This is a genomic window from Chryseobacterium aahli (assembly GCF_022699665.1).
Classification (GTDB): Bacteria; Bacteroidota; Bacteroidia; order Flavobacteriales; family Weeksellaceae; genus Chryseobacterium; species Chryseobacterium aahli.
The window spans coordinates 57,672-114,376 of sequence record NZ_JALDNB010000002.1 but is presented as its reverse complement, the minus strand read 5'-3'; the positions used below and the strand labels follow the sequence as shown (position 1 = coordinate 114,376).

General features: G+C 33.9%; 63 protein-coding genes (1 of these 63 only partly in view). 38 read left to right on the top strand and 25 right to left on the bottom strand.

The genetic code is table 11. The annotated features are described in order from the left end of the window. Window positions 1-25: 25 nt before the first annotated feature. Window positions 26-1,087: an NADH:flavin oxidoreductase gene (locus MQX03_RS02810; RefSeq protein WP_242801312.1), complete on the top strand. Its 1,062-nt coding sequence runs from the start codon at window positions 26-28 to the stop codon at window positions 1,085-1,087. Window positions 1,088-1,136: 49 nt separating this feature from the next. Here MQX03_RS02810 and MQX03_RS02805 read toward each other — a convergent pair whose 3' ends face one another. Then, the gene (locus tag MQX03_RS02805; protein ID WP_242801310.1) at window positions 1,137-1,976 is read right to left on the bottom strand and encodes a helix-turn-helix domain-containing protein; all 840 of its coding nucleotides are present in this window, start codon (window positions 1,974-1,976) and stop codon (window positions 1,137-1,139) included. 192 nt (window positions 1,977-2,168) lie between these two features. Here MQX03_RS02805 and MQX03_RS02800 point away from each other — a divergent pair, with 192 nt between their 5' ends. The 11 genes from MQX03_RS02800 to MQX03_RS02750 all read left to right on the top strand — a co-directional run bounded on the left by MQX03_RS02800 (window position 2,169) and on the right by MQX03_RS02750 (window position 8,922). Then, the gene (locus MQX03_RS02800; protein ID WP_242801308.1) at window positions 2,169-3,152 is read left to right on the top strand and encodes an aldo/keto reductase; all 984 of its coding nucleotides are present in this window, start codon (window positions 2,169-2,171) and stop codon (window positions 3,150-3,152) included. Between the two features lie 8 nt (window positions 3,153-3,160). Then, the gene (locus tag MQX03_RS02795) at window positions 3,161-3,451 is read left to right on the top strand and encodes a DUF3861 domain-containing protein (protein WP_242801306.1); all 291 of its coding nucleotides are present in this window, start codon (window positions 3,161-3,163) and stop codon (window positions 3,449-3,451) included. Between the two features lie 63 nt (window positions 3,452-3,514). After that, window positions 3,515-4,318 (top strand): NAD(P)-dependent oxidoreductase, encoded by an 804-nt coding sequence (locus tag MQX03_RS20495; protein WP_242801304.1) that lies wholly within the window; start codon window positions 3,515-3,517, stop codon window positions 4,316-4,318. 79 nt (window positions 4,319-4,397) lie between these two features. Continuing rightward, entirely contained in the window at window positions 4,398-4,793 is a 396-nt protein-coding gene (locus MQX03_RS02785) for a MauE/DoxX family redox-associated membrane protein (RefSeq protein WP_242801302.1), read from the top strand. Between the two features lie 4 nt (window positions 4,794-4,797). Then, entirely contained in the window at window positions 4,798-5,298 is a 501-nt protein-coding gene (locus MQX03_RS02780; protein WP_242801300.1) for a PPC domain-containing DNA-binding protein, read from the top strand. Then, the gene (locus MQX03_RS02775) at window positions 5,291-5,878 is read left to right on the top strand and encodes a Crp/Fnr family transcriptional regulator (RefSeq protein WP_242801298.1); all 588 of its coding nucleotides are present in this window, start codon (window positions 5,291-5,293) and stop codon (window positions 5,876-5,878) included. Before MQX03_RS02780 ends, MQX03_RS02775 begins: the two co-directional genes overlap by 8 nt. Before the next feature lie 99 nt (window positions 5,879-5,977). Continuing rightward, on the top strand, window positions 5,978-7,054 hold the full coding sequence (locus tag MQX03_RS02770) for an SDR family oxidoreductase (RefSeq protein ID WP_242801296.1): 1,077 nt from the start codon (window positions 5,978-5,980) through the stop codon (window positions 7,052-7,054). Window positions 7,055-7,142: 88 nt separating this feature from the next. Continuing rightward, the gene (locus MQX03_RS02765) at window positions 7,143-7,733 is read left to right on the top strand and encodes a TetR/AcrR family transcriptional regulator (protein ID WP_242801294.1); all 591 of its coding nucleotides are present in this window, start codon (window positions 7,143-7,145) and stop codon (window positions 7,731-7,733) included. A gap of 69 nt (window positions 7,734-7,802) precedes the next feature. After that, complete coding sequence (locus tag MQX03_RS02760) at window positions 7,803-8,261, top strand: hypothetical protein (RefSeq protein WP_242801292.1); 459 nt, start codon at window positions 7,803-7,805, stop codon at window positions 8,259-8,261. 2 nt (window positions 8,262-8,263) lie between these two features. Beyond that, window positions 8,264-8,566 (top strand): DUF3817 domain-containing protein, encoded by a 303-nt coding sequence (locus tag MQX03_RS02755; protein WP_242801291.1) that lies wholly within the window; start codon window positions 8,264-8,266, stop codon window positions 8,564-8,566. Further along, window positions 8,563-8,922 carry a rhodanese-like domain-containing protein gene (locus MQX03_RS02750; RefSeq protein ID WP_242801289.1) on the top strand — a complete coding sequence of 120 codons (360 nt, stop codon included), beginning with the start codon at window positions 8,563-8,565 and terminating at the stop codon, window positions 8,920-8,922. The genes MQX03_RS02755 and MQX03_RS02750 overlap by 4 nt, the downstream gene beginning before the upstream one ends. 58 nt (window positions 8,923-8,980) lie before the next feature. Here the strand turns inward: MQX03_RS02750 and MQX03_RS02745 are convergent, their stop codons facing one another. The 3 genes from MQX03_RS02745 to MQX03_RS02735 all read right to left on the bottom strand — a co-directional run bounded on the left by MQX03_RS02745 (window position 8,981) and on the right by MQX03_RS02735 (window position 11,033). Continuing rightward, window positions 8,981-9,646 (bottom strand): hypothetical protein, encoded by a 666-nt coding sequence (locus MQX03_RS02745; protein ID WP_242801287.1) that lies wholly within the window; start codon window positions 9,644-9,646, stop codon window positions 8,981-8,983. Between the two features lie 38 nt (window positions 9,647-9,684). Beyond that, window positions 9,685-10,335, bottom strand: coding sequence for an NADPH-dependent F420 reductase (locus tag MQX03_RS02740; protein ID WP_242801285.1), 651 nt, complete (start codon window positions 10,333-10,335; stop codon window positions 9,685-9,687). Window positions 10,336-10,424: 89 nt separating this feature from the next. Next, on the bottom strand, window positions 10,425-11,033 hold the full coding sequence (locus MQX03_RS02735) for a Crp/Fnr family transcriptional regulator (RefSeq protein WP_242801283.1): 609 nt from the start codon (window positions 11,031-11,033) through the stop codon (window positions 10,425-10,427). Window positions 11,034-11,117: 84 nt separating this feature from the next. Here MQX03_RS02735 and MQX03_RS02730 point away from each other — a divergent pair, with 84 nt between their 5' ends. The 4 genes from MQX03_RS02730 to pdeM all read left to right on the top strand — a co-directional run bounded on the left by MQX03_RS02730 (window position 11,118) and on the right by pdeM (window position 17,245). Beyond that, window positions 11,118-12,170 carry a ligase-associated DNA damage response exonuclease gene (locus MQX03_RS02730; RefSeq protein WP_242801282.1) on the top strand — a complete coding sequence of 351 codons (1,053 nt, stop codon included), beginning with the start codon at window positions 11,118-11,120 and terminating at the stop codon, window positions 12,168-12,170. A gap of 161 nt (window positions 12,171-12,331) precedes the next feature. Beyond that, a complete protein-coding gene (locus MQX03_RS02725) occupies window positions 12,332-13,912 on the top strand; it encodes an ATP-dependent DNA ligase (RefSeq protein ID WP_242801280.1) in 1,581 nt (526 codons plus the stop codon). A 241-nt stretch (window positions 13,913-14,153) separates the two neighbouring features. Then, entirely contained in the window at window positions 14,154-16,562 is a 2,409-nt protein-coding gene (locus tag MQX03_RS02720) for a ligase-associated DNA damage response DEXH box helicase (protein ID WP_242802111.1), read from the top strand. A gap of 38 nt (window positions 16,563-16,600) precedes the next feature. Continuing rightward, entirely contained in the window at window positions 16,601-17,245 is a 645-nt protein-coding gene (gene pdeM / locus MQX03_RS02715; protein ID WP_242801279.1) for a ligase-associated DNA damage response endonuclease PdeM, read from the top strand. Window positions 17,246-17,251: 6 nt separating this feature from the next. On the opposite strand, the gene MQX03_RS02710 is transcribed toward pdeM, so the two are convergent. Beyond that, complete coding sequence (locus tag MQX03_RS02710) at window positions 17,252-17,554, bottom strand: helix-turn-helix transcriptional regulator (RefSeq protein WP_229984855.1); 303 nt, start codon at window positions 17,552-17,554, stop codon at window positions 17,252-17,254. A 301-nt stretch (window positions 17,555-17,855) separates the two neighbouring features. On the opposite strand from MQX03_RS02710, the gene MQX03_RS02705 reads away from it, so the two are divergent. Next, on the top strand, window positions 17,856-18,449 hold the full coding sequence (locus tag MQX03_RS02705; protein WP_242801277.1) for a Crp/Fnr family transcriptional regulator: 594 nt from the start codon (window positions 17,856-17,858) through the stop codon (window positions 18,447-18,449). A gap of 33 nt (window positions 18,450-18,482) precedes the next feature. Here MQX03_RS02705 and MQX03_RS02700 read toward each other — a convergent pair whose 3' ends face one another. After that, window positions 18,483-19,226 (bottom strand): SDR family oxidoreductase, encoded by a 744-nt coding sequence (locus tag MQX03_RS02700; RefSeq protein ID WP_242801275.1) that lies wholly within the window; start codon window positions 19,224-19,226, stop codon window positions 18,483-18,485. Window positions 19,227-19,262: 36 nt separating this feature from the next. Continuing rightward, the gene (locus MQX03_RS02695) at window positions 19,263-19,877 is read right to left on the bottom strand and encodes a Crp/Fnr family transcriptional regulator (protein ID WP_129537044.1); all 615 of its coding nucleotides are present in this window, start codon (window positions 19,875-19,877) and stop codon (window positions 19,263-19,265) included. A 315-nt stretch (window positions 19,878-20,192) separates the two neighbouring features. Here MQX03_RS02695 and MQX03_RS02690 point away from each other — a divergent pair, with 315 nt between their 5' ends. Continuing rightward, window positions 20,193-20,699: a pyridoxamine 5'-phosphate oxidase family protein gene (locus MQX03_RS02690; protein ID WP_229984851.1), complete on the top strand. Its 507-nt coding sequence runs from the start codon at window positions 20,193-20,195 to the stop codon at window positions 20,697-20,699. A gap of 26 nt (window positions 20,700-20,725) precedes the next feature. Next, on the top strand, window positions 20,726-21,076 hold the full coding sequence (locus MQX03_RS02685; protein WP_242801273.1) for a hypothetical protein: 351 nt from the start codon (window positions 20,726-20,728) through the stop codon (window positions 21,074-21,076). A 3-nt stretch (window positions 21,077-21,079) separates the two neighbouring features. Here the strand turns inward: MQX03_RS02685 and MQX03_RS02680 are convergent, their stop codons facing one another. The 5 genes from MQX03_RS02680 to MQX03_RS02660 form a co-directional block, all read right to left on the bottom strand. Then, a complete protein-coding gene (locus MQX03_RS02680) occupies window positions 21,080-21,670 on the bottom strand; it encodes a Crp/Fnr family transcriptional regulator (RefSeq protein ID WP_242801271.1) in 591 nt (196 codons plus the stop codon). Further along, window positions 21,667-22,050, bottom strand: coding sequence for a bacillithiol system redox-active protein YtxJ (gene ytxJ / locus MQX03_RS02675; protein ID WP_129537040.1), 384 nt, complete (start codon window positions 22,048-22,050; stop codon window positions 21,667-21,669). The genes MQX03_RS02680 and ytxJ overlap by 4 nt, the downstream gene beginning before the upstream one ends. Further along, window positions 22,047-22,508 (bottom strand): DUF1569 domain-containing protein, encoded by a 462-nt coding sequence (locus MQX03_RS02670; protein WP_242801269.1) that lies wholly within the window; start codon window positions 22,506-22,508, stop codon window positions 22,047-22,049. Before MQX03_RS02670 ends, ytxJ begins: the two co-directional genes overlap by 4 nt. Continuing rightward, window positions 22,502-23,038 carry a YfiT family bacillithiol transferase gene (locus tag MQX03_RS02665; protein WP_242801267.1) on the bottom strand — a complete coding sequence of 179 codons (537 nt, stop codon included), beginning with the start codon at window positions 23,036-23,038 and terminating at the stop codon, window positions 22,502-22,504. The genes MQX03_RS02670 and MQX03_RS02665 overlap by 7 nt, the downstream gene beginning before the upstream one ends. Window positions 23,039-23,236: 198 nt before the next feature. Then, a complete protein-coding gene (locus MQX03_RS02660) occupies window positions 23,237-24,379 on the bottom strand; it encodes a DEAD/DEAH box helicase (RefSeq protein ID WP_242801265.1) in 1,143 nt (380 codons plus the stop codon). A gap of 355 nt (window positions 24,380-24,734) precedes the next feature. Between MQX03_RS02660 and pncA the strand changes: the two genes are divergently transcribed. After that, window positions 24,735-25,340: a bifunctional nicotinamidase/pyrazinamidase gene (gene pncA / locus MQX03_RS02655; protein WP_242801263.1), complete on the top strand. Its 606-nt coding sequence runs from the start codon at window positions 24,735-24,737 to the stop codon at window positions 25,338-25,340. A gap of 127 nt (window positions 25,341-25,467) precedes the next feature. Here pncA and MQX03_RS02650 read toward each other — a convergent pair whose 3' ends face one another. Continuing rightward, window positions 25,468-26,415 (bottom strand): pseudouridine synthase, encoded by a 948-nt coding sequence (locus MQX03_RS02650; protein ID WP_129537306.1) that lies wholly within the window; start codon window positions 26,413-26,415, stop codon window positions 25,468-25,470. Between the two features lie 390 nt (window positions 26,416-26,805). On the opposite strand from MQX03_RS02650, the gene aroB reads away from it, so the two are divergent. From aroB to MQX03_RS02625, 5 genes are all read left to right on the top strand, one after another. Next, complete coding sequence (gene aroB, locus MQX03_RS02645) at window positions 26,806-27,852, top strand: 3-dehydroquinate synthase (protein WP_242801261.1); 1,047 nt, start codon at window positions 26,806-26,808, stop codon at window positions 27,850-27,852. Window positions 27,853-28,081: 229 nt separating this feature from the next. Further along, window positions 28,082-28,774 carry a porin family protein gene (locus MQX03_RS02640; protein ID WP_129537035.1) on the top strand — a complete coding sequence of 231 codons (693 nt, stop codon included), beginning with the start codon at window positions 28,082-28,084 and terminating at the stop codon, window positions 28,772-28,774. A gap of 216 nt (window positions 28,775-28,990) precedes the next feature. Further along, on the top strand, window positions 28,991-29,713 hold the full coding sequence (locus MQX03_RS02635) for a porin family protein (RefSeq protein WP_242801259.1): 723 nt from the start codon (window positions 28,991-28,993) through the stop codon (window positions 29,711-29,713). Window positions 29,714-30,141: 428 nt separating this feature from the next. Further along, window positions 30,142-30,441, top strand: a complete 300-nt coding sequence (locus MQX03_RS02630; protein WP_229984841.1) for a hypothetical protein — start codon at window positions 30,142-30,144, stop codon at window positions 30,439-30,441. A gap of 121 nt (window positions 30,442-30,562) precedes the next feature. Beyond that, window positions 30,563-31,366, top strand: coding sequence for an enoyl-ACP reductase FabI (locus MQX03_RS02625; protein WP_129537032.1), 804 nt, complete (start codon window positions 30,563-30,565; stop codon window positions 31,364-31,366). Window positions 31,367-31,672: 306 nt separating this feature from the next. Here MQX03_RS02625 and MQX03_RS02620 read toward each other — a convergent pair whose 3' ends face one another. Beyond that, the gene (locus MQX03_RS02620) at window positions 31,673-32,161 is read right to left on the bottom strand and encodes a YdeI/OmpD-associated family protein (RefSeq protein WP_242801257.1); all 489 of its coding nucleotides are present in this window, start codon (window positions 32,159-32,161) and stop codon (window positions 31,673-31,675) included. Window positions 32,162-32,295: 134 nt separating this feature from the next. Here MQX03_RS02620 and fsa point away from each other — a divergent pair, with 134 nt between their 5' ends. Beyond that, entirely contained in the window at window positions 32,296-32,949 is a 654-nt protein-coding gene (fsa, locus tag MQX03_RS02615; RefSeq protein WP_229985023.1) for a fructose-6-phosphate aldolase, read from the top strand. Between the two features lie 51 nt (window positions 32,950-33,000). Here fsa and MQX03_RS02610 read toward each other — a convergent pair whose 3' ends face one another. From MQX03_RS02610 to pdhA, 4 genes are all read right to left on the bottom strand, one after another. Further along, window positions 33,001-33,846, bottom strand: a complete 846-nt coding sequence (locus MQX03_RS02610; protein ID WP_242801255.1) for a GLPGLI family protein — start codon at window positions 33,844-33,846, stop codon at window positions 33,001-33,003. 13 nt (window positions 33,847-33,859) lie between these two features. Next, window positions 33,860-34,705 carry a GLPGLI family protein gene (locus MQX03_RS02605; protein WP_242801253.1) on the bottom strand — a complete coding sequence of 282 codons (846 nt, stop codon included), beginning with the start codon at window positions 34,703-34,705 and terminating at the stop codon, window positions 33,860-33,862. 168 nt (window positions 34,706-34,873) lie between these two features. After that, the gene (locus MQX03_RS02600; RefSeq protein WP_242801251.1) at window positions 34,874-36,490 is read right to left on the bottom strand and encodes a pyruvate dehydrogenase complex dihydrolipoamide acetyltransferase; all 1,617 of its coding nucleotides are present in this window, start codon (window positions 36,488-36,490) and stop codon (window positions 34,874-34,876) included. 82 nt (window positions 36,491-36,572) lie between these two features. Beyond that, the gene (gene pdhA / locus MQX03_RS02595; protein ID WP_047443950.1) at window positions 36,573-37,574 is read right to left on the bottom strand and encodes a pyruvate dehydrogenase (acetyl-transferring) E1 component subunit alpha; all 1,002 of its coding nucleotides are present in this window, start codon (window positions 37,572-37,574) and stop codon (window positions 36,573-36,575) included. A gap of 126 nt (window positions 37,575-37,700) precedes the next feature. Here pdhA and MQX03_RS02590 point away from each other — a divergent pair, with 126 nt between their 5' ends. Beyond that, on the top strand, window positions 37,701-38,348 hold the full coding sequence (locus MQX03_RS02590; protein WP_242801249.1) for a phosphatase PAP2 family protein: 648 nt from the start codon (window positions 37,701-37,703) through the stop codon (window positions 38,346-38,348). Between the two features lie 46 nt (window positions 38,349-38,394). Beyond that, window positions 38,395-38,862, top strand: coding sequence for a BlaI/MecI/CopY family transcriptional regulator (locus tag MQX03_RS02585; protein ID WP_129536974.1), 468 nt, complete (start codon window positions 38,395-38,397; stop codon window positions 38,860-38,862). A 112-nt stretch (window positions 38,863-38,974) separates the two neighbouring features. On the opposite strand, the gene MQX03_RS02580 is transcribed toward MQX03_RS02585, so the two are convergent. Further along, on the bottom strand, window positions 38,975-39,358 hold the full coding sequence (locus MQX03_RS02580) for an RNA recognition motif domain-containing protein (protein ID WP_129536973.1): 384 nt from the start codon (window positions 39,356-39,358) through the stop codon (window positions 38,975-38,977). 348 nt (window positions 39,359-39,706) lie between these two features. Here MQX03_RS02580 and MQX03_RS02575 point away from each other — a divergent pair, with 348 nt between their 5' ends. The 5 genes from MQX03_RS02575 to MQX03_RS02555 all read left to right on the top strand — a co-directional run bounded on the left by MQX03_RS02575 (window position 39,707) and on the right by MQX03_RS02555 (window position 45,395). Then, on the top strand, window positions 39,707-40,102 hold the full coding sequence (locus MQX03_RS02575; RefSeq protein ID WP_129536971.1) for an acyl-CoA thioesterase: 396 nt from the start codon (window positions 39,707-39,709) through the stop codon (window positions 40,100-40,102). Further along, window positions 40,099-40,659, top strand: a complete 561-nt coding sequence (locus tag MQX03_RS02570) for a helix-turn-helix domain-containing protein (protein WP_242801247.1) — start codon at window positions 40,099-40,101, stop codon at window positions 40,657-40,659. Before MQX03_RS02575 ends, MQX03_RS02570 begins: the two co-directional genes overlap by 4 nt. Before the next feature lie 133 nt (window positions 40,660-40,792). Then, window positions 40,793-43,534: a heavy metal translocating P-type ATPase gene (locus MQX03_RS02565; RefSeq protein ID WP_242801245.1), complete on the top strand. Its 2,742-nt coding sequence runs from the start codon at window positions 40,793-40,795 to the stop codon at window positions 43,532-43,534. Window positions 43,535-43,681: 147 nt separating this feature from the next. Beyond that, the gene (locus MQX03_RS02560; RefSeq protein ID WP_242801243.1) at window positions 43,682-44,410 is read left to right on the top strand and encodes a DUF72 domain-containing protein; all 729 of its coding nucleotides are present in this window, start codon (window positions 43,682-43,684) and stop codon (window positions 44,408-44,410) included. A 118-nt stretch (window positions 44,411-44,528) separates the two neighbouring features. Then, window positions 44,529-45,395: a polysaccharide deacetylase family protein gene (locus tag MQX03_RS02555; protein ID WP_242801241.1), complete on the top strand. Its 867-nt coding sequence runs from the start codon at window positions 44,529-44,531 to the stop codon at window positions 45,393-45,395. A 146-nt stretch (window positions 45,396-45,541) separates the two neighbouring features. Here the strand turns inward: MQX03_RS02555 and MQX03_RS02550 are convergent, their stop codons facing one another. Then, window positions 45,542-46,570, bottom strand: a complete 1,029-nt coding sequence (locus MQX03_RS02550) for a threonine aldolase family protein (RefSeq protein WP_242801239.1) — start codon at window positions 46,568-46,570, stop codon at window positions 45,542-45,544. A gap of 85 nt (window positions 46,571-46,655) precedes the next feature. On the opposite strand from MQX03_RS02550, the gene MQX03_RS02545 reads away from it, so the two are divergent. Next, window positions 46,656-47,309, top strand: a complete 654-nt coding sequence (locus tag MQX03_RS02545) for a metal-dependent transcriptional regulator (protein WP_242801237.1) — start codon at window positions 46,656-46,658, stop codon at window positions 47,307-47,309. A 73-nt stretch (window positions 47,310-47,382) separates the two neighbouring features. Here the strand turns inward: MQX03_RS02545 and MQX03_RS02540 are convergent, their stop codons facing one another. The 4 genes from MQX03_RS02540 to MQX03_RS02525 form a co-directional block, all read right to left on the bottom strand. After that, entirely contained in the window at window positions 47,383-48,549 is a 1,167-nt protein-coding gene (locus tag MQX03_RS02540; RefSeq protein WP_242801236.1) for an aminotransferase class V-fold PLP-dependent enzyme, read from the bottom strand. Window positions 48,550-48,654: 105 nt separating this feature from the next. After that, window positions 48,655-49,800, bottom strand: coding sequence for a hypothetical protein (locus tag MQX03_RS02535; protein ID WP_129536965.1), 1,146 nt, complete (start codon window positions 49,798-49,800; stop codon window positions 48,655-48,657). Between the two features lie 25 nt (window positions 49,801-49,825). Beyond that, complete coding sequence (locus tag MQX03_RS02530) at window positions 49,826-50,725, bottom strand: TssN family type VI secretion system protein (protein ID WP_129536964.1); 900 nt, start codon at window positions 50,723-50,725, stop codon at window positions 49,826-49,828. A 53-nt stretch (window positions 50,726-50,778) separates the two neighbouring features. Continuing rightward, entirely contained in the window at window positions 50,779-51,720 is a 942-nt protein-coding gene (locus MQX03_RS02525) for a type VI secretion system baseplate subunit TssG (RefSeq protein ID WP_242801234.1), read from the bottom strand. Window positions 51,721-51,991: 271 nt separating this feature from the next. On the opposite strand from MQX03_RS02525, the gene MQX03_RS02520 reads away from it, so the two are divergent. From MQX03_RS02520 to MQX03_RS02505, 4 genes are all read left to right on the top strand, one after another. Continuing rightward, entirely contained in the window at window positions 51,992-52,783 is a 792-nt protein-coding gene (locus MQX03_RS02520) for a S1/P1 nuclease (RefSeq protein ID WP_242801232.1), read from the top strand. Window positions 52,784-53,158: 375 nt separating this feature from the next. Next, a complete protein-coding gene (locus MQX03_RS02515) occupies window positions 53,159-54,025 on the top strand; it encodes a sigma-70 family RNA polymerase sigma factor (RefSeq protein WP_034757900.1) in 867 nt (288 codons plus the stop codon). Between the two features lie 83 nt (window positions 54,026-54,108). Beyond that, window positions 54,109-54,699, top strand: a complete 591-nt coding sequence (locus MQX03_RS02510; protein ID WP_242801230.1) for a hypothetical protein — start codon at window positions 54,109-54,111, stop codon at window positions 54,697-54,699. 7 nt (window positions 54,700-54,706) lie between these two features. Further along, a complete protein-coding gene (locus tag MQX03_RS02505; RefSeq protein ID WP_242801228.1) occupies window positions 54,707-55,822 on the top strand; it encodes an FAD-dependent monooxygenase in 1,116 nt (371 codons plus the stop codon). A 104-nt stretch (window positions 55,823-55,926) separates the two neighbouring features. Here the strand turns inward: MQX03_RS02505 and MQX03_RS02500 are convergent, their stop codons facing one another. After that, window positions 55,927-56,705, bottom strand: the 3' portion of a protein-coding gene (locus MQX03_RS02500) for a multicopper oxidase domain-containing protein (RefSeq protein ID WP_242801226.1). Its footprint extends 2,005 nt past the window's final position; 779 of the gene's 2,784 nt are visible here — the last part of the coding sequence; its start codon lies off the right edge, out of view; it ends in the stop codon at window positions 55,927-55,929.

The window sequence follows — 56,705 nt, the reverse complement described above, 5'->3', positions numbered from 1 at the left end:
TAAACATTTAAATTAATTTAAAAAGATGAATATAGACGCATTATTTGCTCCATTCAATTATAAAAATCTGAACCTTAAAAACAGATTAGTAATGGCACCCATGACAAGAGCCCAATCTGACAATGGAGTTCCTACAAAGGCAATTGAAGATTACTATGCAAGAAGAGCTGCTTCAAACGTCGGCTTGATTTTATCAGAAGGTACTGTAATCAATCGTCCTGCCTCAAAAAACATTCAAAACATTCCCGATTTCTACGGAACGGAAGCTTTGCAAGGCTGGAAAAACGTAATTGATGCCGTTCATCAAAATGGCGGAAAAATGGGACCGCAGATCTGGCACGTTGGTGATACAAGAAGTTCTGAAACCTATCCGGAAATTCCGATGGAAAAAGCTTCTACCATGTCTTTGGAAGATATCAAAGATACAATAGCGCAGTTTGCAGCATCAGCAAAATCAGCTAAAGATTTAGGATTCGATTGTATCGAAATTCACGGAGCTCACGGTTATTTGATCGATCAGTTTTTCTGGGAAGTTACCAATACCAGAACAGATGAATATGGCGGGAAAAACATTAAGGAAAGAAGCCGTTTTGCGGTTGATGTCATTAAAGCAATCAGAGCTGCGGTAGGTGAAGATTTCACGATTATCATTCGTCTATCGCAATGGAAGCAGCAGGATTACAAAAGCAGGTTGGCAACAACACCATCAGAAATGGAAGACTGGCTTTTACCATTGAAAGATGCGGGTGTTGATATTTTCCATTGTTCTCAACGTCGTTTTTGGGAACCGGAATTTGAAGGTTCTGATTTAAATTTTGCTGGTTGGGCAAAGAAAATTACAGGTCAGCCAACGATAACTGTAGGTTCTGTAGGTTTAAAAGGTGATTTCATGAGTGCATTTGCCGGTGAAGGAAGCGAAAAAGCTGATCTTTCAGAATTGTTGCGCAGATTTGAGCGTCAGGATTTTGATCTTGTTGCTGTAGGCCGTGCATTATTGACCGATCATCAGTGGGTACAAAAAATAAAAGAAGGACGAACCGAAGAAATTTCAGATTTTTCTGCCGAGAGCCTTGGCGTATTGTATTAATTTGATTTAAAAGTTAGATAAAAGCAGTTTCATTTTGAAACTGCTTTTTTTATACGTGATTTTGTAATTTAAAATCAGAAGGATTTATCTTATTTAAATTTTTAAAATAGTTGGTCAAATGACTTTCGTCTGTAAAACCGAATTCAAAAGCAATCTGCTTCATCGTCATTTGTCCGGACTGAATTCTTCTTTCGATTAATTTAATTTTGTAATCGGTGATGTAATTTCGGTAGGAAATATCAAAATTTCTTTTAAAATAGGCACTGAAATAGGTTTTTGAAATATTAAAATGTTTAGAAATAGTATTGATTCTTATTTTATCCGGAGTATAAATATTCTGATGAATGTAGGAGATTAAATCATCTTTTTGTGTTAGGCCGTTATCAATTCGTATATTCAGTTTAAGTGAAGCCTCACGAATCAATCCGAAAAGCGAGAGTACCTGAAAAAATACAATCGGTGAATCTGAAATCTTATGAAAATCGCCATATTGGAAAATATTTTCTACCGTCTTTCTCAGAATCGTTTTGCAGGGTTCATCAAAAATCAGTTTTTCTTCTTTCAGTAAATGATTCCGCATAATCTCTGTTGGCGATGCAATCACCAGATGATCGGGAGAAAGATGTTTATTTACTTTAAAATAAGCATCGTTAAATTTAATGAAGAAAAAGCTGGTCGATTTTTTGATGTCAAAGAAATGCTCATCATCAGGAGAAATGAGATACAGATCTCCGGCTTTATAAGGAATGACAATCTGATTAATATGATGATTTCCGCAACCTTTTGAAATGTAAATCAATTCGTAGTAAGTATGACTGTGCCTCGGAAAAGGATAAACCGATGCTTCGAAAGTATCAATTTCTAAAGGTTCAAATTGTTTTCGTTTCATAGCTTAAATTTACAACTTGTTAAACGATTTTTACAAGTAAAATCTTGTTTTAAATGACAAAATTTGTACAAAGTATTAAAAGTAAGTCAATGAAAATTTCTTTTTCTCATTTTTAAAAACTATTAAAAAACTCAAATACAGGAGAATATAATAAATAATTATTAACAACAATCTATTAATATAAACAATAAAATGGAATACAGAAAATTAGGAAACAGCGATTTAGAAGTTTCAGCAATCACTTTCGGAGCTTGGGCTGCAGGTGGATGGATGTGGGGAAGTACAGACAGAAATGAAGCAATTGAAGCCATCAAAGCTTCGTATGATGTTGGTGTAACTTCCATAGATACCGCTCCTATCTACGGACAAGGTGCTAGCGAAGAAATCGTCGGCGAGGCCATCAAAGGATTTCCCAGAAATAAAGTTCAGATATTGACAAAATTTGGGATGCGTTGGGATTTGTCTAAAGGAAATCTTGCAATGAAAAGTAAAAATAACAATGGACAGGATATTGACATTTACAAATATGCAGGGAAAGAAAGCGTAATTTACGAATGCGAACAGAGTTTAAAAAGATTAGGGACAGATTATATTGATTTATACCAAATTCACTGGCCAGATTCTACTACGCCGATTGATGAAACCTTTGAAGCTGTTTCAAGGCTTATTGAGCAAGGGAAAGTTCGTTTTGCTGGAGTTTGTAATTATGATGTGGCTCAAATGGCAGAAGCTGAAAAGACTTTACAATTAGTTTCCAATCAGATTCCGTTCAGCATGGTAAACCGTGGGATTGAAAAAGAAATGGTTCCTTACTGCATTGAAAACAACAAATCTATTTTGGCATACAGTCCGCTGGAAAGAGGTTTGTTGACAGGGAAAATTACTTCCGATTATAAATTTAAAGAGGGCGATCACAGAGCTGGTCATGCTCATTTTCAGCCAGATTTTATAGAGAAAACGAATCAGCTTTTAGATAAAATTAAGCCGATTGCAGAACAGCACAACGCTTCTTTAGGTCAATTGGTTTTAAAATGGACGATTGAAAGACAAGGAATCACGATTGCATTAGCAGGAGCAAGAAATGCAGAACAGGCTGTACAAAATGCAAAAGCAATTGATATTCATTTAAGCAAAGAGGAATTGAAAACAATTGATGATTTGGTGAATGCTTTTTAAATAAAAAAATGGAAAAAAGAAATAACAGATACCAGATTGATCTTAAAGAATTATCATTAAAAGACGGTTCGGAAGCCGGTAAAAATCTCTCTTTTGGATTTGAAAATCATGATGATTTATTTAAAATTTTTGAGGTTGTAAAATCAAAGAATCTTTTTGAAGATGAAAAGACGTCGTTAGAGTTTAGCTTAGGTTTAAAATTATTTACAGAAGTCATGCTGAAAAAAAGAAAACATCCACTTTTCGAAGACCTGCAGCCTGCAATATCGGAATTTATGAAAAAATTAAAAAATTATTAAATTAAATCAAAAATATGAGTGAGAAAATAGGTTTCCATCGGTTTAGGAAATATGGGACATCCGATGGCAAAAAATTTGGAGAAAGCAGGATTCCTAGTATTCGTTTACAACAGAAGTGCAGAGAAAACTGAAGATTTTAAGACTCAGTCAAAAGTTGCGGTCGATGTCAAAGAATTGGTAAAAAACAGTGATATTATTTTTACGATGTTGACCAATGATCAAGCGGCAAATGAGGTTTATATGCAAATTTTAGAACTGAATATCTCAGGAAAACTTTTTATAGACATGAGCACAATTTCGCCCGAAACAAGTGGCAAGATTGCGGATGCAGTGAAAATAAAAGAGGCCTCATTTCTTGACGCTCCGGTTGCGGGAAGTACAAAACCTGCTGCCGAAGGAACTTTAATTATCATGGTCGGTGGTGACGAAAAAGATTTAGAAAGAGCTAGACCTTATTTAGAAAAACTCGGAAAGCAGATCAAACACTTAGGAAAAAACGGAAAAGGTCTGGCTGCAAAATTGTCGGTCAATTATTTCATTTCGGCTTTGTATCAAGGTTTGGCAGAAACAATTTTATTTTCGGATAAATTAGGAATCAAAAGAGAAGATATGCTTGACATCATCAACGAAAGTGCGAGCGGAAGCGGAGCCACAAAAGTGAAAACGCCTCTTTTGATAGAAGACAATTACCAACCTGCATTTTCTTTAGATTTAATGTTAAAAGATATTCTGCTGGCGAAAGATGCCGGTGCCGATTTTCCTTTGGCCAAGACATTAATTGAAACCTACCAGTCTGCTCAAAACGAAGGTTTCGGCAAAGATGACGTGATTGGAATTATTAATTATTTAAAAAAGAATAAAAGTTAAAAATTAGTAATCCGCGTAGAAAACCAATTGAATAACGAAAACGAACATCCAGCTTCATCTTCCAACCAAAATAAAAACTATGAAAGACTTCAAAACAATATTCTTCTTCCTGAGACTTCCGATCGCCATTTCATTGGCAGGACACGGATTAGTAAGAATTCCAAAAATACAATCCTTTACCGAAGGAATGGTGAAATCTATGGAGAAATCGGCAATTCCGGAAGTATTGATCACGCCTTTCGGATATCTGCTTCCATTTTTAGAAGCGATAGTCGGAGTTGCTTTATTGATTGGTTTTAAACCGAAATTAACAATTTATGCTTCACTTGCCTTGATGAGCATCCTGATTTTGGGAAGCAGCTCTGTTGAAAACTGGTCAGCGATTGAAGCGCAACTACTCCATTCTCTATATCTGTTTGCGCTTTTGTGGTTTTATTTAAAATACAGTTTTGAAGAACATCAACCCATAATATAACAATATGAAAGAACGAATTTTAGAAGGCGAATTGTGGACTGCCAAAAAAATTGAGAATAATTATATCGTGAGCATTAAAGACAAATCGAGTATTGTGCAGGCATTGCATGATTTTGTTTTAAATCAGAATATCAAATCCGGACAGGTGACAGGAATTGGCGCGGTAAGTGAAGCAACACTGAGGTTTTTCGACTTTTCTACGAAAGATTATGTTGACAAAAAGTTTGACGAACAAATGGAAGTTACCAATATATCAGGAAACGTTTCGGTTGCGGAAGATAAACCGCTACTCCACACCTGCATATTACTTTGGGAAGACAGGATTACTCGGCCATTGCAGGGCATTTGCAGGGTGCAAAAATTCGGGGAGCGGGAGAATTTTTCTTTTATCCTATGGGAATTCCGGTTTTTAAAACTAAAAATGAAGACATTGGAATTATTCTCTATGACTTTGAAAAGTCTGATGAGAAAGCATAATTTTGTTCTAAATTACCCAGATGTTTGACGTCCTCATTTCACATATTCAAAACAAAGTACATTTAACCGAAGAAGAAAAAATCGAGTTACAATCTTTTTTCTCGGTTAAAAAATTAAAGAGAAAACAGTTCTTACTTCAGGAAGGAAATATCTGCACGCATCTTTCTTTCGTAAGTAAAGGTTTGCTAAAATCTTATTTTGTTGATGAAAAAGGTGGTGAAAACATCAATATGTTTGCTTTCGAAGGCTGGTGGATTTCAGATTTTAAAAGTTTTATCAGTCAGGAAAAGGCAGTTCTGAATATTGATGCAGTCGAAGAAACCGAATTGTTGATGATCAGTCTCGAAAATTATGAAAAACTGATGTTGAAAATTCCGGTGATGGATCGTTACTTCAGGATTTTGTATCAGAACAGTTTAGTGACGAAAGATTATCGTTTAATTGCGTCTAACAGTTACACTGCAGAGGAAAAATATCTCGAGTTAGCTCAGAAAAATCCAGAAATGATCCAAAGAATTCCACACAATCTGATTGCTTCATTTTTAGGTTTAGCTCCCGAAACGGTCAGCAGAATTCGTAAAAAACTTTTATTAAAAGGTCAAATCTAAATTTAAAATTTATATCATCAACTATTAATCAAAACTCATGATCCAGATCAAGTGTTTTCGATAGCAACCGCCATAGCTTTGTAGAAGAAATTTTACAAAATGGAAAACAATAAAAATATCGCATTAGTGGTTGGTGCCACCGGAATTACAGGAAGTAATCTCGCCAACGAACTTCTATCTCAAGGCTGGACAACCTACGGAATCTCCAGAAATACCAACAATAGTATCGAAGGATTAGTTTCCGTTAAAGCAGATCTTTTAGATACGGAAAGTTTGGAAGCTGCTTTAGAAAACATCGCTCCTACTCATGTTTTTTTTACAACATGGATGCGAAATGATACCGAAGAAGAAAATATCCATGTCAATAGCGCTTTGGTGAGAAATCTATTAGATGTTTTATCTCCAAAAAAATCAATGCAGCACGTTGCTTTGGTTACAGGATTGAAGCATTATTTAGGGCCATTCGAAGCATATGCGAAAGAAGGAAAACTACCTGAAACTCCTCTTAGAGAAGAGCAACCTAGACTTCCGCTACCCAATTTTTACTACGCTCAGGAAGATGAGATTTATGCAGCTTCTGAACGAGATGGTTTTAGCTGGAGTATTCACAGACCGCATACTGTAATTGGTTATACAGTCGGAAATGCAATGAATTTAGGAACGACATTAGCAGTTTATGCAAGCATTTGCAAAGAGACCGGTAGAAAATTTATCTGGCCCGGATCATCCGCACAATGGAACGGAATTTCTGATGTCACTGACGCAAGAATTTTAGCTAAACAATTGGTTTGGGCATCAACGACAGAAGAAGCGAAAAATACAGCATTTAATATCACAAACGGAGATATTTTCCGTTGGAAATGGCTGTGGTACAGATTGGCAGATTATTTTGGTGTTGAAGCAATTGGTTATGAAAACGAAATCAAACCACTCGAAAAAGAAATGCAGAATAATCAGGAAATATGGAGTAAAATAGTCGAGAAATACAATTTAAAGGAAGAAAATATAGAAAGATTGTCATCGGCATGGCATACCGATCTCGATTTGGGAAGACCACTTGAAGTGATGACAGACATGACCAACAGCCGAAAAGCGAGATTCAGAGAATTTCAGAATACAGAAGATTCTTTCTTTGATTTATTTAAAAAATTGAAAGAAGAAAAAATTATCCCTTAAATATTTGCGAGAAGAGTTGTTTAAAAGCAGCTCTTTTTTTTTGATTAATAAAATTTGTTCCTTTGTAAAACAGACCAATTAGTATTTTATGAAAAAATCGCAGGAAACTCGTTTGAATATTCTTAGAAAAGCATTTGACTTGATTTACCAAAAAGGGTATCAAACAACAAGTGTTGATGAAATCATTGCTACAACTCAGGTTACAAAGGGTGCTTTTTATTATCATTTTAAAACGAAGGACGAAATGGGTCTAGCAATTATAAAAGAATTGATGATTCCTAATTTTCAAAATACTTTTATCGAACCCTTTCAAAATGATGATAATCCGATGGACATAATTTATAATTTAATGCATTATTTGTTGATGGAAAATGAGCATTTAAAGGTTGAATACGGCTGTCCGGCTTCCAATTTTACCCAAGAAATGGCTCCCTGGAATATTGATTTTACAAAAGCTTTAAACCAACTTTCTCTGCAATGGGAAGGTGCTATGATTGACGCGATTGAAAAGGGAAAAGAAAATGGAATAATCAAAGCAGAGTTAAGTGCAAAAGAGGTAGCCGTTTTTGTATTATCAGGATATTGGGGCGTTCGGAATTTAGGGAAATTAGAAAATTCGAAATCTGTTTATCTTATTTATTTAAAAGGACTTAAGTCATATTTTGACTCGCTGAAATAATTTTTATTCAAAAAACATACTAATTAGTATGTTTTTATTTTATCTTTGTTGCATTGAAAACTTTAAACAATGTATCAAACCCTTACATTTCTTCATTCTACTTTCCGCTGGCTGGTTTTACTGAGTTTGTTCTACTCTATTTTCAGAGCTTACAAAGGTTATTTTTGTAATAAAGAATTTTCAAAAACTGATCATTCAGTAAGACATTGGACTGCTACGATTGCTCATATTCAATTGGTTTTAGGAATTACTTTATATTCTCAAAGTCCGATTATCAAATACTTTTGGAAGAATTTCAATGAAGCTAAAGAATCATTAAACTTAATTTTCTTTGGATTGATTCATATTTTATTGATGCTGTTGTCTATTATTTTAATCACAATTGGTTCATCCGTTTCCAAAAGAAAAACGACTGATAAAGAAAAGTTTAAAACAATGTTGATTTACTTTTCAATTGCTTTACTCATTATTTTCATCGCTATTCCGTGGCCATTTTCACCGCTTGCTAACAGACCTTATTTCAGATAATTATGATTAATTTATTTAAAACTAAAATCGGACGCTTAAGAATCATTGCCATTCTTGAAGGAATTTCATTATTAACCTTAGTATTTATCGCCATTCCAATGAAATACGGATTTGATAATCCTGCTTTTGTAAAGATGATGGGGCCAATTCACGGTTCATTATTTCTGTTGTTTTTATTCAATACTTTAAGTGTTGGCGTAGAACAAAACTGGAAATTCAAAGAAACGACCTGGAAAGTACTTTTGGCTTGTATCATTCCGTTCGGAACATTTTATATCGATAAAAAAATACTAATCAAACTATGAAGAATATCTTGATTTTCTGTGGAGTAATCTTGTTGATTTATGTTGTTTATAGAGTTTATAAATACCAGACTTTGGACGATGGTTTAGACAAATTGATTAAAAACGGAGCCGTAATTTTAGATGTAAGAACTGAAAAAGAATTTGAAACCGGACATATCGTTGGTTCACAGAACATTTCTTTAGGAGCAATTCGTGAAAGATATGTAGAACTTGATCCTGATAAAACGTATATCACAGTTTGTTCCCACGGTTTGAGAAGTGTAAAAGTTGAAAATATTTTAAAAGAAAAAGGGTTCAAAAAAGTTTACAATGGCGGTGCCTGGATCGATTTGCAGAAAAACTTAGATTTAAAATAAAAATTCCGAAAGAAACAAGCTCTTCCGGAATCAATAAATTGATAAAACCTATAAATTCTTATTGTTTCGTAATTTTTAAATCTTTGAAATAACCGATTGTCCCAATATCCACCCAAAGTCCAATATTTCCCGATTGCGTTTTTCCCTTTCGTTCATTCACAACAAATGACGGGTGCTTTTGATTATTGACATATAAAATCGCAAGTCCATTTTTCAGTTCAATCCGTAACGTAATCCACTCATTCAAACCTGAGTCTGCATACGTTTCGTACTGTCCTTTGAATTCCGGTTTTCTTAATTTTTCAAACTTAAAATCCGGATATGCATAATATTGTACACTGTGATTTCTCGCAAATTGCTGTTCAGACCTTGCTGCTTTTGGTCTTAAATAAATCGATTCAAATGCAGATTTATCTTTATTAATATTAAAAGCTAAACCTATAAAACCTTGTGCAAACTCAAATGGAGAAGGTTTTTGAATCTGACTGTATACTTTTACCTCAATGATTCCGTTTTCGATATTTGTATTCGCTAATTTTAAGAAAGTCGCTTCGTCAACCGTATTCTCCAGATGATTCACGTCGAAAGGTATTTTTTCTAAATCTCTTTCAATCTTTAAAACTTTATCGCCTTCAAAATCAATGACAGAAGCCTTTACATTAGAAATTTTAAATTCTTTATTTTCAAATTTTATCGTTTGACCATAAACATTTGTAATAGTCATACCGGTAACTATTAATGATAATACTTTATTCTTAAACATTATATTTTTCCTTTTGCTTCGGTTAATGTAACTGGTTTTCCCAACGCTCCGAACTCGTGAAGGTCTCCAAAAACTTCAATTCTGATTGATTGATTAATACCTCCGATTCTTAAAGGTTCAAATCCACTATCATTAATTAAACCTTCAACTTCAGGATTGATACTTTCATCATCTGTAGCATAAAATAAAACTAATTTCTCCGGATTTTGATAAGCAGATTCTGATAAAGAGGAAGCACCAAGAGTTCCTAAAGCCTTAACTAACTTTGCATTTTCAGGTAAAAATTTCGAATTGATTTCTCCGGCAGATTCATTTTCGCCAATGATTTTTTTGAAACCTCCATTTTCATCTGGAGCAATTGGATTAGAAGGGTCAACAATAATTTTTCCTTCTAAATCTTTTGAATATTCTTTTAAAAATCCTTCAATCGCTTCAAAAGGAATTGATAAAACTAAAATTTGTGCATTTTTTACAGCATTCGGAATATCACTCGGAAGAACATTATTTCCCCATTTTGCAGATAATTCTTTTGCTTTTTCAAGGTTTCTGTCGGCAACGAAAAATTCTCTTTGTGATTTTGCAAGATTTCCGGCAACTGCCTGTCCGATATTTCCTAAGCCGATTACGGCTACTTTTGATGTTGTTGTCATTATTATTTCTTTTAAAATTATAATGCAAATTTCCATCAGAAAGGAGGCTTTTTCCAATGAACTAAATTAAGAAATAGACTTAATCTAGATTAAGATTTTTCTTTAAGAAGTTTAGCTTTTAGCTTGCTTAAAAATTCGGGTGTAATACCCAAAAATGAAGCAATCTGCGTTTGTGAAAGCCGGTTGGAAAGATGAGAATAGGTTTCCAGAAAAGAAAGATACCGGTCTTCGGCTGTCGAACTTATGTTTTGAAGCAATCTATTTTGAAGTGTGACAAAACTGTCTTCAATTAAAACCCTGAAAATTCTGTCAAATTTTGGAGCAGAAATATATAGCCTGATTAAATTTTCATAGCTAATCTGAAGAATCATCGTATCTTCCAACGCATCGATGCACAATTCTGAAGGTTTTTTCTGATGAAAACTTCCAATATCACTCAACCACCAGTTTTCTGAAGCAAATTGAAGGATATGTGTATTTCCTTTTTCATCAATTTTATACATTCTCAAACAGCCACGAACAACAAAATTGAATTGATTACAGACATCATTTTCCTGCAAAACATATTGTTTTTTCCTGTAAAGTCTCGATTTAAAAAATTCTGTCACAAGTTGAGTTTCTTCCGCATTCAAAGGAATTATATTATTAAAATAATTTAGTAAAGGCTCTGAAGAAGCTTGAAGCAGGTTTTCTTTCATTGAAAAATTTTACAAGACAAATTTATGATAAGTTTTAACATTTGGTTAGCTTTTTGAATAGTAAATTCCAAACCAAACACACTCTTGAAACTCATCACATTCACAAACAAAGGTATTTATTGTCCGCAGGGGAAATTTTATATTGACCCTTGGCGACCTGTAGATTATGCGGTCATCACCCACGGTCACGCAGATCACGCCCGTTGGGGAATGAAAAAATATCTTTGCCATCACTTCACAAAACCTATTTTACATCAAAGAATTTCTCCGGATATCGAATGTCAGACTTTGCAGTACGGCGAAGTGTTAGACATTAATGGTGTCAAACTTTCAATGCATCCCGCAGGTCATATTATTGGCTCGGCACAGATTCGTCTAGAATACAAAGGTTATGTGAGCGTAGTTTCCGGAGATTATAAAGTTCAGGATGATGGTTTGAGCACGCCTTTTGAATTGGTAAGATGCAATGAATTTGTGACTGAAAGTACGTTCGGACTTCCCATTTACAACTGGCTCGAAGTTTCGGATTTAAATAAAAGACTTCAGAACTGGGTTTTAAGAAATCAGGAAAATCAAAAAACGTCTGTTTTCATCGGTTATTCTTTGGGTAAAGCTCAAAGGATAATGAAAGCCGTTGAAGGAATGGGAAAAATCCACGTTCACTACTCGATTGGCAAATTAAACAAAGCTTTTGAAGAAGTAGGAATTGTGCTGCCCGATTATAAAGTTCCCGATTTTAGAGAAAGTATCAAACACGTTGCCGGCGACATCGTCATCGTTCCGCCCGCTTTGTTGGACAGCAATGTCATCAAGAAAATTCCTGATGCGGCAACAGCGATTTGTTCCGGTTGGATGCAGGTTCGCGGTGCAAGAAGATGGCGAAGTATGGATGCCGGTTTTCCAATGAGCGATCACGCCGATTGGAAGGGTCTGTTACAGGCTATCAAAGCGACAGAAGCAGAAATCGTTCACGTAACACACGGACAAACTGAGGTTTTTTCTAAATATTTAAATGAAATCGGAATTAAATCTGATGTTGTGGAAACTTTGTATGGCGATGATGACGAAGAAGTGACTGAAAAAGAAGTTGTATTAGATAAAAAAGAAGAAGAAGAATCAAAGCTGAATAAACCTTAAAGGTTTGGGAAGCTCCGTAGGAGCGGAATGTTTGTAGAAAGAAAGTAATGTGAGAAGTCTGAGCTCCGTAGGAGTGCCATGTTATATTTAAAACGTAGCCCAGCCAAAAATAAAAACATTCAATAAATGTGAATGTTTTCCAAATTAAAGAAAATTAAGAAATGAAAAATTTCGCAGAACTCATCAACGCTTTGGAAAGCACGAATAAAACCAATGCTAAAATCGATGCCATTATCGATTATCTTGAGCGTGCACCTGATGATGATAAATTGTGGTTTATCGCCCTATTTACGGGGAAAAGACCCAAGCGAAATGTGAACACCAACTATATGAAAGAATGGGCGTTGGAGATTACCCAATTGCCGTTCTGGCTTTTTCAGGAAAGCTATTCTTCAGTCGGCGATTTGGGTGAAACGATATCCTTGATTCTTCCTCCTCCCAACGAAAAAATCGAAAAAACCTTATCCGAATGGATGACGGAAATAATCGGACTGAAAACGAAAACTGAAGCTGAGAAAAAAGAATTTGTTCTTAATTCGTGGAACGGTTTGGATTATACCGAACGATTGATTTTCAATAAATTACTGGGTGGAAGTTTTAGAATTGGGGTTTCCTCAAAGATTTTGATTAATTCCCTCACAAAATTTTCCGGACAAGAAGCAAGCACTTTGATGCATAGTTTGATGGGAAAATGGCAACCTGATGAAGTTTCATTTCAGGAACTGATTTCTGCTGAAAATATAAATCCTGACAACTCAAAACCCTACCCTTTTTGTTTGGCTTACCCTCTGGAAAAAGAGCTGGAAGATTTAGGAAAACCCGAAGAATGGCTCATCGAATATAAGTGGGACGGAATCCGTGGACAAATCATCAGAAGGAACGACGAAGTTTTCATCTGGTCACGTGGTGAAGAGCTGGTAACGGAACAGTTTCCCGAAATTGCCGAGACCGTAAAAGCAATGAAAGGCAACTTTGTGATTGATGGCGAAATACTTGCGGTAAAAGAAGGCAATGTTTTAAATTTCAATGAATTACAAAAGCGATTAAACCGCAAAACTTTAACTAAAAAAATGCTTGCTGAAATTCCGATTGAGGTTTTTGCATACGATATTTTGGAACTCGAAGGAAATGATTTGCGGGAAAAACCCATCTCTGCCAGAAGAGCAATGTTGGAGGAATTATTATTAAATGAAACTCCGGAAAATATCAAAATTTCTCAGGCTATTGATTTTGAAGATTGGAGTAAATTAGATTTAATCAGAGAAAATTCAAGGGAAATCAACAGCGAGGGTTTGATGTTGAAACAGAAAAATTCGCATTATCATTCCGGACGAAAAAAAGGCGATTGGTGGAAATGGAAAATTAGTCCGTTAACGATTGATGCCGTCTTGATTTATGCTCAAAAAGGTAGCGGACGACGAAGCGCTTACTACACCGATTACAGTTTTGCCGTGAAAAGTGGCGACAAATTGGTCACCATTGCCAAAGCATATTCTGGACTGACCGACAAAGAAATTATGGAAGTCAGCAAGTTTGTGAATAAAAATGCAATTGAAAAATTCGGTCCTGTTCGTACTGTGAAAGCTGAATTGGTTTTCGAAATTGCGTTTGAAGGAATTGGTTTTAGCAATCGTCATAAAAGCGGCGTTGCATTGCGTTTCCCAAGGATTTTAAGATGGCGGAAAGATAAAACCGTGAATGATATTGATGATATTGAAGAGATTAAGAAACTGATACAGTAAAGTTTTAAACGCAATGGTCGCAAGGTCTCTTTTAAAATTTTTGAAAATATTTTTCCGTTCGCAAAGGCGTTTCACTCAGCCACTGGACAGTGCTATCTTTTACTGAACGAAGTGCCTTTGCGAACAAAAAATATGCACAAGAATGTCAAAAAATCTTTGCGCTCTTTGCGTTTAAATATATAATTAACAGAATTTGAGCAACTACGAAAATACCGAAGGCTTTAAAATCATTCAAAACTGGATGATGGAAAAAGGTAATTCTCCATTTAAATTTCAGGTTGATACCTGGAAGAAATTTGGCAGTGGCTACAGCGGAATGGTGGTAGCTCCGACTGGATTTGGGAAAACATTCTCGGTATTTTTAGCTTTGGTTTCAGACTTTCTTACGAATCCTGATAAGTATAAAAAAGGGCTGAAAATGATTTGGATAACGCCACTTCGTTCGCTTTCCAAAGATATTGCCAAAGCAATGCAGGAAGCGATTGACGAGATTGGCTTGGATTGGGCGGTTGGTGTAAGAAACGGCGACACCGACCCGAAAGTCCGTCAGCAACAGGTAAAAAATATGCCTGAAATTCTGGTCGTAACCCCAGAAAGTCTGCACTTGCTTTTGGCTCAGAAAAATCATCAGCGATTCTTTAACAGTATGCACTGTGTTGCGGTGGATGAATGGCACGAATTGCTGGGTTCTAAACGTGGTGTGATGGTTGAATTAGGAATTTCACAGCTCTTCTATTATGTTCGGAAACTTAAAATCTGGGGAATTACAGCGACCATCGGAAACCTTGATGAAGCGCAGGATGTTTTGATTCCTTATGACATTAAGAAAACAAAAATTACAGCTAAAGAACTTAAGAAAATCGACATCATTTCTGTTTTTCCGGATGAAGTTGAACTTTTGCCTTGGGCTGGGCATCTCGGACAAAAATTGGCTGATAAAGTCGTTCCTATTATTTTAGAATCCAAATCGACCATTGTTTTTACGAATACCCGAAGTCAGAGTGAAATGTGGTATCAGCTTTTGCTGAATGCTTATCCAGATTTTGCCGGACAAATTGCGATTCATCACAGTTCAATTGATGCGCATCTGAGAATCTGGATTGAGGAAAATTTAAGTTCAGGAAAACTGAAAGCTGTCGTTTCAACTTCATCTTTGGATTTGGGAATTGATTTTAAACCTGTGGATACCGTCATTCAAATTGGTTCTGCGAAAGGTGTTGCGAGATTTTTGCAGCGTGCGGGACGAAGTGGCCACTCTCCTTTTGAGACTTCGAAAATATTCTGTGTTCCCACGCATTCATTAGAACTGATTGAAGTTGCTGCCTTAAAGGAAGCCGTTAAACAGAAAGTTATTGAACCTCGTGAGCCGGTAGTTCTGTGTTTCGATGTTTTGGTTCAGTTTCTGATGACTTTAGCAGTTGGCGACGGATTTTTCCCCAACGAAGTTTATGAAAGAATTAAAAAAGTCTACACGTTTCAGGAAATCAGGGATGAAGAATGGAAAGCGATGATTGATTTTCTCACGATTGGCGGAAGTGCTTTAAAAAGCTACGAAGAATATCACAAAGTTGTCGTGATGGAAGATGGTTTGCACAAAGTGACTTCCAGAAAAATTGCAATGCTCCATCGAATGAATATGGGCGCCATCGTTAGCGATGCGATGCTAAAAGTGAAATTTATTTCCGGTGGTTATATCGGGATGGTTGAGGAATATTTTATTTCGAGACTGAAGAAAGAAGAGAAATTTATCTTGGCGGGTCGGGTTCTGGAAGTGGCGATGATTAAAGATATGACCGTTTTCGTTCGGGCTTCCAAAGGAAAAGCACAGGCTCCGAGTTATTTGGGTGGACGATTGCCTTTAAGTTCAAATTTGGGTCATTTTTTACGAGAAAAACTATCAGGAGCATTGAATCCGAAAGCTTCTGAGAAGGAACTGAAATTTCTGCATCCGCTTTTAGCCAATCAGGAAAAGCGCTCGCACATTCCGAAAAAGGATGAATTTTTAGTTGAATTAATTAAAAACCGTGAAGGTTATCATTTGTTTATGTATCCTTTTGAAGGGCGTTTGGTGCACGAAGTGATGGCTGCATTGATTGCTTATCGAATTTCAAAATTAGCTCCGATTTCCTTTTCGATGGCGATGAATGATTATGGTTTTGAATTGTTCAGCGACAAAGAAATTCCTCTGACTGAAGATAATTTAGATAAGATTCTGACCAGAGATAATCTGATGGTTGATGTGATTTCTAGTATCAATTCCGCGGAAATGGCTAGGCGTAAATTTAGGGATATTGCGGTAATTTCCGGAATGGTTGTTCAGAATTTTCCGGGACAACAACGTTCGAATAAAGCTTTGCAGAGTTCAGCTGGTTTGATTTTCAAAGTGTTGGAAGATTATGACCCGAATCATTTTCTCGTAAGACAGGCGTACACCGAGGTTTTTAATATGCAATTGCAGGAACAGAGATTGGTAGAAGCTTTTAAACGAATTGAGAAATCGAAGTTTATTTTAAAATATTCCAATAAATTTACACCTTTGAGTTTCCCGATTAAGGTTGACAGTTTGCGACAGACTTTAACAAGTGAAAATCTGGATGCAAGAATTCAGAAATTAATTAAACAATCAGGAAGAAATATTAAAGACGAATAAAAACTTCCATCTTCGAGCCTTCATCTTCCAACTTTACTATGAATATAGCGACCAAAATCATAACAATTCAAAACGAAATTTTCACTTTAACTAATCAAAGAGCTTTGTATTGGGAAAAGGAAAAGTCCTTAATTTTTTCAGATTTACACATCGGAAAAACCGCACATTTTCGTAAAAATGGAATTGCTTTGGCAAATCATATTATGAAAAATGATTTGGAACGTTTATCTATCTTAATAGAAAATTTTCAGCCAGAGAAATTTATTATTGTTGGAGATTTATTGCACGCAGGAAATAATTCTGATGTTGATATATTCTGTGAATGGAAAAATCAATATTCGGATATCAAATTCTGTTTGGTAGAAGGTAATCACGACAGAATTTCGAAAACTTTAGAGAAAAAATTGTGTTTAGATTTTAAAGCAGATTCATTGGAAATTAATGATATTTTATTCGTTCACGATTTTCATAAATCTAATTCTAAATTTCAAATCACAGGGCACATCCATCCGGGATTTGTTATTAATTCATCTGTTAAAAGGATAAAACTGCCCTGTTTTGCTGTGACTTCTAAACAATTATTGTTACCTGCTTTCAGCGAATTCACAGGTCTGGATACAAAAAACATCCCTAAAAAAGGAATGTATTTTGTTTTTACAGATTCTGAAATTTATGAGATTTAGATGAAACTACAATTCATCAAACCATTTGTAGATATCGACTGATGAAGAGATATTCAGTTTTTTTCTGATTCTGTTTTTTCTGTTTTGTATTGCTTTCGGGGTTACATAAGTGTAGGTCGCAATTTCTTTTGTCGTTAGATTCAATTTCAGATATATACAAAATATCAGCTCCGAATTTTGGAGATTGGTTTGTATTGCTGCCAGTTTTTCAAAAAAATCCGGATTTGAAGTTTTGAATTTACTCAAAAGGCGCGGTGAGTTGTCTTTAGCAAGTCTTATAATTTCCTCTTCTGCCAAATTTTTCATCATATTTCTCAATTATATTTTTTTTCATTTCAAAGTATTACATCTATTTAATAATAAGTTTTCAGATATATTTCTACCATCAAATGATTAATTATCATCAAATATATTAGATTATACTGTTGACTTTTTATGATTGAAATCAAGATGTCAAAATTAAATTAAACTCGAATCAAAAACTATGTGGTATCTGTGTGGTAGCATATTAATTCACTATTAATAAAAATTATTTTTTCTTTACATTTTATTAAAACATCCCTATTTAAAGTAAATACAAGGAATAATAATTAGTGTTTTAAATCAATTTATGATTAATGAAGATCTACTGTTTTCTAATGGTGCAGAATATAAAAATTTTAAAGCAAACGAGATAATTTTTGCAGAAGGCGACACACCTTCCTATTATTTTCAGATTACAAAAGGTAAAGTGAAAATAAACAACTTCAACGACCAAGGAAAAGAGTTTATTCAGAGTATTATTTCTAAAGGTGGAAGTCTGGTGCCAACTGCCCTATTTTCTACAAAACCTTATCCTTTAAATGCTATTGCCATCGAAGATTGTACATTAATCAGACTTTCAAAACATAATTATTTACAGCTTTTAAAACAAAATCCCGATTTATATGAAACTACTTTGAATTTCATTTCAGAAAATATGTATTACAAATACATTATGATGCAAAGCATGTCATTTCAAAGTCCTGAAAATAAGCTCAAAACGTTGATGAATTACCTTAAAAATCAACATCAGGACCAGTCGCAATATTCATTTCAAATTCCATATACTCGTCAGCAATTGGCTTCTCTCACCGGATTAAGCGTCGAAACCGTCATCAGAGTCACAAAAAATATGGAGAAAAATGCTATCCTCAAAATACAAAACAGAAAGATATTTTTCTGATACTTCCTGCTTTTGATTTTTAAATCTGAATTTTTATCCGTTGACAATCAATCCGCCGTTGGGATGCAAAACCTGTCCGGTGATCTGCACAGCCTGATCTGATGCAAGAAAAAGAAAACTTGTAGCAATTTCTTCTTCAGTTGCATTTCTTTGTAGTGGCGGTTTAGATTGATCTTCTTCCTCTTCATCAAAAGTTTCTTTAGTAAGTGGTGTCGCCACTGGTCCTGGTGCCACTGCGTTTACCCGAATTCCCTTGGGTTTAGACTGTAGTGCCAATGATCTTGTGAATGAAACAATTGCTCCTTTCGTTGCAGAATAATCTAAAAGCTCCGCATGACCTTGATAAGCTGTAGCAGAAGTAGTATTGATTACAGACCCGCCCTCTTTTAAATATGGAAATGCAGCTTTTGTCAATAAAATCATCCCGATGATATTTGAATTAAAAGTTGTACGAATGTTTTCTTCCTCCAAATTTTCAATACTATCAGACGGAAATTGAGTTCCTGCATTATTGATTAAAATATCTAATTTCCGGAACTCTGAAACGGTTTTTGCAACTGCTTTCTTGCAAAATTCCGAGTCATTGATATCGCCTTGTAAAATGATTGATTTTCTTCCTAAAGAAATGATTTCATTCATCACTTTTGTCGCACCTTCTTCATCCGAATGAAACATAATGGAAACATTGGCGCCTTCTTTAGCAAAAAGTAATGCCACTGCTTTTCCTATTCCGCTGTCGGCACCTGTGATGAGTACCGATTTGTTTTCTAACTGCATTTATATTTCGCTTTTTGGTTTTATTTTAAATTAATTTTAAAAGAAAATTTTTCTATTGTCAATTTTCACTGTAAAATCTTTTTCCATTTTTTTTATGGTTCTGATAACTGTTTCTACACGAAGTCCCGTAAGATTGGCAATCTGCTGTCGAGTCAGCTGAACCTGAAATGATAACGGAATATCGTCACTGTGAAAACTTTTTAAATATTCTAATAAACCCGTCAGTCTTATAACCGGATCATTTGAAGCTAAATTTTGCATCATAATAAATTGATAATGCATTCTTTGAGACATACAAGAATTGATTTGAACAGAGGTTTCCGGATGTTTTTCAAGAAGATTCAAAAAATTAGGTTTAGCCAATTTTATTACTCTGCAATCTGTAATTGCTTCAGCGTTGATTGGATATCTTTTGTCAATAAATAACATAGAATCTCCGAAGCTTTGGCCAGATCCTAAAATATTGTGTATAAATTCTCGGCCTTCATCATCCTGATTATTTTCCTTTACTTTTCCCTCTACAATTTGAAAATAATACAAAGGAATTTCACCTTGTTGAAAAAATCTCTCACCTTCTTTGTATGATTTTATTTCACCTCCGAAAGCTTTTAAAAGATCTTCATCTAATTTAGTACAGCTAATGGTTTTCATATCATTTAATTAGTTTACCGAATTTTTAAGACATATTTTGTGCCAATTTCCATTCAAGCATTACTTGATTTAGTAAAATCAATCTTATATCCTTAAACTTAATTTACAACAATTATGATTTGAATCATAATTTATCAATATATTTAAACTATTTAATGTATTTTTAAATTATTTTAAAGTAATTATCATTTTTTGAGCTGTTTTTTAATTTTTGGTTAGATTTTTGAAGTTGAAAAATCAGTTAGAACATTTTTCTAACGTAAGAGAAATCACCACTTCTCTTTTTTTATTAAATCACACTTAAATATTAATATTATGTCAACAGAAAATCTAACGCACCTCGAGGCGATTAAAAAAATTAAAGAACTTTCAGAAAAGGCAAGAATTTGTATGTTTGCTACAGATCTTGAAACTTTACCGATTACTTCAAGACCAATGGGGCTTCAGGAAACTGATGATGAAGGTAATCTTTGGTTTATCAGCAGCGAAGCAAGTAACAAGAATTTTGAAATCAGAGACGACCGCAGAGTACAGCTTTTCTTTATGAATAACAGCAATTCTGAATACTTGTCAATCTACGGAGAAGCTTCAATTTATAAAGATAAAACTACCATCGAAGAAAAATGGTCAGCAATGGCCAATGCCTGGTTTGACGGTAAAGAAGACCCAAATGTATCGATCATTAGAGTAGAGCCGAAAGAAAGCTATTATTGGGATACCAAGGCAGGGAAATTGGTGAGTATGCTAAGTTTTGTGGCTGCTGCAGTGACCGGAAATAAAACTGACAATTCAGACGGTGTTGAAGGAAACGCAACGATTTAGAATTTTAAAACTATAAAAATGTAGCCATGATTTTTGAAGACCAACCGCATGCTGTTCGCCAGGAAATGAGCAGCATGCCACACGAAAACCTAAAGTTCATCACCAATATAATCAATTTTACGGGTGACAAATCTTTCATTCTCACTTCTTTGCAAAAAATTCAGAACAGCACACTCTGTGAGATTAAAAGAAATACCATCGATAAATTCATCAAAGAATACGCCCTCAATTTTGACGGATTTGTTGAAAACGACATCAGTCTTCATCATAACTCAAACCAACAAGTCTGTCCTGTTTTTGCGAAGAAATCTTTCGATAAAGTAATGATGGAGCAGGAATATCTGAATCGATTGGTAAGTATTTTGAATCCGGATTAATGATTAATCTGTTATAAAATTTTTTCTCGCCAATTCTTTTCTCACACGGCTTAAGCTTTCAGGTGTAATTCCTAAATATGATGCTACCATCCATTGTGGAACCCTGAGAAGCAGATCAGGATACATTTTGATGAATTTTAAATATCTTTCCTCCGCAGTTTCACCCAATAAAGAATTGATTCTGTCTTGTAAACTTTTTACATGTTTCTGAAGAACCAAATCATTTTTTTCAATACTGTTAGGAAATTCTTCTAATAATTTATTAAAAAAATCACGTTGCAAAACTGATACTTCAGAATCTTCTACCGCTTCAATATAATAGTTTGATTTTTCACTAAAATAAAGACTGCTTCGGTCACCAATCAACCAGTTTTCAGGAGCAAACTGAATAATGTGCTCTTTACCGTTTTTGTCAATAGAAAACATTCTTAACAGTCCTTTTTCTACGAAAAATGTATTGCGGCAAACTTCACCGTATTGTAACAAAAATTCGCCTTTAGAAACTTTTTTTGTTTCGTATTGTATACTGCAAAGGCTTAATCGTTCTGCCGGAACCTCTAAAACTCTTGCTAAATAATTAGTCATATTACTCATGAGGTGATCTGGCTTAAAGTGATATCCTGATGTGATGCATTATTGATTTCGTCACCATTTTCGATGACAATCAATTGCGGGCTTTCGTGTCTTATCCCGAAATCTTCAGCGATCTTATTCGAAATATTTCTATGTGCCAAAAGGTCTAAAAAATAAAGTGTAGCACCATGCTCCTGAGCCTCTTCAATTTCTTTTTCAAAATTTTTCAAGACCGTTTTACTGATAAAACAGCTCGTAGAATGTTTGAAAATCGCAATTTTTCCCGAATACGATTTTTTTATAGCTTCTTCCAAGTCTTTTTCAGATTCTATTAAATTCCAAAAAGATTTTGATTTATTTTCTTCAGCCTTTCCGCCAAATATTTTATCTAAAAAACTCATACATTAAATTGTTTTAAATGGTGATTGAGGTGTTTATATTCCATAAAACCCCAATCTTTTTCTTTCATCGTTCCAAATAGTGCGTGATCATTAGGTAAATTATGATTTTTATAAGCTTTTACGTATTCGTTCAGCGTATTCAAAAGATTATTTTTTGCTACCTCAAAATCACACTCAAAATTAACGATTAGTTTTTGAAAACTCGGCATATTATGCGGAATTCCATTATTGAAAATCTGAATTTCTTTTTTAGTTAAAATTCCTATTGCTCTGAATATAAAATTTGGCTTAGAAAGATGAACTTTTTTCAATGGAACTTTTAAAATCAATTCGCAATGAGTCAACATTTGGGCAACGTTCATCCTACCCCATTTTCTATGAGAATTTTCAGAAAGAAGAGAGATTCTTGAGATAATTTCATTCAAATCATTGCTGTTATGAAGACTTTTTTTTACCAAACTTTTTCGTTCTTTAAGTTTTCAATATGTGCAAAATGATGATTGCAATGCCAAGCGTAAAGCGCCAAAAAATATCTGAGATTATAGTCATCTTCCTTTTCAGGATGACGGAAGGTTTTTTCAAACTGCTTGTTGGTCATTGTTTTTAATAATACATACCATCTTTGATGAATACCTTTCAACATTCTCATCGCTGGTTTTACCGGCATGCTTATACTGTCCTGAAGTTCAGCCCATTTTGCTTCATCGTAAGGTTTTATTATTGGATTTTCTTCCGTTAAAGCTAATTTAAAACGAATAAAACTGTTCGCATGACTGTCTGCCAGATGATTTACAAGTTGTCTTACTGTCCAGCCGCCTTCTCTATATGGCGTGTCTAACTGCTCATCTGAAAAATCTTCAATTAGTTTTTTTAATTTTTCAGGGAAATTTTTGATGACTTTGATATGGCTTTCCAACTCAATGTCGCAACTGGTATTATTTTCTTGGAATTTTCCGATGGGAAATTTTTTATGCTCTAAATTATTCATAGTTGATTTTTATTTGAGTCTTGCTTTTCTAATTTTTTTAAGCAATTTCTGATGATAAGTTTTTTGTAAAAATATCAAAAATTCGAGAATTTAAATATGAAATAAACTTTAATTATAAATATTTTGCCTGAAAATTTTAGACAAAAAAACTCCAATTCTTTTAAAAATTGAAGTTTATTATAAGTTTAATTAAATACATTAATAACCATGTAAATCAATGCCTTCTGTTCGTTGCAAAGTCACTTTCTTTCCCATTTTTTTCTGAATCACTCTGAAATGCTGCAATTCATCATCCGTCAGAATATTGATGGCAGTTCCTCTTTCACCTGCACGACCTGTTCTACCAATCCGATGAATATAATCTAAAGGCGAACGCGGCAATTCGTAATTAATCACACAAGGCAAAGACTCGATATGAATACCACGACCAATTAAATCGGTTGCAACTAAAATCTGAGCACCATTCACTTTAAATTCTTCCAGATTATTTCTACGAGCACCCTGCGATTTCTGACTGTGAATAGCAACAGCTTTGATTTTATTTTTCTTTAGTTTTTCAACCAAATTGTCAGCAGATTTTGTAGATGAGACAAAAATCAGTGCTTTCTCAACTTTCTTTTCTTTAATTAAATATCTTAAAAATGGACCTTTGTCTTCCGGAGCGACATGATAAGCCAATTGCTCAATATTGTCAATTTCAACTTCTTCTTTTTTAATTTCAATCAATGTAGGATTCATTGAAATACATTTCTTCATCTCAGAAACCTTTTCATCTAACGTTGCAGAAAATAACGTCGTTTGTTTCATGACAGGCATCATGCCGAAAAGCTTATCCATCTCTTCCCCAAAACCTAGCTGGAACATTTTGTCGGCTTCATCAATCACCAAATGTTGAATTCCTGAAATACTCAATGCGTTATGGTCGATCAAATCTAAAAGACGACCAGGTGTTGCAATAAGTACCTCTACTCCAAACATTCCTTTCATCTGAGGATTGATAGAAACACCTCCATAAACTGCCATTGTACGAATCTCACGCTTCAAGTTTTCTGTAAAAGCTCTGAAAACTTCATCAATCTGAATCGCTAATTCTCGTGTAGGAACCAATATCAAAACCTGAACGTTACGGTCTTTTTTCACTTCTGCATTTTGCAGTTTCTCTAAAATAGGCATTACAAAACAAGCTGTTTTTCCGGAACCTGTTTGCGCAATTCCCATCAAATCTTTTCCTTGTAAAATTACAGGAATAGCCTGTTCCTGAATTGGAAATGGTTTTAAGTAACCTAACTTTTTAACAGAATGAATAATATTGCTTGATAATCCTAACGACTCAAATGACATAAAATATTGATTTATTGCAAAGATAAGCTATTGATATTTGGTTTATACCTCGAAAATGAAATACCGATTGTAATAATTTTAACAAAATAAAGATTTTAAACTTTTAACCTTTTAATTTCCATAAGGTTTGTGATTCCGGAGGAATCTACATATCGAAAATAAAATATAGTAGTAGATTCCTCCGAAATGACAAACTGAGCGTTCATTTTTAGGTATTAATAAGCTTCTTCACATTTATAAAATTGGTTGAGAACGATATTCTAAATGCCGTTTTGTCCGATATTTAAAATTTGGATAAATTTTTGAATATTAGATTTTAATAAATTATTAAAAAAAATCAACCATAATAATAAGTATGAAAAAAGCATTAATAATAGTCGATGTTCAGAATGATTTTTGTGAAGGCGGAGCTTTGGCTGTTCCGGGAGCCAACGAAGTAATCCCGTACATCAATCTTCTGATGGAAGAAAACGAATATGACCAAATTGTTCTGACTCAGGATTGGCATCCTGCAAATCATAAAAGTTTTGCCAGCAACAATAATAGAAAAGTTGGCGAAAGTATTATTTTAAATGGTGTTCCGCAGTTTATGTGGCCAGATCATTGTGTGGAAGGAACTTTCGGGGCAGAATTTCATAAAGACTTAAACAGAGAAAAAGTAACTCATGTAATTCAGAAAGGAAAAAATACTGAAATTGATGCTTACAGTGGTTTTCAGGATAATAATCACTTTATGAAAACCGGTTTGGATGACTTTTTAAAATATCATGATATTCAATTGATTGAAATTGTCGGGCTGGCGTTAGATTACTGTGTAAAATTCACAGCTACAGATGCTGTGGCAAACGGCTACGTAACTTGTCTTCATTTTAACGGAACACGAGCTGTCAATGTAAAACCAGATAACGGTAAAGATGCCATTTTTGAAATGATTCAGAAAGGGGTGACGGTCTTGGGGTAATCTGTTATAAGTTTTGAATTATTAATTATGAGTTCATTCTAAACACAAACTAAACTGATAATTTACTACAAAAAAAGACGCAGAATTAATTTTCTGCGTCTTTTATATTTTAAACTTAAAAGCTCTATTAAAGCATCTTTAAATTATTCACTTCCAAATCTGTAAGGATTCTCCAGTGTCCTCTTTTGATGTTTTTCTTTGTCATTCCGGCAAACATTACTCTGTCTAATGCTTCCACCTCGTATCCTAATCTTTGGAAAATTCTTCTGATAAGACGGTTCCAGCCGATGCTGATTTCCATTCCAATTTCATTTCTCGGTTTCCCTTCGATAAATGAAATTTGATCTACAACTGCGATACCTTCTTCCAAACGAATCCCTTCTACAATCAGTTTCATGTCTTCATTGGTCAATTTCTTATCCAAAGTTACATGATAGATTTTTTTAGAATCAAAAGATGGGTGCGTCAGTTTCTTCGTCATGTGTCCGTCATTGGTCAAAAGAATAACTCCCGTCGTAGAACGGTCTAATCTTCCCACTGGGAACAAACGATATGGTGATGCATTGGCAACCAAATCCATTACGGTTTTTCTTGCTTTGTCATCTTTGGTTGTAGAAATATATCCTTTTGGCTTATTCAAAAGTACATAAACCGGTTTTTCCGGAGTAATACCTTGTCCGTCGAAAACCACTTTATCCGTTTTCTCAACCTGATATCCCATTTCGGTAACTACCTTTCCGTTGACCTCTACCAATCCTTGAACGATTAAGTCGTCCGCTTCTCTCCTGCTGCAAATTCCTGAGTTTGCGATGTATTTGTTAAGACGAATCGTGTCTTTATGAACATCTTTTTCAACCTTTTTGAATCTTCTTTTTTGTACAAAAGATTTTGCTCTGTCGTCATCTCTGTCAGTTTCGCTGCCAGGTCTTCTTCCATATTTTAAGCTTCCTCTTTCGTATTTATCTCTGGTATTAGTACTTCTTACACCTCCCCTTTTAGATCCGAAAGATTTCTTTTCTTCACCTTTGTTGGATACAAATGGTTCTTTTTCAGTTTTTGAGTATTTCTTTTCCATTCGACTCTCATAGCTAGTATCAGATCTCCTAGAATCAGGTTTTGAAAAAGGTGTAGAGCTGTCTGTATCTCTATCGCTTCTGCCGAAAGGCTTTTTCTCAAATTTTGATGAGCCATTGTCATCTCTATCTTTTGGCTCAAAACTTCTTCCGCCAGTTTTAGAGAACGGCTTTTTGAAAGATTTTGAATCTGAAGAATTTCCAGATTTAGGAGAGCGAGGACTGTCCGAATTTCTTGTTGAAGATCTCGGTTTTTTTGGTCTTCCTGAATTATTATTGTCTCTGCTCATTCTAAATATTTTTGCAAAGATAGTGATTTAGTTACGAGTTAGAAATTAAGAATCATAACTTTGTACAATTGTTTGCTTATTAATTTATTCAAAAATCAAAAAATGATTACTTTTTTAGACCAAAATTTTTCTCAGCTCAACGATTTTATTACTCAAAACACATTCAGCAAAATATTTATTCTTGTAGACGAAAATACGCATGAATACTGTCTTCCTGTACTTTTGGGAAATTTGGAAACAGAAATCAGTTTTGAAATTCTGGAAGTTGAGCCTGGTGAGGAAATGAAAAACATTCAGACGGTCACTCAATTGTGGGAAATTTTAACTGAAATGCAGGCTGACCGAAAAGCTCTGATCATGAATCTTGGCGGTGGCGTAATCACCGACATGGGTGGTTTTATTGCTTCTACCTATAAAAGAGGAATTCAGTTTATCAATATTCCTACTACTCTTCTATCCATGTGTGATGCATCTATTGGCGGAAAAACTGGAATTGATCTGATGCATTATAAAAATATGGTAGGAACATTCAGTTTTCCGGAGCAGATTTTTGTGTATCCTCAGTTTTTAGAAACGCTTCCTTATAAAGAACTGCGAAGCGGCTTTGCCGAAATGCTGAAACATGGTTTGATTGCAGACAAAGCTCATTGGGAAAATTTAACTCAAATTCAGAAACTAGACGTTGAAGGTATTCTTCCACACATTCAGACTTCAATGGATATTAAGCAGGAAGTTGTAGAGAAAGATTTTCACGAGAAAAATATAAGAAAAACCCTGAATTTTGGTCATACGATTGGTCATGCGATAGAAAGCTTATGTTTAGAAAAAGAGAATCCTATTCTCCACGGTGAGGCTGTAGCATTGGGAATGATTTGCGAAACGCATCTTTCTTATCTGGAAGGTTTGATTTCAAAAGAGGATTCAGAATTGATTATCGAAAACATTGAGAAATATTATTCATTTATAGATTTAAGTGAATTTAAAGATGATGATATATTCAGATTATTATTAAATGACAAAAAGAATGCAGATGCAAAAATCAACTTTTCCTTACTTTCAGGAATTGGTTCTTGTGTTTTTGACCACGAATGTAAGACACAAAACATTCAAAAATCATTGGATTTTTATAGAAAACTGAGTAATTTTTAAGCTAAATTTAACAAATATTATTCATAGCATATTATTTCAATACATAATTTAAATACTTGATTTTAAGCTATTTAAAAATATATTTTCAATTTAATGATATCTATCATATCTTGTCCAGACCCATAATTTTGATTTTGGCAAACAATTTGAAAGATACCACTCGTCAAAATGAAAAATTTGACAGTAAAATTTAAAATTAGGAAATAGTAAATATTAAAAATTTAAAGTTATGAAAAAGTTAATTTTAGGACTAGCAATTACAGCAGGTTCATTAGCATTCGCTCAGACAACAACAACTAAATCAACATCTTCATCAGATGTAAGATTCGGTGTTAAAGGTGGTATGAACGTTTCTTCATTATCTAAAGATGCAGGTCTTGAAGACCAAAAATCAAAAATCGGTTTTAACGCTGGTATTTTCGCAACAATTCCGGTAGCAGAATCTTTTAGTATTCAGCCAGAGGTTTTGTATAGTCAATATGGAGCTAAAATAGAAAGCACAAACGAATTTACAGTACTTGGTACAACAACTAGAAATGTTGAATCTTATTCAACAAATCTTGATTACATTGCAGTTCCTGTAATGTTCCAATATAATTTTGTGCCAAACTTCTATGTTGAAGCAGGTCCTGAATTCGGATTTTTAGTTGGAGCTAAAAATAAAGGTGATAGAACTACTACCGTTACAACAGGTTCTAACACTTCTACATCATCAGCAAGTTATAGTGACAAAATTGATAAGGATAATTTAAATACATTCAATTTTGGTATCGGTCTTGGTGCTGGTTATTACTTCACAGATAATATTGGTATCACAGCGAGATATGTTGCTGGTGTAACTGATGTTGCTAAAGACAGACCAAATGGTTCTGATGCAGTAAGAAACAATACTTTCCAAGTAGGTTTGGCTTACAAATTCTAAGGACTGTAAGTTTTTAGACAAATTTTAATTCAATATACGTGAGGTTAGGTTTTACATAACTCCTAACCTCTTTTTTTTTGGCAGAATCGCCATTCTCACATCATGACATTCTCGTTTCATCGGTGTTTAAAATGAATTTTTAAGTGATAATTAATTGTTCAGTAATTAAAAATATAATTACTAAGCAACACTCTATTTAATATTAAAAGAAAGATTATGAAAAAGTTATTTTTAGGATTGGCAGTTGTTGCCGGATCATTTGCATTTGCACAAGAGGTAGAAACTATATCAGCTCAGCCACAACCACTTCATGTTAAAGAACCCGTAAGATTTGGTATAAAAGGTGCTGCTACAGCAACTCAATTTAGTGAACAAGAATTAAATGGTAAAAATCAAAAAATAGGCTTTAATGCAGGAGTTTTTGTAAATATTCCTTTATCAGAGAAATTTGCTTTACAGCCAGAGGTTTTATACAATCAAATGGGAGCCAAAAGTGTAGTTTCTGATACGGAAATTATCACCGGTGCCACAAGTGTAAGAACAAAAACAGATTTCACAACATCGCTAAATTATGTTTCTGTACCACTAATGTTACAGATGAAACCATCAAAGAATTTTTATATTGAGGCAGGTCCTGAATTTAGTTATTTTGTAGACGGAAAAAACAAAGGTGAGCAAACAATTGCAACTACAACTGCAGGCACGACGATTACTCAGACACAATCGTCATCAGAAAGCATCAACAAAGATGATATCAAAAAATTCAACGTTGGTTTAGGTCTTGGTTTAGGATATTATTTCACTCCTAATCTTGGTATCAATGCAAGATATGTAAATAGTCTTACTCATATTGCCAACAATTCGGATGCAGTAAATGATGCTCAGAAAAACATCAATACCAACAGAGGATTTCAGTTAGGTTTAGCTTACAAATTCTAGTAATAGAAAATTTTATTTCAAAGAATAAAATCCGTCACATAAAATTGTATGACGGATTTTTTTGGTTTAAGTAAATTTTAATAATGCTTCTTTAAAACTCATTAATCGTCACATAAAAATATCCGTGAGTTAATGAAGCAGAACTGCCATTTATATTTTCAAGTTAATTTGAATATTTAATAAAGAACTACGCAACCCCATTTGTAAAGGTATTGGATAAAGCACCGAAGTTTATTCCTCTGTTTGTACCAAATCTACCTATGATATAAGAATTTTACTTAAAAAAACAAATCATCATAATTCTACAAGTATAAATTCAGACAAGCGTAAAAGATTATTTAAATTTTATGAAAAATTTAACTATCACATTTTTTTTTAGGAATAGTTCTTGTTTAATCTAATATATAACACTTAAATACTATAATATTATGGACAATCAAGATTACAACAAAGCAGAAAAAGCAGTAAATAATACAGAAGATGCATTAAGAAATACTGCAAGTGACGCAAAATGGAAAATTAGTGATCTAGCTGACAAAGCGAGAGATTATATCAAAGAAAAACGTGATAATGATCAGGAAGCTACTCAGGAAGACTGGCTAGACAGAGTGAAAGCTAATGCTTCTGAAACATGGGAAGACATTAAAGATGGCGCAAGTGATGCCTGGGAAAAAACAAAAGATGCTGCTGAAGATGTGAAAGCAGAATGGAACAAGAAAACGAATTAGAAAAATTCAGTCTTTTAAATATATTCAAAGAAAATGGAGTCTTTTTACAAAGGCTCCGTTTTTTATTATGTCCTAAACATAAATTATTGCTACATTTGTAGATATTAAACATTAAAAAATTATGTCATACGGTTTACTTAAAGGGAAGAAAGGAATTATTTTTGGAGCCCTTAATGAACAATCTATCGCATGGAAAGTTGCTGAGAGATGCCATGAAGAAGGCGCTGAATTTATATTATCTAACGCTCCTATCGCTTTAAGAATGGGAGAATTGAACGGATTAGCTGAAAAAACAGGTTCTGAAGTAATTGGCGCAGATGCTACTTCTACAGAAGATCTTGATAAACTTTTTGATGCTGCAATCGCAAAATTCGGGAAAATAGATTTTATTCTTCACTCGATAGGAATGTCCGTAAATGTAAGAAAGGGAAAACACTATACTGAGATGAATTACGATTGGACAGAGAAAGGTTGGGATATCTCAGCAGTATCTTTCCACAAAGTAATGCGTACAGCGTGGGAAAAAGACTGTATGAATGAATGGGGAAGCATTTTGGCTCTTACTTACATTGCAGCTCAAAGAACGTTCCCGGATTACAATGATATGTCTGATAACAAAGCATACTTAGAAAGTATTGCAAGAACTTTCGGATATTACTGGGGTGACAGAAAAGTGCGTGTAAATACTGTTTCTCAGTCTCCTACCGTTACTACTGCAGGAAGCGGAGTAAAAGGTTTCGGAGGTTTCTTAGGATATGCTGAAGATATGTCTCCACTAGGAAATGCATCAGCTCTTGAGTGTGCAGATTACTGTGTAACTTTATTCTCAGATCTTACCAAGAAAGTAACGATGCAGAATTTATTCCATGACGGAGGATTCAGCAGCTCAGGAGTTACTCAGAAAGTCATCAGCAAATATGACTAATAATTGATTATTAAAAATCTTATGAGCCTTTGTAAAGGTTCGTTAAATAAATAAACCCATGAATTTTTCATGGGTTTTGTTTTTTGATTTTGTTACCATCCGGAAAATTCACCTTCCACGTACCCTCCATTCACATATCTGGAAGTATCGTTTGTATGCCATGCGTATACTCACCATAAGCATCAATTAAAGATAAATTGTATTCCAAAGAAATTGATTTCTAACTTTTTAATAAAAAAGTTTATTATGATAATTAATACTTAATCATATTAAAATAAATCCAATAATACTTATCAGATTTTATTTTTAATTAATATTCTTACCAAAAAAATCTGTTTCACCTTTTAGATGACTGACAATTTTAATTATATTTTTCTGAACTGCAGCTTCAGTTTTAAGATTGTTAATATATTTGATGAGTTCATTTCTTCTGGAAGGCACTAAGTTTTCAAAATTTTCTAACGCCGTAGGATTATTTTTAATTGCTTTATCTAATTCCGGATGAATGGTATGAGTTCTTTCAGCATCATCGTAAGCAATTGAAACATCAAGAATTTCACTAATTCTTTTTGGTGAATTTTCTAGCATCGTTACATTGATATACAACCTCCATTCTCCAAGATATTTCATTAAATTTTGTCTGAATTCTTTTCCATTCACAAATCCTTTTACAGGAACTGGGCTCTTATTTTTCCCCGCTTTTTCGAATATTTCATTTAAAATTTCTTCAGGTACAAAAACAAAAGGATTTATTCCTATAATCTCTAATTTGGCTGTGAAATGATTATTTTCCATGAAGAACAAAGTTACATTTTTTAGAATATAGATAGTAAATTTCAGACTCTCACACAAACCCGTTTTGTAATACAATCTCAATATTTAATTACAAAGTATTCATTATCTTTGCTGTAATAAATCTATTATACATAATGAAATTTTTTATTGACACTGCAAACTTAGAGCAAATTAAAGAAGCTAAAGATCTTGGGATTCTGGATGGTGTAACCACAAACCCATCATTGATGGCTAAGGAAGGAATCAGAGGAGCTGAAGCGATTAAAAATCATTACAAAGCAATTTGTGAAATCGTAGACGGAGATATATCTGCGGAAGTACTTTCTACAACTTACGAAGAAATGATCAAAGAAGGTGATGAATTGGCGGCAATTCACCCAAATATCGTGGTGAAAATACCGATGATCAAAGACGGTATCAAAGCATTAAAATATTTTTCTGATAAAGGAATCAGAACTAACTGTACTTTAATTTTCTCTGTTGGACAGGCTCTTTTAGCTGCTAAAGCTGGTGCTAGTTATGTTTCGCCTTTCTTAGGAAGATTAGATGATATTTCTACAGATGGTTTAAACTTAATTGAAGAAATCAGATTGGTTTTTGATAACTACATGTACGAAACTGAAATTCTAGCAGCATCTATCCGTCATTCAATGCATATTATTGACTGTGCTAAAATCGGCGCGGATGTTATTACTTCACCACTTCCTCCAATCTTGAGTTTGTTGAAGCACCCATTAACAGATAGCGGTTTGGCTCAGTTTATTGCAGATTCTCAGAAACTAGCTTAATCATTTTTAGTTTGAAATATGAACGCCCGAAACTTTAGTTTCGGGCGTTTTTTATTGTAGTAAATCAAGTTCTAAAAGATTATTATTTTTAGCATTATTTTCTTTAGCTCTTTTTTCCTGATCTCTCATCATTTTGCTGGTATCAAGTTCTTTTCCGTTTGCATCTGTAAAAGTAACTTTTCCTCCTTGTGACATTAGCTGCCTCATACCTTTTGTAGGATTGTTTCTTTGGTCAATGAACTGTTTTTTATATTTATCTGTATTTAAAATAATTATTGGTCTGAATCTCTCTTGATCATTTTCACTAACCCAAACTTCATTTGGTTTTAAATTTTTCACCTCTTTTAAAACATAAGAGTGTGAGTTTGTTTTATCTTCAATTTTTACAATCAATCCAGGTAAACCATTGAATTTATAAGGACCGTCCTGAAAAGGAATATCAGTAGTAAACCATGCAATCCAATTTCTTCCTGCAAACTGAGTAATTGCTTTTTGGGTGTTAAACTCTCCTATTTTTTCTTTATCAGGAAGAATCTTCCAATTTAGTTTTCTGTCATCAATAACTTTATAATCATCCATATCTATCTGACTAAAGAAATTAATTATGTAATCCGGATAAGTTTTTTCGACAATATACTGAACTCTTCCAAATTTAATTCCTTTGAAATCATGACTGCCTTTTTTATCCATTACTTTCATCAGCGAATCTGCTACAGCTTTATCTCGGCTGTAAAATTTAGAACCATTTTTTGAAATATCGAGATACATCAGTTCTGTTTCAGATTTATCTTTTGCTGTAGAATCGCTCACAAATTTATATTCATAGCTGAATCTTTGATTTTGTGCATACAATAGAATACTTGAAAAAGTGAAAATTGTAAGTAATAGGTTTTTCATTATTTGTATTTAATTATTGTAATAACTCTAGTTCTAAAACATTATTGTTCTTAGCATTATTTGCTTTAGCATTTTTTTCCATGTCACGCATCATATCCTGAATGTCCAAAGGCTTCCCCTTTTCATCTATCATCATTATTTTATTACCTCCAGACATCATTTGACGCATACCTTTAGTTGGATTTTCTCTGTTATCTTTAAACTGTTTCTTGTATTTTTCCTGATCTATGGCAATTATGGCATTAAAACTTTTCTTTTCTCCGTCACTTTTCCATTCTTGATCAGACCGTAATTTTTTGATTTCTTTCAGAACAAATGAATGCGATTTAGTTTTATCTTCAATTTTAATAATTAATCCAGGCAAACCATTAAATTTGTAAGGGCCATCCTGGATGGGAATGTCAGATACAAACCAAGCTGTCCACGTTCTTCCGGCAAAATTACAGGTTGCTTTTTGGGCATTTAAATCTCCAATTGTTTCTTTTTCCGAAAGAATCTTCCAATCCATTTTGCGATTATCAGAAATCTTGTATTTACTCATATCAAGGTTATCAAATAAATTTATTTTAAAATCAGGATAAGATTTTTCAACTACATATACAACTAATCCATAGTCAATTCCGCTAAAATCTTTATTTTGATTTTTTACAATCTCCAAATGTAGAGAATCTGCTATTTCTCTTTTCTGGCTGAAGAATTTCGAACCTTTTTTGGCGACATCAAGATACATGAGCTCAGACTCTTTGTCATTCATTTTTGTAGAGTCTTTTACGAATACATATTCGTATGCAAATCGTTGGCTTTGTGCGAAAACAGTGCAGCTGAAAAATGAAAGCAATCCTATAATAATTTTCTTCATTTAAATTTTTTCACTAAAATAGGATATTATTCTCTATTGGCAAAGATTCTTAAGTTAGAAGTTAGAAGTTAGAAGTTAGAAGCAAAATTAAGAATTATACTACTAAGTAAAATTTAAAACAAAAAAACCTCTCGAGATGAGAGGTTTTAATATAATATAAAAAGAAAATTACAGTAACAATGTTAATGGACTTTCTAAATATGTTTTTAAAGTCTGTAAGAATTGAGCTCCCGTAGCACCGTCTACCACTCTGTGGTCACATGCTAATGAAAGTTTCATAAGATTACCTACTACAATTTGACCATCTTTTACGATTGGTTTCTCAACAATAGCACCTACTGAAAGAATTGCAGCATTTGGTTGATTGATAATACTTGTAAAGGTTTCAATTCCGAACATTCCTAAGTTTGAGATAGAGAATGTAGACCCTTCCATTTCGTTTGCTTTAAGACCTTTAGATTTTGCTCTTCCGGCCATATCTTTCATAGCAGCAGAAATCTGAGTGTAATTCATTTGGTCTGTGTTTTTCAGAACCGGAACTACCAATCCGTCAGGAATCGCAACTGCTACTCCAACATTGATGTTTCCTCTGTGAATTACTTTATCTCCTGCCCAGCTTGAGTTCACCTGCGGATGTTTTCTTAAAGCAACTGCTGTCGCCTTAATAATCATATCGTTGAATGAGATTTTAGTATCTGGCAATGAGTTGATTTCTTTTCTTGCCTCAATCGCTTTATCCATGTTGATTTCAACCATCAGATAATAGTGAGGAGCAGAGAACTTACTTTCAGAAAGACGTTTCGCAATGATATTTCTTACTTGAGAGTTTGGAGTTTCTGTATCTTCTCCCTGTACAAAGCTTAAAGCAACCTGAGCAGCCGCATGAGTTTGTGCCGGAGCAGCTTCAGTTTTTTGTGAAGGCTGATAATTTTCAATATCTTTTTTCACAATTCTTCCGTTCTCACCAGAACCTTGAAGACTGTTGATGTCAACGCCTTTATCCTGAGCCATTTTTTTAGCTAGAGGAGAAATTGCTACTCTGTCTGATGACGAAGTATTTGTAGTTTGTGCAACCGATTTCTCTTCTGCTTTCGCTTCAGATTTTTGTTCAGCTGGTTTGTCCTCAGATTTTGTTGCCGGTTTTGCAGCTCCAACTCCTGAAACATCAGTTCCTTCAGGGCCGATAATTGCTAACACACTGTCAACAGGTGCAGCTCCACCTTCTTCAACACCTTGCTTTAGAAGAACTCCGTTAAATTCAGATTCGAAATCCTGAACTGCTTTATCTGTTTCGATCTCAGCAAGAAGATCTCCTTCTTTTACTGTATCTCCAACGTTTTTGTGCCATTTAGCTACCTTACCTTCTGTCATTGTATCAGAAAGTCTTGGCATTGTAATTACCTCTACTCCTGCAGGAACTTCAGCTGAAGTTTGCTCAACGCTTGTAGATTCGTTTTCAGTTTTAGATTCTTCTTCAGATTTTTTCTCTTCAGAAGCACCTTCAGCCGCCGGAGCATTTCCTCCTTTTAAAGAAGAAATATCTTCACCTTCTTGACCGATAATTGCTAAAATAGAATCAACTGCCGCAGCAGCACCTTCTTCAACTCCTACAAATAAAAGAGTTCCTTCAATTTCAGATTCGAAATCCTGAACCGCTTTATCCGTTTCAATTTCAGCTAAAATATCTCCTTCCTTTATTTTATCTCCTACTTTTTTATGCCATTTCGCCACCTTACCTTCCGTCATAGTGTCGGAAAGACGTGGCATTGTAATAACTTCTGCCATAATCTATATTGATTTGAGATTCGAGATTCGAGATTTGAGATTAGATAGCCTCAAATTCAAATATCAAATTAATTATTAATTTTTAGTTTTCTAATTTGTCTAAGAATGGATAATCTTCCTGAGCGTAAACATACTCGTAGATTTTTTCTGCGGTCGGGTATGGAGAATTTTCCATAAACTCGATGCACTCTTCTACAAAATCTCTTGATTTGTTATCTGTAGCTTCCAATTCTTCTTCAGTTGCCCAGTTGTTTTCTAAGATTCTCGCTTTGATTAATTCTATTGGATCGTCTTTTTTTGCAATAGCAACTTCATCCTTAGATCTGTAAGGCTCAGCATCAGACATTGAGTGACCTCTGAAACGGTACGTTCTTGCTTCAATGAAAGTCGGTCCGTCTCCTCTTCTAGCTCTTTCAATAGCTTCGTAAGCAGCTTCAGCCACTTTCTCAGGATCCATTGCATCAACGGCTAAACAAGGCATTTCGTAACCTAATCCTAGTTTGTAGATATCTTCGTGATTAGCAGTTCTTTTTACAGAAGTTCCCATCGCATATTGATTGTTTTCAACCACAAATACTACCGGAAGTTTCCAGTTCATTGCCATGTTGAAAGTTTCGTGAAGAGAACCTTGTCTTGCAGCACCGTCTCCGAAGAAACAGATGTTTACCGCTTTTCTGTCAAAATATTTATCTGCAAAAGCAATACCTGCTCCCAAAGGAATTTGACCTCCTACAATACCATGACCTCCGTAAAATCTGTGTTCTTTACTGAAAATGTGCATAGATCCACCCATACCTCCTGAAGTACCTGTAGCTTTACCACAAAGTTCTGCCATGATTCTTTTTGGGTCTACTCCCATTGCCATCGGATGAATGTGACATCTGTAAGCAGTGATCATGCTGTCTTTAGTTAAATCCATTGCATGCGTAAAACCAGCAGGAATAGCTTCCTGACCGTTGTACAAATGTAAAAAACCTCTGATTTTTTGTTTTAAATAAAGAGAACGGCATTTGTCTTCAAACCTTCTCCACATTGTCATATCTTCATACCACTTCAGGTATACCTCTTTAGAAAATTCTTTCATGTGCTAGCTTCTTGCTTATTTATTATGAAATAGTTGAGCAAAAATATAAAAAAAACTTTGTTTTTATTATATATAGAGCAATTGTTTTTTTAGTTATAATGTTATATTTACATCACAAACTTCAATATGGAAGAAAAAAAGACCTCATTACTACACATTGTTTCAAGAATTATTTCAGATTTTTTTAATCCTTTAGTTTCTTTGGTTATCTATTTCGTGTATTTCAGTATTCAGAATTACACCTTTAAAGAAGCTTTCACACACTTTTTGCCTATTTTACTGATGACCATTCTTCCGGTAATTATCTGGATTGTCTGGAATGTAAAAACAGGTCGATATACTAATATGGACGTATCAAATAGAGTTCAAAGAAAAACATTGTATATTTTCATTGCTGTCTGTATTGTTTCTTATTTGACGTTCAATTATATTAAGAATGGCTTTATAGATTTCGTGATGTTGTTTATTTTAATTCTTCTGTTCGCATTACAATTCAGTAATTTATATATTAAAAGCTCGATGCATACTGCATTCAATGTATTTGTCTCTGCGTTATTCTTTGCATTTGATGTGAAAATTGGTTTTGCATGGCTTGCGATTGCAATTTTGGTCGGAATTACGAGAGTTATTCTGAAAAGACATACCGTAAAAGAAGTATTTATGGGAGCAGGCATAGCTGTTTTGGTTTCTTTTATTTATCTTTATTGCAACAATAAGTATCAGCGCAATGATATACCGACTGAAGTGATTCCTGTGGAAACTACAATCAAATAAATACTTTGCGAAAAAGCGATACCCTACTATTTTATAAAATTTAAATATGAAAATAAATCATCTTACATCAGCAGAAGAGAACTTAATGAAGCTTTTTTGGGACTTAAATTCTTTTTATTTAAAAGATGTCATGGAGAAACATCCTGAACCAAAACCGCATCAAAATACAGTTTCTACTTACCTGAAAATATTGGTTGAAAAAGGTTATTTATCTACAGAAAAAGAAGGCCGTATTTTTAAATACAGCGTCATCGTTCCTTTTGACGAGTATAAAAAATTTATATTGAGAGAACTCACGCAGAATTTTTTCAATAATTCTGGCAAAGAAATTTTAGAATTTTTGTTTAAAGAAAATCTGGTATCTCAGAATGATCTTAAAGAATATTTTGATCTTAAAATTGAAATGAAACCTGTAAAAGTAAAAACTCCAACTCTCGAATATGCTGAAGAAATACTGAATCCTAAGAAAGATAAAAAAGGAAAGGATAAGAAAAAGAAGAAGAAAAAAGATTAGTAGTTTAGTTATTTTCTGGTTGTTAGTTTAAAACAGAAGAATTAATTCAATACTATTTTTTCTTACAATTAAAGACATAAAAAAAAAGCGGCTAAAAAGCCGCTTCAATTTTTTACCAACGACTTCCGCCGCCTCCGTTACCTCCACGGTTGTTGTTGTTTCCGTAACTACCACCTCCAGAGTTACCTCCTGAACGGTTGTTACCATAACTTCCACCTCCGCTTCTGTTATTATCAAAACTTCTTCTTGGTTTTTCTTCTCTTGGCTTAGCCTCAGACACGTTAAGAATCTTTCCGTTAAGTTCTTTTTGATTAAGAGCTTCGATAGCTTGAGCTCCTTCTTCGTCACCCATTTCTACGAAACCGAAACCTCTAGAACGACCAGTTTCTCTGTCTGTAACAATTTTAGCAGATGATACATCGCCAAATTCTGCGAATAAATCGTGCAACTCATATTCTTTAGTTGCGTAATTGATGTTTGAAACAAAAATGTTCATTGTAAAAAAAAAATTAAAAATTAATATAAATTCTGGTATAAAAGAAAAGCAACATAATAATGAACATAATATTGATTCCTGATATAAACGCTTGCAAGATACAATTAAATTAAATAAATCAAAACTTTTTTTAAACTATTTCAACAAATGCGTTTAATTTAATACTGAATTAATATAAAATCTATCAAATCAGCAGTTTATAAAAGTAAAAAAGTACCTTTTATCTGCTTTTTAGGTTAAATGAATCACACAATTGAGATTGTATATACATGTAATAAGTTTAATAAATTCTTTGCAATTCAATAATTCAGTTTTAAACATTAAATTTGTGCTGCAAATATCAATTACATGAATTACCACACAAGGAAATGGGTAAAACCTGAAGATTTAAATCCTAACCAATCACTTTTTGGAGGAAGACTTTTACAATGGATCGATGAGGAAGCAGCTTTATATGCCGTGATTCAACTTGAGAATAAAAAAGTGGTGACAAAATATATTTCAGAAATCAACTTCGTAAGTTCTGCAAAACAAGGAGATATTATCGAAATTGGTATTGAAGTTTCAGCATTCGGTTCAACTTCGTTAACTTTAAAATGTGCCGTAAGAAACAAAATGACGCATCAAACCATCATTACTGTTGACAGAATTGTAATGGTAAATCTTAATGAAGACGGAAATCCTTCACCGCACGGAAAAACAAAAGTAGAATTTGTAAAAGACCGATTGGGCAATCCGTCATGAAAATTCTCATAAAAAATATGGTTTGCGACCGTTGTATTTCCGCTGTTGCTGATATTTTTAAAAAATCTGAAGTTAAGATTAAATCTGTCCAATTAGGAGAAGTTGAAACTGAATCTGACATTTCAGAAAATGAGTTGCTCCCAATTGAAAATAAGCTGGAAGAAATTGGCTTTGAAATTTTAAAAGATCCCTCTCAACAACTTATCGAAAATATTAAAAATCTTGTTATTCTTAAAATAGGAAGATTAGATACCGATGAAAATTTTGTTTTATCAAATTTCTTAAGTAGCGCATTACATAAAGATTACAGCTCTTTATCTAAAGTTTTTTCTCAGAATGAAAATATCACTTTAGAACAATATTACATTCTCCAGAGAATTGAAAAAGTAAAAGAACTTCTTTTCAACAACGATTTTACTTTAACCGAAATTGCCGGACACATGGGTTATAAAAGTGTGCAACATCTGTCATCACAGTTTAAAAGTACAACAGGCTACACTCCTACTCAATTTAAAAAGTTAGAAGTTCAGAACAGAAAACCATTAGACCAAATTTAAAAAGTGAAGTAGTAATCAGTTATTAAGTTTTACAGTTAAATACTTCTAACTAACCAAATTCTGTAACTATTATCCTTAAATTTATAACAGTCTTCCATTTTCATTTTGGAAATTTGTAGAATAAATTTAGATAATGCAAAAACAATATAAAATACTTGGGATGACCTGCTCAGGTTGCCAAAAGAAAATTTCAGAAAAGCTCAACAGTCTTGAAAATATAAACGCAGATATTGATCTCAAAAGCAATACGGCGACCATCGATTCTCATAAAGAAATTAATTTAAGTGACTTAAATAAAGCCTTAGAAGAAGCAGGAAATTATAAGCTTGAAGACCCAAATAATCCAGATAAAGTTTTTGTAAAACCTCAGGATAGAGTTTCTCCATCTTCCGTTTATTATTGCCCGATGGAATGTGAGGGCGATAAAGTATATTTTAAACAAGGTGAAAGATGTCCGGTCTGCAACATGTTTTTAGTTCCGATTGAGGAAAAATTGGCAAAAGATCCCAATTTTAAACCTACTTTTTCTAAAACCAATTTACCTGAAAATTTTAAAGATCATATCGGCGATTATTACTGTCCGATGTTCTGCGAGGGTGACAAAATTTATGATGAAAAAGGTGACTGTCCAATTTGCCACATGCATTTGGAAGAAATCACGGAAGATTTAGTTGAAAATTCAGTTTCAAATCATCATTCACATTCCCACAATCATCAGCATCAGGAAAAACCAAAAGTTACGGATGACATGGCGGGGAAATATTATTGCCCGATGTTTTGTGAAGGAGATAAAACCTATGACTCCAACGTTGGCTGTCCTGTCTGCGGAATGGACTTGGTAAGATATCCTGATAAAAATGGCGAAGGCGAAGAAGACGAAACGTTCAATATTTTAAAAAGAAAATTCATCACTTCGTTAGCATTCACAATTCCCGTTTTTATTCTTTCGATGGGCGGAATGTTGATTGATTTTCCGTTTTCACACCAGATTCAAGGTTACATTGAACTTGTTTTAACGATTCCTGTGCTGTTCTACTCAGGATGGTTTCTGATGAAAAGAGGATTTGTTTCATTTAAAACCTGGAACCTGAATATGTTTAGCCTGATTGCTTTAGGTGTTTCCGCTGCGTTTTTGTTTAGCATTATTGCTTTGTTTTTCCCAGATATTGTTCCTCACGAAATTCGAGGGCATAATCATGAAAGCCCGTTGTATTTTGAGGCAGTTTGTGTGATTATTACCTTAGTTATTTTAGGTCAGTTAATGGAAGCCGCGGCTCACAAGAAAACAGGAAATGCCATCAAAGAACTGATGAATCTTTCTCCAGATGAAGCCAACTTAATGGTAAATGGCGAGGAAAAAAAGGTTCCACTATCAGAAATAAAAATAGGAGATTTATTAAAAGTAAAACCGGGCGAAAAAATTCCGGTTGACGGAAAAATTGTCGAAGGAAATTCTGTGGTTGACGAAAGTATGATAACCGGCGAACCCATTCCTGTTGAGAAAAATTTGCATGATAAAGTAACATCAGGAACCATTAACGGCAATCAGGTTTTCATCATGAAAGCTGAAAAAGTGGGTGACGAAACGTTGCTTTCAAAGATTATTAAAATGGTGAACGACGCAAGCCGAAGTCGTGCTCCGATACAAAAACTGACGGATAAAGTGGCAAAAGTTTTTGTTCCGACCGTTATTTTTGTTGCGGTCCTTACATTTATTTTATGGCAGCTTTTCGGTCCGGAAGGTAAAAAAAGTTTATTCGCTTTTGTGAATGCAGTTGCCGTTCTCATTGTGGCTTGTCCGTGTGCTTTAGGTTTGGCAACCCCAATGTCTTTGATGGTAGGAATTGGTAAAGGAGCGAAGAATGGTATTTTAATTAAAAATGCCGAAGCACTTGAACAAATGAATAAAGTAAACGTTTTAATTACCGATAAAACAGGAACTTTGACTGAAGGGAAACCTTCGGTTGAGCATATTGAAACTTTAATTAATAATCAAAATTTAGTTTTAAAGTTAGCCTATTCATTAAATCAAAATTCAGAACATCCGCTATCAAATGCTGTGATTAAAAAAGCAAAAGATGAAAATATTTCGGCTGAAAAAGTAAGTCATTTTGAAAACATTTCTGGGAAAGGGGTGAAAGGAATTATTAATGGAAAAACCGTTTATTTAGGAAATGAAAATCTTCTGACTTCAAATCAAATTCAGATTCCTGAAATTTTAAAACATAAAGCAATTGAAATTCAATCAAAAGCGCATACGATTTCTTATGTTGCGCAGGAAAATGAAGTTTTAGGATTGATAAGTTTTACCGATAAAATAAAGGAAAGCTCGAAAAAAGCAGTCGAATTACTTCTGAATGACGGAATTGATGTCATTATGATGACCGGAGACAACGAACATACCGCAAAAGCCGTTGCAGATGCTCTTGGAATTAAACATTTTAAAGCCAATTGTCTTCCGGAAGATAAGTTAAATGATGTCAAAAAACTTCAGCAACAAGGAAAAATCGTAGCCATGACCGGCGACGGAATCAACGACTCCCCTGCTTTAGCGCAAGCCAATATCGGAATCGCCATGGGAACCGGAACCGATGTGGCTATTGAAAGTGCAGAAATTACTTTATTAAAAGGTGATTTGATTGGTGTTGCCAAAGCAAAAATTCTAAGTGAAAAACTCCTCAAAAACATTAAAGAAAATCTCTTCTTCGCTTTCATTTATAATGTTCTGGGAATTCCGATTGCGGCAGGATTGTTGTATCCTTTTTTCGGAATTTTATTATCTCCCATGATTGCAGCAGCGGCAATGAGCATCAGCTCTTTGTCGGTGATTTTAAATTCTTTGAGATTGAATTCTGTTGATTTGAATGTGAAATAGATTTCGTCTTGATTAATGATATTGCTCTCGCAGATTAAGCGGATTGAGCAGATTTATTTTCATTTATTTTCTAAATGTTTTAAATGTCTACAAAAAATCTGCTTAATCTGAAAAATCTGCGAGAAATAAATTAATTGAATTTTGAAAATGAAAAAAGAAAAAAATTATATCGGATGCTCAGGCTTTTACAATAACGATTGGAAGGGAACTTTGTATCCCGAAGATGCTAAAAGTAAAGATTATTTAAGTTTGTATTCTCAGCAGTTCAATGCGGTAGAAATCAATTCTACATTTTATAGAAAACCAACCGCCAAAACACTTCAAAAATGGTTTGATGAAACTCCTGAAGATTTAAAATTTTTCATTAAAATTCCGAAGACGATTTCACATGTAAAAAGATTGGAAAACTGCAAAGAAGAAATCACCGAATTCTGCGCGCATATTCAAAGCAATTTAAAAGAAAAGCTCGAAGGATTTTTATATCAGTTTCCGCCTTCATTTAAAAATACGGAGCAAAATTTAAAACTGATTTTAGAGAATATTGATTCTCAATTTTTAAACGTTATTGAATTCCGTCATGAATCTTGGTGGAATGAGGAAATTTATAAAATTTTAAAAGACAATAAAGTCATTTTCTCCGGCGTAAGTTTTCCTGGGAAGCTTTCAGAAGATATCGTAATCAATTCAAATGATACACTTTACTATCGGCTTCACGGAAAACCTGTACTTTATAAATCAGAGTATTCAGAAGATTTTTTAAATGATTTGGCAGAGAAAATTAAAAATTCAGGTTTGAAATCATTTATATTTTTCAATAATACCTGGGGGATTTCGGCGATTAAAAATGGTTTATATCTTCAAAAAATTTTGGCTTAATAATTTTTATTAAAATTTAATTAAATCTAAAAATTTCTCACAATTATTGGTATTAAAATTGCTAAATTTAAAACTTGAAAATTAACATTTTTTAACAATTTAATATCCATCAATTTTTATGAAAAAAACTTTTGCGGAAAAGTCTTTTAACAGGACTTTTCTAGGGATGGTTGCAGTGTTCGGTGCAACATCAATTTTGTTTACAAGTTGTAATCAGAAAAAAAACAAGAAAGAATCTGAAACGATGATTTCTAAAGAACCTCCCGTCGCAAAGCAAGTTTTGAAAATTGATGATGATGAAGTCGTCTCAGACAAAAGAGTTATTTATCTCACTTTTGATGACGGTCCCAATCGCGGTACTGAAAACCTTCTTAAAATTCTTCATAAACGTAATGTTTGTGCCACTGCATTTTTAGTGGGCGAACATGCCAACGGAAGCAAACGACAAAAAGACGACCTCGAATCTCTCAGAAAAGACAGATTAATCGAATTGGCTAATCATAGTCACACCCATGCTCACAACAGATACACAGATTTCTATCAAAATCCTGCAATGGTTGTGCATGATTTTGATACTGCAAAAGACAGTTTACGATTACAGAATAAAATTGCCAGAACTCCTGGAAGAAATATCTGGAGACTCAATAATATTATGAGTACCGATATCAAAACTTCAAATGAAGCAGCAAACAGATTAAAAACTGCAGGTTATAAAGTAATCGGCTGGGATCTCGAATGGAAACCCACCAATAAAATGCAGCTTAAAGATAATCATCAGGTCATGCTAAAAAAAGTGGACAGTATCTTTTTTAATGATCTCGAAAAAACTTCAAGACATCTGGTTTTTCTTACTCACGATCAATATTTAACGGATGCCGATTCTGTAAATGAATTGGATTTATTTATTGAAAAACTACAAAAAACCAATCGTTTTGTATTCAGAAAAATTTCAGAATACCCGAAAATTAATGAAGTTCTGAATTAATAATTTTACCACAGAGAAACAAAAGATGTATAATGCTTTAAGAGAGTGTTGAAAGTTTAAAACTCTCGCTGATTTTGTAGATTACGCAGATTAATTTCAATCAAAAAAAATCTGCGTAATCCCTTTAATCTGCAAGAGGTTTTTTTTTAATGATTATCAATAATTTCTATAAAGTCATCAACGGCTTCGTCACTTGTATTCCATGAGGTAATCAATCGGATCGCAGATGATTTTTCACAGATACTTTTCCAAACATAAAATTCAAATTTCTCTGATAAAATTTCAATAAGCTCATGGCTTAAAATCGGGAAAATCTGATTGGTAAAAGTGTCAGATAGAAAAGATGTCCCCTTTTGCAGTAAAGCATTTTTTATTTTCATGGCTTGTTGGTTAGCGTGTTTTGCCAGATCAAAATACAAATCATTCTGCATCAATTCTAAAAACTGAATTCCCAATAAACGACCTTTTGCCAACAACGCTCCTTTTTGTTTGATATTAAATGCAAAATCTTCCTGCAACAGCAGATTGTTGATGATAATCGCTTCGCCCAATAACGCTCCGTTTTTTGTTCCACCAAGATAAAAAACATCGGTTAATTTCGCTACATCTTCTAAACTTAAATCGCTAATTTCGGATGTCAAAGCATGTCCTAATCTTGCTCCATCCATGAATAAATACAGATTATTGTCTCTGCAGAAAAGGGATAAACCCTCCAATTCATTTTTTGTATAAACCGTTCCAAGTTCAGTAGAATTAGAGATGTACACAAGCTTCGGCATTACTTGGTGCGGAATATTTTTGTGATTTTCCAGGACAGGAATAATATCGGATGGAGTTAATTTTCCGTCTTCTTTTTCAATGCTTAAAATTTTATGTCCTGTCGCTTCAATCGCTCCGGTTTCATTATTCAGAATATGTCCAGTCGCCGCAGAAATCACACATTGATAAGGCTTTAAAATGGAAGAAATAACAATCAGATTTGCCTGAGTTCCACCTGAGACAAAATAGACATCAGAATCTGGATTATTTATTTTTTCTTTAATTAAATCTTTAGCTTTCACCGAATACTGATCTTCTCCATAACCAGCCTGCTGATCGAGGTTATAATGTACAAGTGCTTCAAGAATTTTGGGATGACAACCCTCAGAATAGTCGTTTTTAAATGAAAATTTCATAGTGTAAAATTAAAAAAACTTAAAATAACAAGACTCAATTTTAAATATTATTTTGTTAGATTTGTAATGAAAATCATCTAACATTTTGAAGACAACATTAACCGAAGAAAATTATCTGAAGGCTTTGTTTCATTTAGTTGACAATGAAGGTAAAGTGACGATTAACGAACTCAGCAAATTCCTCAATGTGAAAATGCCGAGCGTTAATAATATGATGAAGAAATTTTCAGAAAAAAAATGGGTTATCTACGAAACCTACAAACCTCTGAAAGTTACCGAAAAAGGCAGACGTGAAGCTGCATTGGTGGTCAGAAAACACAGACTGACCGAAATGTTTCTGGTTAAAAAAATGAACTTCGGATGGGAAAATGTTCATGAAATTGCCGAACAGCTGGAACACGTTCACTCAAAAATATTTTTTGATAAGATGGATGAAATTTTAGATCATCCCAAATTCGATCCTCACGGAGAACCCATTCCTGATAAAGACGGAAATATTATCTCGATGGATTTACAGAAATTAAGCGACTGCAAAGTTGGAGAAAATATAGTTTTTGCTTCTGTAACCTTATCGGATGATGCTTTTCTGAACTACCTAACCGAAAGAAAACTTCTCCTGAATACTAAAATAAAGATCATTAAAATTGAAGATTTTGATAAATCTGTAACCGTTGAAGTTGACGGAAAGCACGAAGTTTTAAGTAAAAAAGCAACGGAGAAAATTCTGGTTAAAAAATAAACTTTTGACTTTGAGAGTTTCAGCTTATGAAAAATTAATTATTCTGAAGTTGACTGAAACTCTCAAAGTCAAATTATCCTTTTAAAATTTCGGATATTTTTTCAATTTCTTCCATCGTATTAAAATAATGGGGAGAAAGCCGTATCGCTCCAGGCACATTTTTGTTAGTAAAGTCAATCAGTGCAGAATTTTTATAACTTACAGAGAAGAATACATTATTTTCTGTAAGGACTTTCTGAATATTCTCTAAATCATTATCCGCACCACAAAAAGTCACAATACTGCTTAATCGATTTCCCTGATCTAAAACCTTAAAACCTGAATTCTGAAGATTCTCTCTTAGTTTTTCGGATAATTTTCTGTTGTAATTTTCAATATTTTCCAACCCTACATTGTTTGCATATTTTAAAGTTTCAGTGAAGCCTACAACTGAACCGTATGAATGCTCAAAATATTCAAATCTTTTTGCAGTTTTAAATAATTCATAATCATTAAATTTTGACCAATATGCGCCCATTGCATCCAAAAGCAGGGGGGCATAATCTTTCTCCAAAACTCGATCTGAAACATATAAAAAACCAGTTCCTCTTGGTCCTCGAAGAAATTTCCTGCCGGTTGCGGTAAGAAAATCACAGTACATTTTTTCTACATCGACGACCATTTGTCCAACAGACTGACACGCATCCACCAAATAAAAAATATCATATTGACGGCAGATTTTGCCCACAGCTTCTACATTTTGAATCAATCCAGAATTAGTAGGAATATGAGTGACAGCAACTAATTTGGGATTATATTTTTTAATTAAATTTTCAAAATCCTCCAGATCCAATTCGTTATCAGGAAGATTTTTCATTCTGACGATTTGTACATTCAGTTTTTTCTGTAAAGAAATAAATGTAATCTGATTGGAAATATAATCGTCAACCGTGGTAATAATACAATCGCCTTCTTTGAAAACAATACTCGACATAGCTTTCGCAAAAGCCTCAGTTGCACTTGCTGCAAAGGCAATATTTGAAGGTTTGCAGTTGATTAATTTTGCAGTTTCTTTGTAAAATTGTTCCAGTAAATCAACATTTCTGTTGGCAACTTCGTATCCTCCGAATTGTTCTTCCTGATGAAAGTAATCAACCATTGATTCTACGACGATGCTAGGCATTAATGAAGAACCTGCGCTGTTTAAGAATATTTTGTCAGACAATCCTTTTGTATCTTGTCTTATTTTTTCAATGTTCATTTTCGATATAACTATAGAATTATTTTTATGAATTTCACTCAACAATTTTACATAAAAAATCCCGAAATATGAATCACGGGATTAGGTATTTTAAAGTTTAAATTGCTAGTCTAAAACACTCCAACCTCTTTTCGGATTGGTGTTTGAAGAAACTTCCTGTTCGTTAACAATAATATTTTCTTTACGCTGACCGATGTAATCGAGTTCGCTCAATTTAGAGAAAATAATTTCCAGACTTCTCAACATCTGCTGAATGTATAAAAGCGGTTCGCCACAGTTGTGGTGGTCGTAATTGGTTTCTGCAACCGTTGATAATTGATTGAGTAAAGTATGAGGCGCAATTTCGCTCCATTCTAAACTGTAATTGAGCATTTCTTCCAATTCTGCAGGCACCAAAACCTGAGTTGCATTGTACATTCTTAAAGCCAGTTTTGCAAAAGATTCAATCAAAAAAACCGGTGCCTGGTAAGGAATTACATTTCTGAACTGGAAATACATATCTCCAAATGTATTTACCAAAACTGTACACAATGATTTTACATTTAAGGCTAATGCTGTATTTTGATTTTTATGGGAAGCTTTCTGAATGATTTTAAATGCGTACTGTTGTAGATTTCCAATTGATTTTGCATAACCATTGTAATAATCAATCAATGCAGGATGACTTTGTACTGAAGTACAAGGTGGAATAAAAGTAGAATTCACCTGAGTAATATTTCCTTTAAAATCGACCTTTCCTACAACGAGATAATTTCCTCCTGAATAACTGCTGTTCAGTGAAGAAACCGGAAGCAATTCGATATGATAATTCGCATGAGCATTCGGATGTCTTGGCGGAATTTCTTCCGGATCAATATCTCCAAACGGAACTTTATCAAAAGGATTCACCGAAATTAGAATATAATATTCACCATCGATGTTATCTTCCTCCATATTCATCGACTTCGCTAGCGATTTTACACTCACTCTCCTGTCTTTGAGTTCAATTCTGTAACCGGCCAATGTAACGGCGCTGCAATGTTTAATCACAAGCTGAACATCGTTGGTAGCGGTATTGTGAACATCAAAGATAGTTTTGTCTGTAAATTCGTTCGGAATTGGCAACAATCCGTAGTTATATGTAGTTATGGCCAAAGAATTGGCGTCTCTAATCGTATCTATTAAGAAATTATCCTGATCATTAAGATGTCTCTGGGAAACTTTCATCCCGTCGACCCAGTTGATTGCAAAATGTTTGATTGGCTGTATCATAGTAATACTTTTTTAAAATTTGTGATTATGCTTTTCTTTTTCCTTCTTCCTCATGCTGAATCACCCTTTTACAGATGACCACTTCATTTTCAGAAATACTGTTGGTGTTGATATCCTGATCAAAATCGATGTATTTTCTGAAACTGAAAAAAGATTTTTTGGTGTAAAATATCCAGTAATATGATTCTTTCGCTTCGTCTGACAAGTGAATGATTGATTTCGGATTTTTATGATTGTAATCGTCTACCACACGGAAAAACCAGTCTCCGAAAGTAACTCCTGTCGGTAAAGTTTTAGCTTTAATTCTAAATCGGTTGGCATCTTCAAGATTCTTGCTCAATTCAACATTTAAAACCATTAATCGGTCAAAATCTGCTCCTTCAAAATCCGGTGGTTTCTGATCTGGAGAATATTTCCAGGTTTTATAAATATCAACCGGAATACTGATAAACTGAATGTAACAGTAGTGAAAGACCATCGGAACAAAAAAGATCAAAGCACTGGTCGCAGACATAATCGGATATCCCTGATCTTTACTGATCCAAGTGAAAATGAGTACGAATAAGTAAGCTCCCAAAAGAACACATGTGATTGAAAGTACAGATTCAAATAAAACGCTTAAGCCAAATGACTGAATGTGTTTTCTAAAGAATCGATGCATTAAATTAACATGAAAGATTCCTAATAATAAGTAAATCGCCTGCGAAATCAAATACCAATAAGGATTAAATAAATTCCTTGAGAATCCAAAAAAACCTGGAATTGCCAGGCACAAACTGCATAGCAAAACATAGATGATAATAACCTTAATTTTAATTGCAGGCTGATTTCGTCTGATGGCACCCATGATGCCCATCATAATTACCGCCAATAGTGGCACTAATATAAATCTTAAAAATACACCTTTTACTGATGAAAATTCCATTTAATTCAATTAATAATGATTGTGATTGATGATTGTAAATATAATAAAATATTTTACAGAAAAGTAGAGAAACCTAGCCTGTTAGAATTTCTTTCGTCATCTTCCAGCATAAACGAATATTCTTTCTTTTCGGTGACAAAATTTTCTTCAATATCTACGTGTACCGGTAAGCAATAATCGTACAGAGCCTGAAGAACTTTTCTGAAAGGATTTCCCGGAATATATTTTTTCATTTCATCATACGGAATCGGGCCTACATTGACGATCCAATTTCTTTCTCCATCCATATGTTTTCCACTTGGGATGTACGTTACGCCCAATCTCGAATTCCCTAATAAAATAGAATCGTCTTCTTCCTCAATTCTGTCAATAACATTGGGCGTAAAAGTAATTTCTACAGGAACTCCTAAAAATGAAGTCATACAACGCTCGAACCATTTTTTATCGCCTCTTATCTGATGGAAAAAAGGTAAAATATGAATAAAAATATACGCATTCTTTTTATCAAGCATCTTTACAACCGGCCAAAGCTCTGAAAACACCGTCAAAAGTGAATCGGTATCGCTTGCGAGATCAAAATCGTATTCTTTCAGCAAAGCGCCGATTTCTGTGAAGAAAATTTCAAGTTCGAAAGGCATGAAAAATTTTCGTGCATCCTCTTCTACTCGTTTTTGCTTTCGGATTTCATTTACTACACTTTCAACATTTTTTCTTGAAGTGTTAAGTGACGGCGGGTGAAAAAGTCCTTCAGGTAAATAATCATAAATACCTTCTCTATAAGTCTTTATGCTAAGAACTTCTTCGTCGAAACCAAGATATTGACTAGAAATACTTTTGATATCCTTTAAATAAGCCCGGTCGTTACTTCCGATTCTGTCGATAAAAATATTGCTTACTGCCCGATGGTATTTCAGGAGATTGACGGCAACTGCTTCAGCTTTAAAATCTGTCTGCAGTTTGTTATAATGCATATCTACAATGCTATTGTCGTACATACTTTGTGATTCGTGATTCTGGTTGTTAGTGTAAAGATAATATATCTCTTAAATTTGAAAAAATATTCTTTTAAAAATGTCTAAATATTTTGCTAATCCAATTTAGTGATAAATTTAGAATTTAATGAGTAAAACAACAGTTTTTTTTAATTAAAATAAGACAGATTAAATTTATTTAACAATCAATAAATATCACAAGAAAATATTCCGAATTTCATCTGATTTTGAAAAGTCTATCCTATCTTTGCCATCTAAAATTATTATTAAAAAAATGAAAAGTATTTATTCTAAAATGCTGCTTTTATTAATGATCTCCAGCTCAGTATATTCTTTTGCGTGGGGATTGACGGGTCACCGAGTAATTGCAGAGATTGCAGAAAACCACTTGTCTGGTAAAGCAAGAAGGGAAATAAGAAAAATGATGGGGCAAGAACGTTTGGCGTATTGGGCAAACTGGCCAGATTTTATCAAGTCTGACACTACAGGAGTGTGGAAGCAGACTTCAGTATGGCATTATGTGAACATTGATCCACAAGCAGATTTTACATCATTTGAAAAAAATCTGAAAGCTCAGTCAGGACCAAGCCTATATTCGCAGATTAAAACGTTATCTTCACAAATCAAAGACGAAAAAACTTCTGAAAAAGACAGAAAAATTGCTTTGATTTTCCTTATTCATATGATGGGAGATTTAGCACAGCCAATGCATACAGGAAGATCTGAAGATTTGGGAGGAAATAAAATTAACGTTACTTATTTTGGTGACAAAACAAATTTACACTCTGTTTGGGATGGAAAGTTGGTTGATTCACAAAAATACAGCTATACAGAATATGCAAAGCTTTTGGATATTAAAACGAAAGATGAAGTAAAGCAAATTCAATCAGGAACGTTAGAAAATTGGTTGTATGATTCTCACCAGATTGCCAATAAAATCTACGCACAAACACCAAACGACTCAAAATTGGGTTACGATTATCAATACAAATTCAATGATACTATGGAAAGACAGCTTCTTTACGGAGGCTTGAGACTGGCTAAAGTATTGAATGATCTTTTTTAAGAGTCAATAATGAATGAGTGAATTTTAAAAATCAATTTTTAATTCGCTATCAATTATATAAAGTGAGACTTCGGTTTCACTTTTTTTGTTCCGTCAGTTCGAGTGTTTTTCGAAGCAAAGCGAAGAAAAATGTATCGAGAACCCATGAACTTCGAACAAATTCAGTCATTGATCAAAAACTTCTCGATACGCTTTCGTTGAAAGCTACTCGAAGTGACGGATCATCTATCTTCATTTTTTGAAACACGAGCCATAATTTACAACTAAAAATCCAGCATTATTTTAATTAAATAAAAAATAATTGAAACATGTGTAACCTTTTGATCGTTTCAAACGTATAATATACAGTAACTCTATTTTTGAGAATAACGATAAATGAGACAATTAAAAATAACCAAGCAGGTTACCAACAGGGAAACCGCTTCACTAGACAAGTATTTGCAGGAAATTGGTAAAGTAGAATTGATTACCGCAGACGAAGAGGTAGATTTGGCACAAAAAATCCGCGCCGGCGACAGAGTTGCGTTGGAGAAATTGATTAAAGCCAACCTTCGTTTCGTAGTTTCAGTATCAAAACAGTACCAAAACCAAGGTCTTTCTCTTCCCGATTTAATCAACGAAGGGAATTTAGGATTAATGAAAGCTGCAAAAAGATATGACGAAACAAGAGGTTTTAAATTTATCTCTTACGCCGTATGGTGGATTCGCCAGTCGATTTTACAGGCTTTGGCTGAGCAGTCGAGAATTGTAAGATTACCGCTGAACAAAATTGGTTCGATCAACAAAATCAATAAAGCATACGCTCACCTTGAACAAGAAAATGAAAGACCACCTTCTCCGGAAGAATTGGCTGAAGTTCTTGACATGAGTGAAGAAGACATCAAAGAATCAATGAAAAACTCCGGAAGACACCTGTCGATGGATGCTCCATTGGTAGAAGGTGAAGATTCTAACTTGTATGACGTATTGCGTTCCGGAGAATCTCCAAGCCCGGATAAAGATTTGATGCTTGAATCTCTTCAGATTGAAATTGAAAGAGCATTAAACACGTTGACGCCGAGAGAGGCTGATTTAGTAAGATTATATTTCGGACTGAACGGTAAACATCCAATGACTTTGGAAGAAATCGGTGAAACTTTCGATCTTACAAGAGAAAGAGTTCGTCAGATTAAAGAAAAAGCAATCAAAAGACTAAAACACAATACAAGAAGTAAGATTTTGAAGTCTTATTTAGGTAAATAATTTTTAGTTTAAATAATTATTAAGCGGAGTTTGATTTTTTCAGACTCCGTTTTTTTTATATTTTTGAATTAAATCAATTAACAATGAAATCTGAAATAAAATATATTGAACTGAAGACTGGTTATAGTGACAACAGCCCTGCTTGGATTGGTATGGTGTCATTTTCTAAAACTGGAAGAACTTTATATTTTGATGGAAAAGCTTTTCAAAGTTTAAACGGAAATGGTATTAGTGGAAATTATTACGAAATTGAATCTGGTGATGAATATTGGATTTCAGGAGTGAAAAAAAATCAAAATGACCGACATCTTTCTGCGGGTGGAAAAACACATATTGAAAAAAGAGTTTTATCTGAATATTTGCAGATCATAAATCAAACAAATTTAAAAGAAAAAGATTACGACATAATTGAAGTTGAAGAAGAAATTCCTACTACCAGAATTAATGAAATTGAAAATCAAAAGTATGAGTCACAAAGTGGAATTGATGATAATAAAAGATTTCTAAAACCAACTGAAATGACAAATGAAGAACTAGAATATTTTATTGATTATTACAAAGATTATTCTATAAATGGTAGATACTTAAAAGGTAGAAAAAACTCAAGAAATTCGATGAATGAATTAATTTCGGAAAAGGAAAATAGAAAAAAGAAATTAAAGCGAAATTTTTAATTTGATTATGCAAATCTCAATCATCGGAGCTGGAATTGGCGGTTTGACTTTAGGAAATATTCTGAAGCAACAAAATTTAGACTTTACCATTTACGAATCTGCAGCGGAAATAAAACCTGTCGGAGCAGGAATTATGATGGCCGTCAATGCAATGCAGATTTTTGAGAAATTAGGATTAAAAGAAGAAATTGAAAACACCGGAAACAAAATTCATGGAATTTTTATTACTGATGCAAAGCTGAAAACTATCTCAACAACCAATATTTTGGCTTTAGAAAAGAAATTCAATTCATGTAACGTTGCCATTCATAGAGCAGATTTACAAAATATTTTAGCTTCAAATATTGGTCTTGAAAATTTACAGCTGAATCATAATTTGCAAAAGATTGAGAAGAAAGAAAATTATCATTTAAACTTTGAAAAGGGAAATGAAATTGAAAGCAAAATAGTCTTCGGAGCAGATGGAATTCATTCGAAAGTCCGTAATCAAATTTTAGGAACCGGAACCATCAGAAATTCCAAACAAAAATGCTGGCGTGGATTGACCAATTTTAATCTTCCGGAAAAATATCTTCATCATGCTTTAGAAGTTTGGGGAAAAGGAAAACGCTTTGGTTTTGTGAAGCTTTCTGAAAATCAGGTTTATTGGTACGCTTTAATCAACGAAAATAATTTTACAGAAAATATTGATTTAACTGAAACTTTCAGAGATTTTGATCCATTAGTTTTACAGATTTTGGAAGATACAAAACCAGAAAATATTATTTTAAATGATATTATTGACCTCGCTCCTATTCCGAAATGGTTTGCTGAAAATCTTTGCTTAATTGGTGATGCAGCTCATGCAACAACTCCGAATATGGGTCAAGGTGCCTGTCAGTCAATTGAAGATGCTTATGTGCTTGGGAAATTATTGGAAAAAAACAGAGATTATCATTCGGTTTTTGAAGAATTTCAAAAGATCAGAAGGAAAAAAGTTGATCATATCGTCAATACCAGCTGGAAAATCGGCCAGATTTCTCAGTGGAAAAAAGGAAATACTTTAAGAAACTTTGTGATGAGATTAATTCCTGAAAGTACTAATCAAAAAATGATTGAGAAAATTCTACAGCTAGAAATATGATTTTTCAATTCTCTGGCTGCCAATTCTTTTCCTACTAAAATATTTACGAAATTTAAAACAAGTAAATAAAAAAGACTGCTTAATAATTAAAGCAGCCTTTGTCTTTAGTAGGTTAGCGTAATTCCGCCTCCCCAGCCCATTTCATTATCGTAATTTCCGGAAACAGATAACCATTTTTGTAGAATATATCGTATTCCCGAGGTAAATTCTCCATCAGAATTGACACTGAAATTCCCTCTCAATCTTCTGGAAATCGGAATATCTTCCCGGCTTAATTCCAATAATACTTTCCCATTGTGATCAACACTTGCATCAGCCGTAATCAGCATCGGAAAAATATATTGGGCACCAATAATGAACGCAGCTTTATTTTTCGAAGCTTTTTGTTGTCCGAACCAGGTTTTCTTACCATGAAAATCTTCTCCTATTTCTTCAGCCATTTTTCGTTCCATGATTTCATGACTTTTTTGAATCCTCAAACCTGCATAAGGAATCGCCCACTGAAATTTTCCTAAAAACCGACCGACTTTAAAATTTCCTTCAAAATGATCAAACTCCCAATTCGAATGAAACTCATTCAGATTTGCCCACCTTGGTCCGAACATGGTCATGGTTTCAGCATGCATTTTATTGCTGTGAAGATCGACCATCGCCATAGAACTGATCATTCTGTTGTCTTTTAAAAAGTTTTTCCAGGCTAATTTTCTGTTCGGCAGCTGTGGATTAGGTTTTGAATCTTCGTAACTGAAAATCCTTCCCATTCCCGCCATCATGTGATACAAAATATGGCAATGAAAAAACCAATCTCCATCCTGATTGGCTGCAAATTCAATCGTATTGGTTTCCATCGGCATAATATCTACAACATTTTTTAGGGGTGAAT

Bases quoted from the DNA above. Each gene is read 5' to 3' on its own strand.
- MQX03_RS02775 (WP_242801298.1), top strand. From the start codon at position 5,291: ATGTTTGACGTCCTCATTTCACATATTCAAAACAAAGTACATTTAACC.
- MQX03_RS02785 (WP_242801302.1), top strand. From the start codon at position 4,398: ATGAAAGACTTCAAAACAATATTCTTCTTCCTGAGACTTCCGATCGCC.
- MQX03_RS02665 (WP_242801267.1), bottom strand. From the start codon at position 23,038: ATGAATAATTTAGAGCATAAAAAATTTCCCATCGGAAAATTCCAAGAA.
- MQX03_RS02760 (WP_242801292.1), top strand. From the start codon at position 7,803: ATGTATCAAACCCTTACATTTCTTCATTCTACTTTCCGCTGGCTGGTT.
- MQX03_RS02570 (WP_242801247.1), top strand. From the start codon at position 40,099: ATGAAAATTCTCATAAAAAATATGGTTTGCGACCGTTGTATTTCCGCT.
- MQX03_RS02505 (WP_242801228.1), top strand. From the start codon at position 54,707: ATGCAAATCTCAATCATCGGAGCTGGAATTGGCGGTTTGACTTTAGGA.
- MQX03_RS02660 (WP_242801265.1), bottom strand. From the start codon at position 24,379: ATGTCATTTGAGTCGTTAGGATTATCAAGCAATATTATTCATTCTGTT.
- MQX03_RS02525 (WP_242801234.1), bottom strand. From the start codon at position 51,720: ATGTACGACAATAGCATTGTAGATATGCATTATAACAAACTGCAGACA.
- MQX03_RS02770 (WP_242801296.1), top strand. From the start codon at position 5,978: ATGGAAAACAATAAAAATATCGCATTAGTGGTTGGTGCCACCGGAATT.
- MQX03_RS02735 (WP_242801283.1), bottom strand. From the start codon at position 11,033: ATGAAAGAAAACCTGCTTCAAGCTTCTTCAGAGCCTTTACTAAATTAT.
- MQX03_RS02650 (WP_129537306.1), bottom strand. From the start codon at position 26,415: ATGGAAAAGAAATACTCAAAAACTGAAAAAGAACCATTTGTATCCAAC.
- MQX03_RS02560 (WP_242801243.1), top strand. From the start codon at position 43,682: ATGAAAAAAGAAAAAAATTATATCGGATGCTCAGGCTTTTACAATAAC.
- MQX03_RS02580 (WP_129536973.1), bottom strand. From the start codon at position 39,358: ATGAACATTTTTGTTTCAAACATCAATTACGCAACTAAAGAATATGAG.
- MQX03_RS02540 (WP_242801236.1), bottom strand. From the start codon at position 48,549: ATGAACATTGAAAAAATAAGACAAGATACAAAAGGATTGTCTGACAAA.
- MQX03_RS02575 (WP_129536971.1), top strand. From the start codon at position 39,707: ATGAATTACCACACAAGGAAATGGGTAAAACCTGAAGATTTAAATCCT.
- MQX03_RS02700 (WP_242801275.1), bottom strand. From the start codon at position 19,226: ATGCAGTTAGAAAACAAATCGGTACTCATCACAGGTGCCGACAGCGGA.
- pncA (WP_242801263.1), top strand. From the start codon at position 24,735: ATGAAAAAAGCATTAATAATAGTCGATGTTCAGAATGATTTTTGTGAA.
- MQX03_RS02765 (WP_242801294.1), top strand. From the start codon at position 7,143: ATGAAAAAATCGCAGGAAACTCGTTTGAATATTCTTAGAAAAGCATTT.
- MQX03_RS02515 (WP_034757900.1), top strand. From the start codon at position 53,159: ATGAGACAATTAAAAATAACCAAGCAGGTTACCAACAGGGAAACCGCT.
- MQX03_RS02520 (WP_242801232.1), top strand. From the start codon at position 51,992: ATGAAAAGTATTTATTCTAAAATGCTGCTTTTATTAATGATCTCCAGC.
- MQX03_RS02780 (WP_242801300.1), top strand. From the start codon at position 4,798: ATGAAAGAACGAATTTTAGAAGGCGAATTGTGGACTGCCAAAAAAATT.
- MQX03_RS02795 (WP_242801306.1), top strand. From the start codon at position 3,161: ATGGAAAAAAGAAATAACAGATACCAGATTGATCTTAAAGAATTATCA.
- MQX03_RS02705 (WP_242801277.1), top strand. From the start codon at position 17,856: ATGATTAATGAAGATCTACTGTTTTCTAATGGTGCAGAATATAAAAAT.
- MQX03_RS02530 (WP_129536964.1), bottom strand. From the start codon at position 50,725: ATGGAATTTTCATCAGTAAAAGGTGTATTTTTAAGATTTATATTAGTG.
- MQX03_RS02725 (WP_242801280.1), top strand. From the start codon at position 12,332: ATGAAAAATTTCGCAGAACTCATCAACGCTTTGGAAAGCACGAATAAA.
- ytxJ (WP_129537040.1), bottom strand. From the start codon at position 22,050: ATGAGTTTTTTAGATAAAATATTTGGCGGAAAGGCTGAAGAAAATAAA.
- MQX03_RS02630 (WP_229984841.1), top strand. From the start codon at position 30,142: ATGGACAATCAAGATTACAACAAAGCAGAAAAAGCAGTAAATAATACA.
- MQX03_RS02550 (WP_242801239.1), bottom strand. From the start codon at position 46,570: ATGAAATTTTCATTTAAAAACGACTATTCTGAGGGTTGTCATCCCAAA.
- MQX03_RS02620 (WP_242801257.1), bottom strand. From the start codon at position 32,161: ATGGAAAATAATCATTTCACAGCCAAATTAGAGATTATAGGAATAAAT.
- MQX03_RS02610 (WP_242801255.1), bottom strand. From the start codon at position 33,846: ATGAAAAACCTATTACTTACAATTTTCACTTTTTCAAGTATTCTATTG.
- MQX03_RS02680 (WP_242801271.1), bottom strand. From the start codon at position 21,670: ATGAGTAATATGACTAATTATTTAGCAAGAGTTTTAGAGGTTCCGGCA.
- MQX03_RS02585 (WP_129536974.1), top strand. From the start codon at position 38,395: ATGAAAATAAATCATCTTACATCAGCAGAAGAGAACTTAATGAAGCTT.
- MQX03_RS02565 (WP_242801245.1), top strand. From the start codon at position 40,793: ATGCAAAAACAATATAAAATACTTGGGATGACCTGCTCAGGTTGCCAA.
- MQX03_RS02810 (WP_242801312.1), top strand. From the start codon at position 26: ATGAATATAGACGCATTATTTGCTCCATTCAATTATAAAAATCTGAAC.
- MQX03_RS02755 (WP_242801291.1), top strand. From the start codon at position 8,264: ATGATTAATTTATTTAAAACTAAAATCGGACGCTTAAGAATCATTGCC.
- MQX03_RS02710 (WP_229984855.1), bottom strand. From the start codon at position 17,554: ATGATGAAAAATTTGGCAGAAGAGGAAATTATAAGACTTGCTAAAGAC.
- MQX03_RS02555 (WP_242801241.1), top strand. From the start codon at position 44,529: ATGAAAAAAACTTTTGCGGAAAAGTCTTTTAACAGGACTTTTCTAGGG.
- MQX03_RS02510 (WP_242801230.1), top strand. From the start codon at position 54,109: ATGAAATCTGAAATAAAATATATTGAACTGAAGACTGGTTATAGTGAC.
- fsa (WP_229985023.1), top strand. From the start codon at position 32,296: ATGAAATTTTTTATTGACACTGCAAACTTAGAGCAAATTAAAGAAGCT.
- MQX03_RS02745 (WP_242801287.1), bottom strand. From the start codon at position 9,646: ATGACTATTACAAATGTTTATGGTCAAACGATAAAATTTGAAAATAAA.
- MQX03_RS02535 (WP_129536965.1), bottom strand. From the start codon at position 49,800: ATGATACAGCCAATCAAACATTTTGCAATCAACTGGGTCGACGGGATG.
- aroB (WP_242801261.1), top strand. From the start codon at position 26,806: ATGATTACTTTTTTAGACCAAAATTTTTCTCAGCTCAACGATTTTATT.
- MQX03_RS02605 (WP_242801253.1), bottom strand. From the start codon at position 34,705: ATGAAGAAAATTATTATAGGATTGCTTTCATTTTTCAGCTGCACTGTT.
- pdhA (WP_047443950.1), bottom strand. From the start codon at position 37,574: ATGAAAGAATTTTCTAAAGAGGTATACCTGAAGTGGTATGAAGATATG.
- MQX03_RS02685 (WP_242801273.1), top strand. From the start codon at position 20,726: ATGATTTTTGAAGACCAACCGCATGCTGTTCGCCAGGAAATGAGCAGC.
- MQX03_RS02800 (WP_242801308.1), top strand. From the start codon at position 2,169: ATGGAATACAGAAAATTAGGAAACAGCGATTTAGAAGTTTCAGCAATC.
- MQX03_RS02695 (WP_129537044.1), bottom strand. From the start codon at position 19,877: ATGAAAACCATTAGCTGTACTAAATTAGATGAAGATCTTTTAAAAGCT.
- MQX03_RS02690 (WP_229984851.1), top strand. From the start codon at position 20,193: ATGTCAACAGAAAATCTAACGCACCTCGAGGCGATTAAAAAAATTAAA.
- MQX03_RS02805 (WP_242801310.1), bottom strand. From the start codon at position 1,976: ATGAAACGAAAACAATTTGAACCTTTAGAAATTGATACTTTCGAAGCA.
- MQX03_RS02590 (WP_242801249.1), top strand. From the start codon at position 37,701: ATGGAAGAAAAAAAGACCTCATTACTACACATTGTTTCAAGAATTATT.
- MQX03_RS02640 (WP_129537035.1), top strand. From the start codon at position 28,082: ATGAAAAAGTTAATTTTAGGACTAGCAATTACAGCAGGTTCATTAGCA.
- MQX03_RS02740 (WP_242801285.1), bottom strand. From the start codon at position 10,335: ATGACAACAACATCAAAAGTAGCCGTAATCGGCTTAGGAAATATCGGA.
- MQX03_RS02750 (WP_242801289.1), top strand. From the start codon at position 8,563: ATGAAGAATATCTTGATTTTCTGTGGAGTAATCTTGTTGATTTATGTT.
- MQX03_RS02600 (WP_242801251.1), bottom strand. From the start codon at position 36,490: ATGGCAGAAGTTATTACAATGCCACGTCTTTCCGACACTATGACGGAA.
- MQX03_RS20495 (WP_242801304.1), top strand. From the start codon at position 3,515: ATGGCAAAAAATTTGGAGAAAGCAGGATTCCTAGTATTCGTTTACAAC.
- pdeM (WP_242801279.1), top strand. From the start codon at position 16,601: ATGAATATAGCGACCAAAATCATAACAATTCAAAACGAAATTTTCACT.
- MQX03_RS02720 (WP_242802111.1), top strand. From the start codon at position 14,154: ATGATGGAAAAAGGTAATTCTCCATTTAAATTTCAGGTTGATACCTGG.
- MQX03_RS02635 (WP_242801259.1), top strand. From the start codon at position 28,991: ATGAAAAAGTTATTTTTAGGATTGGCAGTTGTTGCCGGATCATTTGCA.
- MQX03_RS02625 (WP_129537032.1), top strand. From the start codon at position 30,563: ATGTCATACGGTTTACTTAAAGGGAAGAAAGGAATTATTTTTGGAGCC.